The 56,486-nt window shown below is 62.9% G+C and carries 55 protein-coding genes and 2 pseudogenes (2 of these 57 running past the window's edge); 36 read left to right on the top strand and 21 right to left on the bottom strand.

The genetic code is table 11. The features are described 5' to 3' along the window. The 4 genes and pseudogenes from FNL56_RS20640 to FNL56_RS20625 all read right to left on the bottom strand — a co-directional run. Positions 1-1,175: pseudogene (locus FNL56_RS20640) on the bottom strand (transposase) (its annotated part extends 69 nt beyond the left edge of the window); the annotation flags it as partial. 192 nt (positions 1,176-1,367) lie between these two features. After that, positions 1,368-1,871, bottom strand: coding sequence for a hypothetical protein (locus tag FNL56_RS20635; protein WP_143574819.1), 504 nt, complete (start codon positions 1,869-1,871; stop codon positions 1,368-1,370). A 26-nt stretch (positions 1,872-1,897) separates the two neighbouring features. Beyond that, positions 1,898-3,277, bottom strand: coding sequence for a caspase family protein (locus FNL56_RS20630; protein WP_441351240.1), 1,380 nt, complete (start codon positions 3,275-3,277; stop codon positions 1,898-1,900). A 210-nt stretch (positions 3,278-3,487) separates the two neighbouring features. Further along, entirely contained in the window at positions 3,488-4,513 is a 1,026-nt protein-coding gene (locus FNL56_RS20625; RefSeq protein WP_143574818.1) for a LacI family DNA-binding transcriptional regulator, read from the bottom strand. Between the two features lie 102 nt (positions 4,514-4,615). Between FNL56_RS20625 and FNL56_RS20620 the strand changes: the two genes are divergently transcribed. From FNL56_RS20620 to FNL56_RS20590, 7 genes are read left to right on the top strand one after another with little or no spacing between them, the layout of a single operon-like run. After that, positions 4,616-5,506, top strand: coding sequence for a dioxygenase family protein (locus tag FNL56_RS20620; protein WP_143576293.1), 891 nt, complete (start codon positions 4,616-4,618; stop codon positions 5,504-5,506). A gap of 5 nt (positions 5,507-5,511) precedes the next feature. Further along, positions 5,512-6,258, top strand: a complete 747-nt coding sequence (locus tag FNL56_RS20615) for an SDR family NAD(P)-dependent oxidoreductase (RefSeq protein WP_143578232.1) — start codon at positions 5,512-5,514, stop codon at positions 6,256-6,258. A gap of 19 nt (positions 6,259-6,277) precedes the next feature. Next, positions 6,278-7,165: a 3-keto-5-aminohexanoate cleavage protein gene (locus tag FNL56_RS20610; protein ID WP_143574816.1), complete on the top strand. Its 888-nt coding sequence runs from the start codon at positions 6,278-6,280 to the stop codon at positions 7,163-7,165. 22 nt (positions 7,166-7,187) lie between these two features. Further along, positions 7,188-8,201, top strand: a complete 1,014-nt coding sequence (locus FNL56_RS20605; protein WP_143574815.1) for a quinone oxidoreductase family protein — start codon at positions 7,188-7,190, stop codon at positions 8,199-8,201. A 5-nt stretch (positions 8,202-8,206) separates the two neighbouring features. Further along, entirely contained in the window at positions 8,207-8,557 is a 351-nt protein-coding gene (locus FNL56_RS20600; protein WP_143574814.1) for a cupin domain-containing protein, read from the top strand. Between the two features lie 28 nt (positions 8,558-8,585). After that, a complete protein-coding gene (locus FNL56_RS20595) occupies positions 8,586-9,551 on the top strand; it encodes a tripartite tricarboxylate transporter substrate-binding protein (RefSeq protein WP_168202988.1) in 966 nt (321 codons plus the stop codon). 10 nt (positions 9,552-9,561) lie between these two features. After that, on the top strand, positions 9,562-9,756 hold the full coding sequence (locus FNL56_RS20590) for a hypothetical protein (protein ID WP_143574812.1): 195 nt from the start codon (positions 9,562-9,564) through the stop codon (positions 9,754-9,756). A 33-nt stretch (positions 9,757-9,789) separates the two neighbouring features. Here FNL56_RS20590 and FNL56_RS20585 read toward each other — a convergent pair whose 3' ends face one another. After that, positions 9,790-10,782 (bottom strand): alpha/beta hydrolase, encoded by a 993-nt coding sequence (locus FNL56_RS20585; RefSeq protein ID WP_168202987.1) that lies wholly within the window; start codon positions 10,780-10,782, stop codon positions 9,790-9,792. Positions 10,783-10,844: 62 nt separating this feature from the next. Then, on the bottom strand, positions 10,845-11,759 hold the full coding sequence (locus FNL56_RS20580) for a LysR family transcriptional regulator (RefSeq protein WP_143574810.1): 915 nt from the start codon (positions 11,757-11,759) through the stop codon (positions 10,845-10,847). A gap of 127 nt (positions 11,760-11,886) precedes the next feature. On the opposite strand from FNL56_RS20580, the gene FNL56_RS20575 reads away from it, so the two are divergent. The 19 genes from FNL56_RS20575 to FNL56_RS20480 all read left to right on the top strand — a co-directional run bounded on the left by FNL56_RS20575 (position 11,887) and on the right by FNL56_RS20480 (position 29,477). Then, on the top strand, positions 11,887-13,155 hold the full coding sequence (locus tag FNL56_RS20575; protein ID WP_143574809.1) for an ABC transporter substrate-binding protein: 1,269 nt from the start codon (positions 11,887-11,889) through the stop codon (positions 13,153-13,155). Between the two features lie 49 nt (positions 13,156-13,204). After that, positions 13,205-14,089 (top strand): branched-chain amino acid ABC transporter permease, encoded by an 885-nt coding sequence (locus tag FNL56_RS20570; protein ID WP_168202986.1) that lies wholly within the window; start codon positions 13,205-13,207, stop codon positions 14,087-14,089. Positions 14,090-14,093: 4 nt separating this feature from the next. Then, on the top strand, positions 14,094-15,107 hold the full coding sequence (locus tag FNL56_RS20565) for a branched-chain amino acid ABC transporter permease (protein ID WP_143582312.1): 1,014 nt from the start codon (positions 14,094-14,096) through the stop codon (positions 15,105-15,107). Then, positions 15,104-15,832: an ABC transporter ATP-binding protein gene (locus FNL56_RS20560; RefSeq protein WP_143574806.1), complete on the top strand. Its 729-nt coding sequence runs from the start codon at positions 15,104-15,106 to the stop codon at positions 15,830-15,832. Before FNL56_RS20565 ends, FNL56_RS20560 begins: the two co-directional genes overlap by 4 nt. Beyond that, on the top strand, positions 15,825-16,529 hold the full coding sequence (locus FNL56_RS20555) for an ABC transporter ATP-binding protein (RefSeq protein WP_143574805.1): 705 nt from the start codon (positions 15,825-15,827) through the stop codon (positions 16,527-16,529). The genes FNL56_RS20560 and FNL56_RS20555 overlap by 8 nt, the downstream gene beginning before the upstream one ends. A gap of 2 nt (positions 16,530-16,531) precedes the next feature. Beyond that, positions 16,532-17,509, top strand: coding sequence for an amidohydrolase family protein (locus FNL56_RS20550; RefSeq protein WP_143574804.1), 978 nt, complete (start codon positions 16,532-16,534; stop codon positions 17,507-17,509). Next, positions 17,510-18,046 carry an amino acid synthesis family protein gene (locus FNL56_RS20545; protein ID WP_143578230.1) on the top strand — a complete coding sequence of 179 codons (537 nt, stop codon included), beginning with the start codon at positions 17,510-17,512 and terminating at the stop codon, positions 18,044-18,046. It begins immediately after the preceding gene. Continuing rightward, positions 18,043-18,564: a (2Fe-2S)-binding protein gene (locus FNL56_RS20540; protein ID WP_143574802.1), complete on the top strand. Its 522-nt coding sequence runs from the start codon at positions 18,043-18,045 to the stop codon at positions 18,562-18,564. Before FNL56_RS20545 ends, FNL56_RS20540 begins: the two co-directional genes overlap by 4 nt. Next, positions 18,564-20,915, top strand: a complete 2,352-nt coding sequence (locus FNL56_RS20535) for a xanthine dehydrogenase family protein molybdopterin-binding subunit (RefSeq protein ID WP_143578229.1) — start codon at positions 18,564-18,566, stop codon at positions 20,913-20,915. The genes FNL56_RS20540 and FNL56_RS20535 overlap by 1 nt, the downstream gene beginning before the upstream one ends. 57 nt (positions 20,916-20,972) lie before the next feature. After that, positions 20,973-21,437 (top strand): RidA family protein, encoded by a 465-nt coding sequence (locus FNL56_RS20530; protein WP_143574800.1) that lies wholly within the window; start codon positions 20,973-20,975, stop codon positions 21,435-21,437. A gap of 147 nt (positions 21,438-21,584) precedes the next feature. Next, positions 21,585-22,034, top strand: a complete 450-nt coding sequence (locus FNL56_RS20525; RefSeq protein WP_143574799.1) for a (2Fe-2S)-binding protein — start codon at positions 21,585-21,587, stop codon at positions 22,032-22,034. 11 nt (positions 22,035-22,045) lie between these two features. Beyond that, on the top strand, positions 22,046-24,223 hold the full coding sequence (locus FNL56_RS20520) for a xanthine dehydrogenase family protein molybdopterin-binding subunit (RefSeq protein WP_143574798.1): 2,178 nt from the start codon (positions 22,046-22,048) through the stop codon (positions 24,221-24,223). Beyond that, positions 24,220-24,510, top strand: a complete 291-nt coding sequence (locus tag FNL56_RS20515) for a c-type cytochrome (protein ID WP_143574797.1) — start codon at positions 24,220-24,222, stop codon at positions 24,508-24,510. Before FNL56_RS20520 ends, FNL56_RS20515 begins: the two co-directional genes overlap by 4 nt. A 9-nt stretch (positions 24,511-24,519) precedes the next feature. Beyond that, positions 24,520-25,791: an NAD(P)/FAD-dependent oxidoreductase gene (locus FNL56_RS20510; RefSeq protein ID WP_143574796.1), complete on the top strand. Its 1,272-nt coding sequence runs from the start codon at positions 24,520-24,522 to the stop codon at positions 25,789-25,791. Positions 25,792-25,804: 13 nt separating this feature from the next. Next, positions 25,805-26,239, top strand: a complete 435-nt coding sequence (soxX, locus tag FNL56_RS20505) for a sulfur oxidation c-type cytochrome SoxX (protein WP_210245535.1) — start codon at positions 25,805-25,807, stop codon at positions 26,237-26,239. 14 nt (positions 26,240-26,253) lie between these two features. Further along, on the top strand, positions 26,254-26,727 hold the full coding sequence (locus FNL56_RS20500) for a SoxY-related AACIE arm protein (RefSeq protein WP_246661596.1): 474 nt from the start codon (positions 26,254-26,256) through the stop codon (positions 26,725-26,727). Continuing rightward, positions 26,727-27,047 carry a thiosulfate oxidation carrier complex protein SoxZ gene (gene soxZ / locus FNL56_RS20495; RefSeq protein ID WP_143574794.1) on the top strand — a complete coding sequence of 107 codons (321 nt, stop codon included), beginning with the start codon at positions 26,727-26,729 and terminating at the stop codon, positions 27,045-27,047. Before FNL56_RS20500 ends, soxZ begins: the two co-directional genes overlap by 1 nt. Before the next feature lie 44 nt (positions 27,048-27,091). Next, complete coding sequence (gene soxA, locus FNL56_RS20490; RefSeq protein WP_441351308.1) at positions 27,092-27,832, top strand: sulfur oxidation c-type cytochrome SoxA; 741 nt, start codon at positions 27,092-27,094, stop codon at positions 27,830-27,832. A 421-nt stretch (positions 27,833-28,253) separates the two neighbouring features. Next, the gene (locus tag FNL56_RS20480) at positions 28,254-29,477 is read left to right on the top strand and encodes a CaiB/BaiF CoA transferase family protein (RefSeq protein ID WP_143582310.1); all 1,224 of its coding nucleotides are present in this window, start codon (positions 28,254-28,256) and stop codon (positions 29,475-29,477) included. 127 nt (positions 29,478-29,604) lie between these two features. On the opposite strand, the gene FNL56_RS20475 is transcribed toward FNL56_RS20480, so the two are convergent. Genes FNL56_RS20475 through FNL56_RS20460 form a run of 4 tightly spaced genes read right to left on the bottom strand, consistent with a single transcriptional unit; the run spans position 29,605 to position 33,321 of the window. Further along, a complete protein-coding gene (locus FNL56_RS20475) occupies positions 29,605-30,012 on the bottom strand; it encodes a hypothetical protein (RefSeq protein WP_210245418.1) in 408 nt (135 codons plus the stop codon). After that, positions 30,009-31,205 (bottom strand): glycosyltransferase family 4 protein, encoded by a 1,197-nt coding sequence (locus FNL56_RS20470; protein WP_143574791.1) that lies wholly within the window; start codon positions 31,203-31,205, stop codon positions 30,009-30,011. Before FNL56_RS20470 ends, FNL56_RS20475 begins: the two co-directional genes overlap by 4 nt. Before the next feature lie 8 nt (positions 31,206-31,213). Next, on the bottom strand, positions 31,214-32,491 hold the full coding sequence (locus FNL56_RS20465) for a glycosyltransferase family 4 protein (RefSeq protein ID WP_143582309.1): 1,278 nt from the start codon (positions 32,489-32,491) through the stop codon (positions 31,214-31,216). After that, a complete protein-coding gene (locus FNL56_RS20460; RefSeq protein WP_246660739.1) occupies positions 32,488-33,321 on the bottom strand; it encodes a WecB/TagA/CpsF family glycosyltransferase in 834 nt (277 codons plus the stop codon). Before FNL56_RS20460 ends, FNL56_RS20465 begins: the two co-directional genes overlap by 4 nt. A gap of 142 nt (positions 33,322-33,463) precedes the next feature. On the opposite strand from FNL56_RS20460, the gene FNL56_RS20455 reads away from it, so the two are divergent. Next, positions 33,464-34,558, top strand: a complete 1,095-nt coding sequence (locus tag FNL56_RS20455; RefSeq protein WP_143574789.1) for an endo-1,4-beta-xylanase — start codon at positions 33,464-33,466, stop codon at positions 34,556-34,558. Between the two features lie 13 nt (positions 34,559-34,571). On the opposite strand, the gene FNL56_RS20450 is transcribed toward FNL56_RS20455, so the two are convergent. The 9 genes from FNL56_RS20450 to FNL56_RS20410 all read right to left on the bottom strand — a co-directional run bounded on the left by FNL56_RS20450 (position 34,572) and on the right by FNL56_RS20410 (position 46,062). Beyond that, a complete protein-coding gene (locus tag FNL56_RS20450) occupies positions 34,572-36,011 on the bottom strand; it encodes a lipopolysaccharide biosynthesis protein (RefSeq protein WP_143574788.1) in 1,440 nt (479 codons plus the stop codon). A 2-nt stretch (positions 36,012-36,013) separates the two neighbouring features. Continuing rightward, positions 36,014-37,063, bottom strand: coding sequence for an acyltransferase family protein (locus tag FNL56_RS20445; RefSeq protein WP_246660738.1), 1,050 nt, complete (start codon positions 37,061-37,063; stop codon positions 36,014-36,016). Beyond that, on the bottom strand, positions 37,060-38,175 hold the full coding sequence (locus FNL56_RS20440) for an acyltransferase family protein (RefSeq protein ID WP_143574787.1): 1,116 nt from the start codon (positions 38,173-38,175) through the stop codon (positions 37,060-37,062). The genes FNL56_RS20445 and FNL56_RS20440 overlap by 4 nt, the downstream gene beginning before the upstream one ends. A 4-nt stretch (positions 38,176-38,179) precedes the next feature. Next, positions 38,180-39,268, bottom strand: coding sequence for a glycosyltransferase (locus FNL56_RS20435; RefSeq protein WP_143574786.1), 1,089 nt, complete (start codon positions 39,266-39,268; stop codon positions 38,180-38,182). A gap of 20 nt (positions 39,269-39,288) precedes the next feature. After that, positions 39,289-40,656 (bottom strand): VpsF family polysaccharide biosynthesis protein, encoded by a 1,368-nt coding sequence (locus FNL56_RS20430; protein ID WP_210245417.1) that lies wholly within the window; start codon positions 40,654-40,656, stop codon positions 39,289-39,291. Continuing rightward, complete coding sequence (locus tag FNL56_RS20425; protein ID WP_143574785.1) at positions 40,653-42,965, bottom strand: GumC family protein; 2,313 nt, start codon at positions 42,963-42,965, stop codon at positions 40,653-40,655. Before FNL56_RS20425 ends, FNL56_RS20430 begins: the two co-directional genes overlap by 4 nt. Then, positions 42,946-44,361, bottom strand: a complete 1,416-nt coding sequence (locus FNL56_RS20420) for an outer membrane beta-barrel protein (protein WP_143574784.1) — start codon at positions 44,359-44,361, stop codon at positions 42,946-42,948. The genes FNL56_RS20425 and FNL56_RS20420 overlap by 20 nt, the downstream gene beginning before the upstream one ends. Positions 44,362-44,644: 283 nt before the next feature. Beyond that, the gene (locus FNL56_RS20415) at positions 44,645-45,226 is read right to left on the bottom strand and encodes a polysaccharide biosynthesis/export family protein (protein ID WP_246661595.1); all 582 of its coding nucleotides are present in this window, start codon (positions 45,224-45,226) and stop codon (positions 44,645-44,647) included. Between the two features lie 107 nt (positions 45,227-45,333). Continuing rightward, the gene (locus FNL56_RS20410; RefSeq protein ID WP_143578227.1) at positions 45,334-46,062 is read right to left on the bottom strand and encodes a metallophosphoesterase family protein; all 729 of its coding nucleotides are present in this window, start codon (positions 46,060-46,062) and stop codon (positions 45,334-45,336) included. Positions 46,063-46,652: 590 nt separating this feature from the next. On the opposite strand from FNL56_RS20410, the gene FNL56_RS20405 reads away from it, so the two are divergent. From FNL56_RS20405 to FNL56_RS20395, 3 genes are all read left to right on the top strand, one after another. Next, positions 46,653-47,234, top strand: coding sequence for a sugar transferase (locus tag FNL56_RS20405; protein ID WP_246661020.1), 582 nt, complete (start codon positions 46,653-46,655; stop codon positions 47,232-47,234). Positions 47,235-47,538: 304 nt separating this feature from the next. Beyond that, the gene (locus tag FNL56_RS20400; protein ID WP_143574781.1) at positions 47,539-48,330 is read left to right on the top strand and encodes an FkbM family methyltransferase; all 792 of its coding nucleotides are present in this window, start codon (positions 47,539-47,541) and stop codon (positions 48,328-48,330) included. Between the two features lie 75 nt (positions 48,331-48,405). Then, on the top strand, positions 48,406-49,725 hold the full coding sequence (locus FNL56_RS20395) for a UDP-glucose dehydrogenase family protein (protein ID WP_143574780.1): 1,320 nt from the start codon (positions 48,406-48,408) through the stop codon (positions 49,723-49,725). Positions 49,726-49,793: 68 nt separating this feature from the next. Here the strand turns inward: FNL56_RS20395 and FNL56_RS20390 are convergent, their stop codons facing one another. Continuing rightward, positions 49,794-50,705 (bottom strand): LysR substrate-binding domain-containing protein, encoded by a 912-nt coding sequence (locus tag FNL56_RS20390; RefSeq protein WP_143574779.1) that lies wholly within the window; start codon positions 50,703-50,705, stop codon positions 49,794-49,796. 43 nt (positions 50,706-50,748) lie between these two features. On the opposite strand from FNL56_RS20390, the gene FNL56_RS20385 reads away from it, so the two are divergent. The 4 genes from FNL56_RS20385 to FNL56_RS20370 all read left to right on the top strand — a co-directional run bounded on the left by FNL56_RS20385 (position 50,749) and on the right by FNL56_RS20370 (position 55,707). Continuing rightward, complete coding sequence (locus FNL56_RS20385) at positions 50,749-51,843, top strand: Bug family tripartite tricarboxylate transporter substrate binding protein (RefSeq protein ID WP_143574778.1); 1,095 nt, start codon at positions 50,749-50,751, stop codon at positions 51,841-51,843. A 78-nt stretch (positions 51,844-51,921) separates the two neighbouring features. Next, positions 51,922-53,127, top strand: a complete 1,206-nt coding sequence (locus FNL56_RS20380) for an ABC transporter substrate-binding protein (protein WP_143574777.1) — start codon at positions 51,922-51,924, stop codon at positions 53,125-53,127. A 71-nt stretch (positions 53,128-53,198) separates the two neighbouring features. Next, complete coding sequence (locus FNL56_RS20375; protein ID WP_143578614.1) at positions 53,199-54,368, top strand: muconate/chloromuconate family cycloisomerase; 1,170 nt, start codon at positions 53,199-53,201, stop codon at positions 54,366-54,368. Positions 54,369-54,498: 130 nt separating this feature from the next. Continuing rightward, positions 54,499-55,707, top strand: a complete 1,209-nt coding sequence (locus tag FNL56_RS20370; protein ID WP_143574776.1) for an alpha/beta hydrolase family protein — start codon at positions 54,499-54,501, stop codon at positions 55,705-55,707. A gap of 82 nt (positions 55,708-55,789) precedes the next feature. On the opposite strand, the gene FNL56_RS28635 is transcribed toward FNL56_RS20370, so the two are convergent. Further along, the gene (locus FNL56_RS28635) at positions 55,790-55,915 is read right to left on the bottom strand and encodes a hypothetical protein (protein ID WP_256365911.1); all 126 of its coding nucleotides are present in this window, start codon (positions 55,913-55,915) and stop codon (positions 55,790-55,792) included. A gap of 198 nt (positions 55,916-56,113) precedes the next feature. Here FNL56_RS28635 and FNL56_RS20365 point away from each other — a divergent pair, with 198 nt between their 5' ends. Beyond that, positions 56,114-56,410, top strand: coding sequence for an aldolase/citrate lyase family protein (locus FNL56_RS20365; protein WP_210245416.1), 297 nt, complete (start codon positions 56,114-56,116; stop codon positions 56,408-56,410). A 75-nt stretch (positions 56,411-56,485) separates the two neighbouring features. Next, a pseudogene (locus FNL56_RS20360) lies at position 56,486 on the top strand (2-hydroxy-3-oxopropionate reductase); it runs 890 nt beyond the window's last position.

Genomic DNA, 56,486 nt, shown 5'->3' with positions numbered 1-56,486 from the left:
AGCTAGTGCTCGGGCAGCATCGCGCGCATCTTCATGAAGGTCACGCGGCACTTTGCGCTCCGGCGTGTTCGGGCTGCACTTTTCCTTGAGGGCGCAGGCCTGACAGTCCGACTTGCTCGATCGGTACAGCCGCGTTCCTTCCTTAGTGATGCCGGAGCGGGGTGTCGTGTAGGCCCGCCGGAACTGGACCAGCAACTTTCCCTGCGGACATGTGTAGTGGTTGCGGTCGGTATCGAAGACGAAGTCGGATCATGAAAAGGTGCCGTCGGTCCGGTTGGACTTGTCGAACACCGGGATGTGCGGTTCGATCTGCCGCTCCTTCACTAGCCATGCCAGGTTCGCAGCCGAACCATATGCGCTGTCAGCGGCAAGATGACGAGGCTTAAGGCCAACGCGGCGGGCTGTTCGATCGATCATAGTGCGAGAGGCGCCGACTTCCGCCTGGCGGATGGCCCGACTGGCCTCAACGTCAACAATAACGGCGTTCTCGGTGTCGATCAGATAATTTGTGGCGTAGGCGAAGAAGGCGTGGCCCTTGTGCGCACCGGTCCATTGCGCCGCCGGATCGGCCGGCGACACGAACTTGGGCTTCACCTCGCTGGCCGCACCGAAGGCCGCATCGTCCAGCGTTGCCAGATACTCGCGAATGGCCCGCCCCGCATCGGCATCGAAGCCACCGGTCCGCCACCGATCGTCGGGAACAGAGCGCTGCTTGTTGGCATCTGCCGCGATGAGGCTTGCGTCCACAGCGAACCCTTCGCCACCGACCAGGCCTTCCTGCATGCACCGCTCCACGATCGTCTCGAACAGATGCCGCAGGATATCGCTCTGCCGGAACAGGCCATGCCGATTGCGCGAGAACGTGGAATGATCCGGCACCTTGCCGTTGAGCCCCAGGCGGCAGAACCAGCGATAGGCCAGATTGAGGTGAACCTCCTCGCACAGCCGCCGCTCGGACCGGATGCCCATGCAGTAGCCGACGATCAGCATCCGCATCATCAACTCGGGGTCGATCGAGGGACGGCCGATGGTGCTGTAAAACGGCTTTAGCTCAGTACGCACCCTTGCCAGGTCGAGAAATTGATCGATGCGCCTAAGCAGGTGATCGTCGGGATGTGGTCGTCGAGACAGAAATCGTAGAACAACTGCGCCGGTGCCGTCTGCATCCCCATCATCGTCCTGCTCCTTGCAAAGCAATACCAAGATGGAATCACGGCCGCCGACGCCTATCAAGCGAAGACTTAATCAACACAATCGGCGCCAAGCGGTCGTAGGCGCGCACGACGGATTGCGAGGGGGGCAGCGGCGGCGGCAGTGTGAGTGCCGTCATGTCCGGCCGAGATGGCCTGCGGGGTTGCCGTAGGCTATTACTGCTTGGTTGCGACCCAGCGTCCCGCGCATCCATCGGATCGCTGAAAACTTCCCGATCCGGTACGGCCGGAGAGGCGGCCCTGGCTGGTGACGCGAATGCCGCTGTAGTTTCCGCTTCCACGCACGCTTCCATTGGCGCTCACCGCCGCGCTGCCGTTACCGTTTTTTCCCATCATCCTTCCGCTCGTCACGACGAATTGTTCCGTGAGGGTGTCGGAACAGCCGGAGGTGCCTGCGCTCGATATCGACCAGACGCCGTCGAAATTTCCGCCGCCGCCACCAGCGCCGTTGCCACGGTTGCGCGGCGCGGTCTCCTTGCGCGGCGCGCGGCGCTCCGAGCGTTCGCGGGGCGCAGGCGCTCCCGATCGAGGTTCCGGGGAGGAGCCCGACAACGTCTTGTTGTCATTGCCAAGGCTGCCGCCGGTGGCGCCCTGGGCAAAGGCCGCGCAGCCAGACAGAATAAGCGCTGCGCAGATCATCAATCCGGATCGAAGGCACATATCAATGGCTTTCCAAAATGGCTTGCTTACAATTTTGCGTCGGGACCATTGACGGTGTTGGCGCAGATTGCGCCGACTACCGGGCAGGATCTACCAGCCTTGCTGCACTGATCGATGGCGGCATCGCGTGCCTGCGCCAGCGTCGAGCGCTGCACCAGCGACCAGTTGCCGCCCAACGCCGCGAAGGCGCCGCAACTTGTACCGAAGAACGACAGCTCGAGCGGGCAGGCGGCCGTGCCGCATTTGGCGCGAGCCTCGGCGACTGCCGACTTGCGCGACGGCTGATCCCACGACATGCCCCACTTCTTGTCCTTGACGTCGAACACGATCGAGCCCCACGGCTTCAAGTCCTTGGTCCCGCGCAGCCGTTGCAGCAGGCCTTCGGTCGCCTCGCCGGTGGGCGGCAGGTTGCCTTTGAGCTGGAAATCACGGATCGCCACCGCGATACCATTCTTGCTGTTGAGTGGCCCAGGATCGAAATTCAGCTCGTAAAGCCGATCGCTGATTTCGGTCAGCTTGATGGGATCGGTGACCGGCAGGCGATCGAAATCAATATTGGGCGCGTCGGGCAGCCGAGCTTCCTGCACTGGTTTTTCCGGAACGATCAGCGGCACGGCGGGCGCCGGTGCGACGAAATAGAAGGTGCCGTCGATCGGTGACGACGACACCCATGGCTGCTGCAAGCCGCCGGTGGCGCGCTTCACCGCAAGGCCGACCTGATTGAAGGTCTGAAAAATATCGAGCCCGGACCGGCGCACCATCGTCGCCAGCGCCTTGGTATAGGGGCTGTTGCCGTTGGTACCGTCCTGGGCAACGCTGCCGGGCTGGGTGGCGTAGGAGATAAGTGTGCCCTCCGGCGCGCGCATCTGGGCAAGGCCCCCTTCGGCCGCGCGCAGGCCGCGGGCACCGAACGGATTGTTGCGGCATGCATCGAGGATAACCATGTTGAGCCGGGTGCCCGAGCCCTGCATCTGCCGCAGCACCAGATTGACGTCGACCATCTGAAAGTCGACGTCCGCTTCGCGGGTCGGGTTGGCATTGACCGGAACCAGATAGTTGGCGCCGGAGATCTGCACGCCGTGTCCGGCATAATAAAACAGCGCGACGTCGGCGCCCTGGATCTGGCGGCCGAAATTCTGCACGGCGGAGTCCAGCGCCGCCTTGTCGAGATCGAGTTGCGCGCCGTCACCGACCAGCGCAAAGCCGAGCGCGGTCAGCGTCTCGCCCATCAGCTTTGCATCGTTTCTGGGATTATCAAGGCGGGTGATGCTCTGATAGGCCGCGTTGCCGACGATCAGCGCAATGCGCTTTTCGGCACGTGCCGCACCGGCTGCCATCAGCAATGCCGCCATCACCAGCGCGGCAATATGAGCCAGCGATCTCATGCGATGGACGAAATGGTCCATGGTCCTCACCTTGCAATGGGGACCATCCTAGCCGGGATCGCGTGAAGCGCAATTGGTGTGAGACGCAACTTTCATTCGTTGCGCCGATCTGGCCGACCACCTCGACGCGCGCAGCTGCACTATCCAGGCGAACACTCTCAAGCGTGGATTTCGGAGCCACCTTCCGAGTGGCAGAAAGCGGTCAAGCGTCGACGCCCGGAAGGCCGGCGCTCAGCGCTGCAGCGGCCGGGTCGAGCTTCGCGCGATCAAAAGCGGTCGGGTCACGAGCTGCGGCGCTTGCAGATGAATGCCGTTGATCAGATCGATAAGCAGTTCCGCCGTGCGCTCGCCCATCTCGCGATGGCTGATCCGGATCGTCGAGAGCGGCGGATCGACCAGATCGACCAGGGGCATGTCATTATGCCCGATAACAGACATGTCTTCCGGACAATGGCGGCCTTGCTCGCGTAGCGCTTCGTAGACGCCAAGCGCGAGCAGATCGTTGGCGGCGACGACGGCGGTCGCCTCGGGTCGCCTTGCCAACAGGATGCGCGCCGCCGTAAGTCCGGCCTCGCGGGTGAAGGCGTCGGCCTCCTCGATGTCGGCGTCGCTCATCTCCAGGCCGGCCGCATGCATCGCCTCGACGAAGCCGCGCCGGCGCAGCAATCCTGTCGACAGCGACTGCGGCCCGGCAATGTGCACGATGCGGCGATGACCGAGGCCGACGAGATGCTCGGTCGCAAGCTGCATGCCCGCGATATCGTCGGACACGACGGAAGGAACGCGGGCTTCCTGCTCAGCGCGATTGACCAGCACGACGGGCACCTGGCGGCGAAGACAACGCTCGACCGCGTCGTCTTTCAAGGCGACGTTTGCCAGCACCAGCCCGTCGACCCGGCGGGCCGCCAGCATCTGGATGATGTCGATATTGCCGTCGCTGCGCTCGGCCGATTGGTCGGCGACGATCAGCGCATAGCCACGCGAAGACAGCGCGCGCTCCAGCCCGCTGATGATCGGCGAAAAGACGGGGTTGGCGATGTCCGGGACGATGATGCCGATCAGCTTGGAGCGCCCGCTGCGCAGGCTGGCGGCGACCGTATCGGGACGATAGCCAAGCCGTTCCGCCGCCTCGAGGACGCGTCGAACGACGGGCTCGCCAAGTCGCGCCCTCCGCGCAGGATCCAGCGCTCGCGACACCGTTGACGGATGCACCCCAACCTCGCGCGCGACATCCTTGATGGTCGGTGCTGTTGCCATGACCACTTGTACCGGACGGGCTTGACGCGTGCAATCGATTGCATTACCTTCTGTGCAATCGATTGCACATCCAGTTTTGCACGTAAATACCAGGGAGGCTTCATGATCATCGCGCGTCAGCAGGACGTGACGGATGTCGTGCTCGCGGCGATGGACCGCGCGCCCAGTGAGCGGTTGCGTACCGTCATGGCATCCTTTGTCACCCACCTGCATGCCTTCGCCCGCGACGTGAAATTGACCGAAGCAGAATTCGAGTTCGCGATCGATTTTCTCAATCGCATTGGCCAGGCGACGAATGATAGCCACAACGAAGGCGTGCTGTTCAGTGATGCGGTCGGGCTTTCGACACTGGTCTGCTTACTGAACAACGGCCAGGATGGCGCTACCGAAACCGCCGCGGCGCTGCTCGGCCCGTTCTGGCGCGCGAATGCACCGCCGACGGCGAATGGCGGCTCGATCGTCCGCTCGCCCACGCCGGGTCCGGCGCTGTTTTTCGAGGGCCGCATCCGTGACGCGCAGGGCACACCGGTGCCGGGCGTGCGTGTCGATGTCTGGCAGGCCTCGCCCGCCGGCATGTACGAAAACCAGGACGCGGACCAGGCCGACATGAACCTGCGCGGCGTGTTCGACACCGATGCCGAAGGCCGCTTCGCGTTCCGCTCGGTCAAGCCCGCCGGCTATCCCGTCCCGACGCACGGTCCGACCGGCGATCTGCTGCGCGCGCAGCTTCGCCATCCGTACCGCCCGGCGCATCTTCATGTGCTGGCCTACAAGCCCGGCTTCAAGACGCTGATCACCCAGATATTCGTCGACGATGACGAGCATCTCGAGAGCGATGTGGTGTTCGGCGTGACGCGTGCGCTGATCGGCGATTTCCGCAAAGGCGAGGGCGCGTCGCCCGCGGTGGACGTCACCGGCGAATGGTACAACCTCGCCTACACCTTCACGATGGAGCCCGGCGAAGCCGTGCTTCCCCGCCCCCCGATCAAGTGAATTCAATGACAAAGATACTTTCTGGCAAGACGGCGGTCGTGATCGGCGGCTCCGGCGGCATTGGCGCGGCAGCGGCACAGGCGCTGGCTGCCGAAGGCGCGACCGTGGTGGTGACGTGGCGCTCCGGCGAAGCTGCCGCCACTGCGCTATTGGCGACGCTGCCGGGCACCGGTCATCTTGCGCGGCGCGCGGTCGTGGAAGACAGTTCGAGCCTGAACGCGCTCGCGGCGGACGTCGAGCGCACGCTCGGGCGCTGCGATATCCTCGTCAATACCGCCGGCTATACGCGCCCGATCCCGATCGGCGATCTCGACGCGCTGACGGACGAGTTCATCGACGACATGTTCAAGGTGAACTGGCGCGGCCAGTTCGCCGCGATCCGGGCATTCGCGCCGCTGCTCAAGGCGTCCGGCGACGGCCTGATCGTGAACGTCTCCTCGATCGCCGGGCTGAGCGGCGTTGGCTCCAATCTCGCTTATGCAGCGATCAAGGCCGGCATCGATACGATGACCAAATCGCTGGCGCGGGCCCTGGCGCCTGCGGTGCGCGTGATGTCGGTTTCGCCCGGCGTGGTCGCCACCGACTTTGTGCCGGGCCGCGATGCGGCAGCTCTGGAGAAAGTCGCGCCCACCATCCCGCTGAAGCGCGTCGCGACGGCCGAGGATGTCGGCCGCGCCATTTCGGCCTGCGCCACCCATTTGACCTATTCAACCGGCTCGCTGATCGTCGTCGACGGCGGCCGGGCCCTGTGAGGAATTAATGATGCGACCGATGCTCGACAAAATCGTCATCACCTGCGCAGTGACCGGCAACCTGACCCGGCCGGACCAGACCCCGCATCTGCCGATCACGCCGGAAGAGATCGCCGAAGCCTGTCTCGGGGCGGCGGAGGCCGGTGCTGCCGTCGCGCATATCCATGTGCGGGAGCCCGGCTCCGGCGCGCCGTCGATGAAACTCGAATATTACCAGGACGTCGTGGCCCGCATCCGCGCGCGCAACCGCAGCCTGATCCTCAACATCACGACCGGACCCGGCGGCCGCTTCGTGCCGTCAAAAGACGATCCGAAGGTTGCGGATGCCGGCACGACGCTGATGAACCCCGAAGAGCGCGTCGCGCATATCGCTGCGCTGAAACCGGACATCTGCACGCTTGACCTCAACACCATGAACTCCGGCGCCCAGGTCGTCATCAACACGCCGGGCAACGTGCGCCGCATGGCAAAGGTCATTCGCGAGGCTGGCGTCAAGCCCGAGATCGAACTGTTCGATTCCGGAGATATCGCCTTGCTGCACGACCTGCTTGCCGACGGGACGCTGGGCGGTCCGGCGCTCACGTCCTTCGTGATGGGCGTGAAGTACGGCTTCCAGCCGTCGCCGGAAACCGTGCTCTATGCCCGCGGCCTGCTGCCGGCCGGCGCGCATTTCACCGCGATCGGCATCGGCCGCTCGACCTTCCCGATGGTCGCACAGTCGGTGCTGGCCGGTGGCCACGCCCGCACCGGCATCGAGGACGGCGTCTATCTCGAGCGCGGAGTGCTTGCGCCGTCGAACGCCGCCATGGTCGAGAAGGCGCGCCGTATCATCGAGGAGCTCGGCGCCCAGATCGCCACGCCCGCAGAGGCGCGCGCGCTGTTCGACCTGCCGGCCCAGGCCGCATGACATCGCACCGTCGGGATATCGCATGACTTCCAATGATAGCAACTCAATCACCGCCACCTGCGTCCGGCTTGCCGCCAAGGCCGAGCGTATCGAAAACGTCGCCCCCACGGTCGAGCAGGTCACGCTGACCCGAAGTCGCGCGACCGATGCGATCGTCGAGGTCCGGGCCGCCGCCATCAACCCGTCCGATGCCAAGGCGGCGATCGGCTTCATGCCCCACGCGGTATTTCCGCGCACCCCGGGGCGCGATTTCGCCGGCATCGTCGTGGCGGGGCCCGAGGGTCTGCTCGGCAAGCAGGTGTTTGGCTCCTCCGGCGAACTCGGCATCAAGCGTGACGGCACCCACGCCACGCACCTCGTGGTCGAGGCGCAGGCTTTGGTCGAGAAGCCCGAAAACATAAGTCTTGCGGAAGCGGCCGGCATCGGTGTGCCGTTCGTCACCGCCCAGGAAGGTTTTCGCCGCACCGGCATGCCGAAGCCGGGCGAGACGGTGTTGATCCTCGGCCTCAACGGCAAGGTCGGGCAGGCTGCCGCGCAGATCGCGTCATGGCAGGGCGCAAGGGTGATCGGCGTCGTGCGCAAGGACGAGCCCTATGCGGGCCATGCCCATGGCGAGGTCACCGTCGTGGATTCCTCCCGGGTCGACGTCGCCGCGACGGTGCGCGAACTGACCGGGGGGCACGGCGCCGACATCGTCTACAATACGGTCGGCGAACCCTATTACGAGGCCGGCACCAAATCGCTGGCGCATCTCGGCCGGCAGATATTCATCGCCTCCACCCGGGCCACCGTGCCGTTCGATATCTTCGCCTTCTATCGCGGCAAGCACACGTTCTACGGCGTCGACTCGCTGTCGCTGTCGTCGCCCGATGCGGCCGAGATCCTGCGCGACCTGGTGCCAGGTTTCGCCAGCGGCGCGCTGAAGCCGTTCCCGATCAAGCCGGACGCGATCTTCCCGCTGCAGCGCGCGGCGGAGGCCTATGTGGCGGCGCTCGGCTCGTCGCGCGATCGCCTCATCTTCAAGCCGAACGGATAACGCCCATGCATGTCGTCCGCCTGAACGATGCGCCGCGCTACGAGGCGCCCGGCCACAACGACGTCCGGATGTTTCGGCTGCAGGGCCGCGAGGCCGGCCCCGCCGATGTGATGTGGCTCGGCATGAGCCAGATCCTGCCGGGCGGCGAGATCGTGCCGTCCGCCTCGCCGGAGGAAAAGTTCTACGTCGTGCTCGAAGGCGAAGTAACGTTCGAGACGCCGGACGGCCGCGCCGTACTTGGCACCTGGGATTCCTGCCGCATCGCCCCGAACGAGACCAGGGCGCTGCGCAACGAGACGAAACGCCCGGCAGTGGTGTTGCTTGCAATGCCGTTGCCGTCGACCGCCAGAGGCTAAAGGCCCGGCTCATCAAATGGAGGAAACAATGGATCGTCGACAGTTCATCATCGGATCAAGCCTCGCCGCGACGGCTGCGCTGGCCGGCAGCCCCGCCAGCGCGCAGACCTACCCGACGCAGCTCGTTCGGATCATCGTGCCGTTTTCCGGCGGTAGCATGACCGATATCCTGGCGCGCACCGTGGCCGAGAAGCTCTCGACCAAATGGAAGCAGCAGGTGATCGTCGAGAACCGTCCGGGCATTGCCGGCGTCAGCAGCGTCGCCAAGGGATCGACCGACGGTTCGCAGATCATGCTGACCTCCAACGGGCATAGCGTGGTCGGCGTGGTCAACAAGAACCTCGGCTTCGATCCGGTGAAAGATTTTGCTGCCATCAGCCGGGTGGCGACGACGCCCGCCATTCTCATCGTGCCGCCCGACGCGCCGTTCAAGACGCTTGCCGAGCTGTCCGCGGCCGCCAAGGCCAAGCCGGATGCGCTGAGCTACAGTTCTGCCGGCGTCGGAAGTTCGACCGGCATTGCGGCCGAACTGTTCCGGCAGCTCACCGGCGCAAAGATGGTGCTGGTGCCGCACCGTGGCCTGCCGGAGTCGCAGATCAGCGTGATGCGCGGCGACACCAACCTGGCATTCACCTTCTTCAACGTCGGCGGCGACCTGATCCAGTCGGGCAAGTTGCGCGCTCTGGCTGTGACCGGCAACGCGCGCCTGCCGCAATTGCCCGACGTGCCGACCTTCGCGGAAGCCGGCTTGCCGGGTTTCGTTTACGACAGCTGGTTCGGCATGTTGGCTGCGGCGGCAACGCCCAAGGCGATCGTGAACCAGATCGCCCGCGACCTTGCCGAGGTGATGGCCGATCCGGCTATCGGCAAACAGTACGCGGCCCAGGGCGTCACGCTGACGACCTCCACGCCCGAGGCCTTCGAGACCGAACTGCGCAGCGACGCCGAGCGTTACGGCAAGGTCGTCGTGGCGGCCGAGTCGACGCCGCGCTGACATCGGGTGAATGGAACGACGGCCGTCCGCTCTGGCAAGCGTAGACGGCCGCCGTCGGCGACGCGACGGACTCGGCATCACCTGGGAGCTGTTCGATGTCGAGACGATGTATGTCGGCCTGTTCGTCATCGCGATCATCGGCTTCGGAATGAACGCCGGCTTCGACGCGATCGAACGCGCCGTCGTGCCGTGGCGCAAACGGTAAAGCCGCGTTCGGCGCTTCAGAAACATTCCAGTGTCAGATGCTGCGCAACTGCATCTGCTCAAGCACCGCGCGTCCCAGCAGCCCATAGGGATTGCCGAACGTTTCCATCATCTCGAAATGGTTGAAGTTCGGGTTGACGACGTATTGCACGGGCTTGCCCGCGGCCTTCAGCGCAGCTGCAAAGTCCCGGGTCTGGCGCTGGAATTCGGGCGACTCGTAGCTGCCGTGCGCGAGGAACAGCGGCGTCCGGATTCTCGCCAGATGCCGCTGCGTGCTGAACGCCAGTTCGACCTCGTCGGTAAACTTGACGTATTTCGACCGCGCCGAGAGGCGCACCGCCTTGAGGTCGTACAGGCCGCTGGAAAGCACCGCGCCCTTGATGACGTCGTCCGGCAAGTCGTAATCCTTACGCCAGTCCGTCAGCAGGGCGACGCCGGCGAGATGCGCGCCGGACGAGAACCCCGACAGATAGACGCGGGTGGGATCGCCGCCGAAACTCGCGGCATTGCTTACCGTCCAGGCGATCGCGCGACGCACCTGCTCGACCATAGGTGCCAGTTCGCCGTTCGACTCATCGACCGAGATAAAATCGGGCACGACGTAGTGCGCGCCCGCATGCATCAGCATTTCGCCGGGAAAGGCGTAGTCGGAGGCCGGCCGCTGCCGCCAGGCGCCGCCATGAATATGGATGTGAATCGGCGCCTTGGCCTGCTTCGGCGAGAAGATGTCGAGCTTCTGGATTTCCGTCGGTCCGTAGGCTGCGCGCTTGGGATTGCCGACCCTGGTGCGCATGGCGTCGCTGACCGAGGCGTAGCGCTTGATGACCTGCTGGATGTTCGGCGCATATTTCGGCTGGTCGTAGGCGTCGTCGAGCGCCTTCTGGTCCATGTCGAGCCAGACTTTTGTGGCTGCGTCGGTCGCTGTCTGCGCCGCTGCCGATGTCACACTGGCAACCACGCTGGTTGCGGCAATCCCGGCCAGCAACGTACGGCGGTCGATCGGCATTGGCACATTCGGATGGATCACGGGACGTCTCCTTGCAAAGCTGCGACACGGAAAGCAAGAACGCGGCCACTTCGCACAGGGATCTAGCTCGTCGCCTCCCAGACGCCGTCGCGGATCTGCTTGCGGCCGAATTCGCAGACCATATCGTAAAACCGTTCGGCGGCGACGCCAAGCGATCGCATCTTCGGCCGTGCTGCCATCCATGTGATCGACAGATCGCTGATCGGACTGGCGGAGATGCCGCCTTGCTTCAACAAAGCGCGCACGCCGCAGGCGGGAAGCACGGTGTAGCCGAGGCCGGCAACCACGAGGTCAGTCATCAACGGCAGCGTGTTGGCCTCGAAACGGATATTGGGCTGCAGCCCATGCAGTCCGAGGCCGGTCTCGATGGTCAGCCGTAGGCTGTTCGGCCGCATTGTCAATATCAACGGCAGCCCTGCCAAAGATTTAATCGGCGTCTCCTTGCGCATCGACAGTCGGGCGCTGGCCGGTCCGACCAGCAGCATGCGTTCGCGGCCCAGATGCTGCGACGAAATGCCCTGCGTCGGTTCATTGGTATTAGTGATCGCCACGTCGAGCATGCCGTTGGCGACGAGGTCGCGGAGCTGGCCGCTGGTCTCTTCGACGATGCGGACCAGGATGCGCGGGTAGGCCGCATTGAATTTCTCGACCAGCGGCACGGCGATCAGCCCGCGCGGCGAGGGCGGAATGCCGAACGCCACTTCGCCGGAAGGCTCCAGTGTCACGGCCGCCACGTCGCTTTTCAGCAGGCGCAGCTGGCGATCGATGCTCTGCAGGCCTTCATGTAGCTGCTTTCCGGCCTCGGTCAGCATCATGCCGCGGCCGCCGCGTACGAACAGCGGCGTCTGGAATTCTTCCTCGATCGCCTGGATCTGTCGGCTGAGGGTCGGCTGCGACACGCGCAGCGCCTGCGCCGCACCGCTCAGATTGCCGTGCTCGATCACCGAAAAGAAGAAGTCGATCTTTCGCCTGTCCATCGCGCCTCCATGCCGCAGTATACGTTTTCTGAATAGAACGTATGGAAAAAATTCGATTGCTGCATGTAAATGTCGCCGCTAGGCTTTGCGTCGCTGGGACCCGATCGATTGCACCGGAGCTGAACCAATGCGACGTCTTCTTCGTTTGAGCACGATGTTTGCAAGCCTCTTGCTTGCTACCACGATGTCGGCGGGCGCCCAGGAGCCGATCAAGATCGGCGTGCTGCTGCCCTTCACCGGGCCGCTGGCGAAGAACGGCATTGAGAACTGGGAAGCGATGCAGATCGCCCGCGAGATGATCAACGAGCGCGGCGGCGTCAACGGTCGCAAGATCGAGTATCTGCAGGGCGACGCCACCACGCCGAACGCCGCGATCAGCGAGACCGAGCGGCTGATCACCAAGGAGGGCATCAAGATCACGACCGGCTCGTTCGCGTCGCCGATCGCGATTGCCGTCAGTCAGGCGGCGGAGCGCAACGGGGCATTTCACTGGGAGACGACGGGCGCAGCCGAGATCATCACCCGCCGTGGCTTCAAATACACTTTCCAGGTAGGCGCCCCCGCGCGCAAATACGGCCAGGCTGCGGTCGACTTCGTGTTCGACGATCTCGCCAAGCGCTTGAAAAAGCCGGTAACCGACTTGAAAATTGCGCTGCTGTGGGAGAACCGGGCGTTCGGCAAATCGGTCGGCGACGGCATCCGCGCCTATTCGCAGACCAAGGGCATCAAGCTCGCTTACGACGAAGGCTATGACCAGACTGCGACCGACATGACCCCGATCGTGCAGAAACTGAAGGACGTCACGCCCGACATCCTGATCGCGATCTCGTTCCCCAACGACGCCATCCTGTTCCAGCGCAAGGCCAAGGAGCTCGACTTCAACGTCAACGCCTTTGTCGGCGTTAGTGCCGGCTATTCGTCGCCGGACCTGCGCGACTCGATCGGCGATTCCGTGGTCGGCATTTTCGTCGCCGACTTTCCGCCGAAGGTGAATGCCAACGTGCTGAAGCCCGAGGTTAAGAAAGTCGCCGAGGAGTTCTACAAGCGCTACGAGGCCAAGCTGAAGCGCGCGCCCGCCGGCCATGCCGCGGCTGGGTTCTCGGCGATCTGGGCCTTGTTTACCGAGGTGCTGCCGAAGGCCAAGACCTTCCAGCCCGACGAGCTGCGCGAGATCGCGCTCAAGCTCGACCTGCCGGAAGGATCATTGGTCAACGGCAGCGGCATCAAGTTCACCAATTTCGATTGGGCCGACGATCCGAAGGACGCGGGACAGAACCTGCGCGCATCGATTGGCGTCTGGCAGTGGACCAAGGCCGGCAACGAAGAGGTCTATCCGCCGAGCCTCGCCACCAGCGAAGCCGCCATGGTGCCATTGCCGAAGTGGAGCAACCGCTGAACCGGTTCGCGCGGGGACCCGACCCTCGCGCGGCCGCTCGGTCAATGCCATGAGCACCTTCATCCAGCTTGTCTTGTCCGGTGTGCTGATCGGCAGCGTCTATGCGCTGATGAGCATCGGCCTGACCCTGATCTTCGGCGTGCTGCGCATCGTCAACTTCGCGCATGGCGAATTCCTGATGATCGCGATGTACGGCGCCTGGGCGATCTCGCAGCTGTTCGGGCTCAACCCGTATGTCGCGGCGATCGCCATCGTGCCGGCAATGTTCCTGTTCGGGGCCATCGTTTACCGGCTGGTGGTCAGCCCCGCACTCGACAAGCCGCATCTGGTGGTGGTGTTTGCCACCATGGCGCTGTCGATCTTCCTGCAGAACGCCGCGCTGATGGCGATGACCGCTGATCTGCGCGACATTCCCCCGATCTTTGGCCGCTCGCTGACCATCGGCCCGATCTACCTCAAGGTCGAGCTGCTGCTCGGCTTCCTGATCACCATCCTGTGCACCGTCGCCCTGCAGTGGATGATCAAGAAGACCTATCTCGGCAAGGCGATCCGCGCCACGGTGCAGGACGGCGAGGCCGCGATGCTGATGGGCATCCCGGTGCCGCGCATCTTCCTGATCACCTTTGCCGGCGGCTCGGCGCTGGTCGGCCTCGCGGCCTGCGTCATGCTGCCGCTGTTCTCGGTGTTCCCCTCGGTCGGGCTGAACTTCGTGCTGATCGCCTTCGTCATCGTGGTGCTCGGCGGCATGGGCAGCATCGAGGGCGCGCTGTTCGGCGGCATCTGCGTCGGCGTCATGCAATCGCTGAGCAGCTATTACATCGCGCCGGCGTTCGGACAGCTGTTCTTCTTCGTGCTGTTCCTGCTGGTGATGATTTTCCGGCCGAACGGCCTCCTTGGTCAGCAGGGTGCTGCGACCGTCGGCATGAACGAGTAGGGCCATGTCGAGCATCGTCACCACCACCGTTTCAGAACGCCGCATCCCGGTTTTGCCGGAGCGCGGTCGCATCTCCTGGTTCGAGCTGGCGCTGCTGGCGATCTCGCTGGCGCTTGTCGTGTCGGGCATCGCTCCAAGCCTGCGCGACGTGATCCTGCTCAGCTTCCTGTTCGCAGGGCTGGCGCTGGCGTGGAATATCGCCGGCGGCTATGCCGGCCTGATCTCATTCGGCCATTCGGCGTTCTTCGGCGTCGGCGCCTATACGTCGACCATCCTGCTGACGCGCTATGGCATCTCGCCATGGATCGGGATCTGGGCCGGGGCCGTGATCGCCGCGCTGTTCGGTGCGGTGCTGGCGCTGATCTGCGCCCGGCTGCGTGGCCCGTTCTTCATCCTGTCGACGCTGGCCTTCGCTGAGGTCGTTCGCATCATTGCCCTGAACTGGGCCTCGCTCACCGGCGGACCCGAGGGCCTGTCGATCCCGCCGATGTCCAGCCTGAGCGGAATGGTGTTCGCCTCGAAGGAGACCTACGCCGCGCTGATGCTCGGCTATCTGGTCTTCGTCTATGCGATCACCAAGGGCCTCGAGGCATCGCGCTACGGATACTATCTGTTTGCGATCCGCGACAACGAGGATGCGGCGAGCGCCGCCGGCGTCAACCCGCTGCTCGGCCGAGGGCTGGCGATGGCGTTGAGCGCGGCGCTGACCGGCATCGGCGGATCGCTGTTCGCGCAATATTTCCTCTATCTCGATCCGACCTATGTGATCTCGCCCGAGCTCTCCTTTCAGTTCGCGCTGCTACCGGCCGTCGGCGGCCTCGGCACCGCGATCGGCCCGGTGCTCGGCTCCTTTCTGATCACGCCGCTCTCCGAATTGCTGCGCTCCTATCTCGGCAATGCCGCCGCCGGCCTGCATCTCGTCATCTACAGTTTTGGCCTGATCATCGTGATGCTGTATTTCCCAGCAGGTCTGGCCGGCGCGCTCAACAAATTCAAGCGCCGGAGGCCGACGCCATGAGCGCGCTGCTGGAAGTGCGTCATGTCAGCCGCTCGTTCCGCACGACGCTGGCGGTCAACGACGTTTCGTTCGCGGTCGAGCCCGGCGAACTGCTCGGCCTGATCGGGCCGAACGGCGCCGGCAAGAGTACGCTGTTCAATCTGATCGCCGGCGTACTGCCGCCTTCCTCCGGACAGATACTGTTCGAGGGCAGGCCGGTGACCGGCTGGAAAGCGCACGACATGGCGCGGCTCGGCGTTGCCCGCACTTTCCAGATACCGAAGCCGTACCGGCAATTGTCGGTGATCGAGAATGTCATGCTCAGCGCCTTCCTGCGCGAAAAATCGATCGCGGGCTCCCGCAAGCTCGCGGAGGCGACCTTGGCGGATGTCGGCTTGGCCGATTATGCCGGATCGCCGGCAAGCGCGCTGACGGTCGGCCTGCTCAAGCGTCTCGAGGTCGCCCGCGCGCTGGCGATGCGGCCGAAGCTGGTGCTGTTCGACGAGATCATGGCCGGTCTGACGCCCACGGAAGTCGGCGCGATGACCAAATTCGTGGCCGAGTTGCCGGCGCGGGGCATCACCGTGATCTGGGTCGAGCACGTCCTTTACGCCATCATGAAGACGGCGACGCGCATGGTGGTGATCAACCGCGGCAAGCAGATTGCGGAGGGCACGCCGGCGGTGATGGCGCGCGATCCCGCGGTCGTGAAGGCCTATCTCGGTGAGGAGATGATCCTTGCTTGAAGTTCGCAATCTCAACGCCTCCTACGGCGCCGTTCAGGTGCTGCACGATGTCAATCTCACGGTTGGCGCGGGCGAGATCGTCGGTTTGGTCGGCGCCAACGCGGCCGGCAAGAGCACGCTGATGTTCACGCTGGCGGGGCTGCGCACCACCTATCAGGGCGAAGTCCTGCTCGAAGGCATCGCCATGGAGGGCCTGCCGGCGTTCGAACGACCAGCCAGGGGACTGGTGCTGGTGCCGGAGCGGCGTCGGCTGTTCCCGTTCATGACGGTGCTGGAAAATCTCGAGATCGGCGCCTATGCGGCGGAAGCGCGCGCGGTGGCGCGGCAGACGCTCGACGAGGTGTTTACCTTGCTGCCGGTGCTCGCGGAGCGACGCAAGCAGGTTGCGGGCTCGATGAGCGGCGGCGAGCAGCAGATGCTGGCGATCGGCCGCGCTTTGATGGCGAAGCCGCGCGTGCTGCTGCTCGACGAGCCGACGGAAGGGCTCGCACCGATTTACGTGAAATTGCTGTTCGACCTCATCATCGACCTGCGCGCCAAGGGCCTGACGGTGATGATCGTCGAGCAGAACGTGCACCACGTGCTGCACACCGCCGACCGCGCCTACGTCTTGGAGAATGGCCGCATCGTCATGGAAGGCAAGGGCAGCGCGCTGCTCAATGACGAACGGTTGAAGACGGCTTACCTGGGACTCTGACGATGATCACCGACATTCACTGCCATTTCGTCCCGGACGAATTCTTTCGCTTCGCGCAGGCTCGCGACGAATTCGCGATCCGGATCAAGCGGCGGGAGGGCGATCTCGTTGATCTCGATATCCGCGGCATGCATTTCGGGCTTAACACGACGTTTTTCGAGATGGACAAGCAGCGCGAGCGGATGCAGCGCGACGGCGTGGAGCGGACCATCCTGTCGCTGGCGACGCCGTTCATCGACTATTACCTCGACGCCAAAGTCGCGACCGAGGCGGCGCGGGTGTTCAACGATTCGCTGGCATCGGCCATCGCCCCGGACCGGACCCGGTTCGGTGGCTGGGCGTTGCTGCCGATGCAGGACCCGCAGGCTGCAGCAACGGAATTGCGCCGTTGCGTGCGCGATCACGGCTTTGTCGGCGGCCACATCGCGTCCAACGTGCGCGGCGTCTATCTGCACGATGAACGCTTCGAGCCGATCTTCCAGGCTGCAGTAGATCTCAACGTGCCGCTGTTCGTGCATCCCGCCGATCCGCTAGGCAAGGACCGCACCCGCGAATACGAACTGACCATTGTCGCCGGCTATCTGTTCGACAACACCATCAACATCCTGAAGATGATCTGCTCCGGCTTTCTCGACCGCTGGCCGACGCTGAAGCTGGTCTGCGCCCATGCCGGCGCATTCAGTCCGGTGCTGCGGGCGCGGATGCAGCGCGAGGTCGACACCAATCCGGCGTTGTCGAGCACGCTGACCATGCCGGTGGGCGACTATCTGCGCCGGTTGTATTTCGACACCATCTGCTTTGAGCCAGCAATCCTGCGCTATGTCGCCGACGTGGTGCCGGTCGAGCATCTGATGCTCGGCAGCGACGCGCCGTTTCCGCTGGGCGAACCGGATCCCGTCAACTTCGTCAAAAATGCCTTGCCGGCCGATCAGGTCGAGCTGATCCTGCGCCGCAACTTCGACCGCATGCTGGAGGCTTGAATGGAAATCCGAAGGCTCACCACGATCAAGGACGTGATCTATTTCGAAGGCGGACAGGCTGCGTACGCGCCGGTGACGCGCGTCGCCGCCTGCGCCGTGATTGCCAATCCGCTCGCTGGCCGCGCCCAGGACGACCTCGAAGAACTGATCGGCTTCGGCGCCGATCTCGGCGAGCTCCTGGTGCGCGAGGCGCTGACAGTTCTGCCGCGGCCGGCGATCTCCTACGGAAAGGCCGCGATCGTCGGCACCTCCGGCGATCTTGAGCATGCCGCCGCGATACTGCATCCGCGGATGGGCAAGCCGATGCGGGCGGCGATCGGTGGCGGGCAGGCGATCATACCATCCAACGTCAAGATCGGCGCGGTCGGCGCGACCATCGATGTGCCGCTCGGCGACAAGGACGACGTCTGGGTTTTCGACCAGTTCGATACGTTGAGCGTCATGGTGGCCAATGCGCCGCGGCCGGACGAGATCCTCGTCATCGTGGCGCTGGCTGACGGCGGGCGGCCCCGCGCGCGGGTGAAGAAGCCGTCATGACCTCGCAGCCGGCGCAGAACGATGGCGATGATTGCCCCGCTCTGGAGCGTGTTCGGCTCACCGTCAACGGCCGGCTGTTCGAAGCTGACGTCGAGCCGCGACGCCATCTCGGCGATCTGCTCCGCCATGACCTGAAGCTGACCGGCACCCATATCGGCTGCGAACACGGCATATGCGGTGCCTGCACGGTGATCGTCAACGGCGCGCCGGTTCGCTCCTGCCTGATGTTCGCGGGGCAGGCCCATGGCGCCACTATCGTGACCATCGAAGGATTGGCTGCGCCCGACGGCACGCTGCATCCGATCCAGCAGGCGTTCTGGGACCGCCACGGCCTGCAGTGCGGCTTCTGCACGCCCGGCATGATGATGACGATCAAGGCCGTGCTCGCGGACATCCCGGATGCCGACGAGGCCGCGATCCGCGACGCGATCTCCGGCAATCTGTGCCGCTGTACGGGCTACGAGACTATCGTCGATGCCGCGCTGGATGCCGCTCGCGCGCTGCGGGGAAACGTCTGATGGGCGTGCGCTACTTCGGATCCGGCGTGCGTCGGGTCGAGGATCCCAGGCTGATCACCGGGCAGGGTCGCTATCTCGACGATCTCGCCATCACCGGCGTGCTGCATGCCGCCTTCGTGCGCGCTGCCCATGCGCATGCGCGCATCGTCAGCGTCGATCCCGCGGCGGCGCGACAACTGCCCGGTGTCATCGCCGTCTACACCGCGGCGGATCTCGGAGAGCTTGCCAGCAAACGGCTGCCGCATACGGTTCCTGTCGGCAATGTCCGGCAGCCCCTGAACTACCAGCCACTCGCCGATCGCGAAGTCTGCCACGTCGGCGTGCCGATCGCCGTGGTGATCGCCGAGAGCCGCGCGATCGCCGAGGATGCCGCGGCGCTGGTCGAGGTCGATTACGAGGTGCTCGACGCCGTCGTCGACTGGCGCCGGGCGCTCGATGCCGGCGCGCCGCGCGTTCATGCGGAATCGCCGGACAATGCGGTGGCCTCGCTGCATGGCCGTTTCGGCGACGTCGAAAAGGTTTTTGCGAGTGCGCCGCATGTGTTCTCGGAAACTTTCGAGGTGCACCGCGGCGGCTGCCACTCGATGGAATGCCGCGGCGTCGTGGCGATGCCGGACCCGATGGGCGACGGTCTGACGGTATGGACGTCGACCCAGATGCCGCACATGGTGCGGCGTCTGATCGCGGATCATCTCGGCCGCGAGGAGCGCACGGTGCGCGTGATCGCGCCGGACGTCGGCGGCGGCTTCGGCCCCAAGGGTGTGTTCTACCCTGAGGAAATCGTGCTGCCGCTGGCGGCGTTGAAGCTGCAGCGCCCGGTCAAATGGGTCGAGGATCGCAGCGAGCATTTCGTGGCCACCGCGCAGCAGCGCGACCAGGCTTGGGCACTCGAGGTCGCGGCCGATGCCGACGGGCGCCTGCTGGCCGTTCGCGGCCGCTGCCTGCACGACAATGGCGGCTACGTTCCCTACGGCCTCGGCGCGGCGGTGACGTCGCTGGCAGCGTTTCCAGGCCCCTATGCGCTGCAGGCGGTGGATATCAGGATCGATATCGTGTTCACCAATCTGGTGCCCAACACGCCGGTGCGTGGCGCAGGCCGTCCCACCACCTGCTTCGTGCTGGAACGGCTGGCCGATCGCGTGGCGCGCGAATTGTCGCTCGATCCCGCCGAGGTGCGGCGGCGCAGCTTCGTGCGCAAGGACCAGTTCCCCTACCTCACCGGCATGAACGCGCGCGACGGTTCGCCGATCACCTATGACAGCGGCGATTATCATGCATGCCTGGAGGCCGTGCTGGACCGTGCCGGCGGCGATTTCGCCGAACGGCAGGCGGCGGCGCTGGCCAAGGGTCGCTATCTCGGCCGCGGCATTGCGAGCTACACCGAGGATACCGGGCTGGCGCCGTTCGAAGGCGCGACCATTCGCGTCGAGCCGAGCGGCAAGGTCGTCATCTTCACCGGCGCGGCGAGCCAGGGACAGGGGCACGCCACGATCTTTGCGCAGATCTGCGCCGACATTCTCGGCGTGCGCCTCGAGGATATCGTCGTCGAAGCCGCGGACACCGCGAAGTTTCCGCTGGGCATCGGCGCCATTGCCAGCCGCACCGCGGTGACCGCGGGATCTTCGGTGCATCAGGCCGCCGTTGCCGTGCGCGCCAAGGCGCTGAAGGTGGCGAGCGAGATGCTCGAAGCTTCCGAAGCCGATCTGGTGCTGGAGGACGGCGCGGTACGGGTGGTCGGCGCCGCCGGACTGCATGTGCCGCTCAGCCAGATTGCCTCGCGCCTGAACGGCATGAGCGGCATCCCGATCGTGCCCGGGGTCGAGCCGGGCCTTTCGGCCACGGCCTATTATGAAGCGCGCAAGAACACCTTTGCCAACGGGACGCATCTCTCCGAAGTGGAAGTCGCTATCGACACCGGCCGGGTCGAGATCACCCGCTATGTGGTGGGGCATGATTGCGGTCTGCTGATTAATCCGATGCTGGTCGACGGCCAGGTGCGCGGCGGCGTCGTCCACGGCATCGGCAACGCGCTGTTCGAGCGCATGATCTATGACGAGGCCGGTCAGCCGGTCACGACGACCTATGCCGACTATCTGCTGCCGACGGCGCCGGAAGTGCCGCGGATCGAAATCATCCACATCCAGTCGCCGTCGCCGCTGAACCCGATCGGGGTCAAGGGCGCGGGCGAGGGCGGCACCATCCCTGCGGCGGCCTGCATCATCGCCGCGATCGAGAATGCGCTTGCGCCATTCGGCATTCGCGTCAACGAGCACCCGGTCTCGCCGGCGCGGCTGCGCCAGTTGATCAGGGCGGCAATGCCCGCCGGCCACATGGCGGGCGCCACCATTTGACATCATCGCGCGCGAGCGCAAACTTCCTTCAGCTTCCAAACCGTGCCGGAGTTCTCGATGACCAGCAAGCCAGCGTTTCAGTCCTCGCCGACCAATCCGAACATCAAGGAAATCCAGACCATCCCGGAACGGCGACCGGACATGCCCTATGCGCCAGCGATCCGGGTCGAAAGCCCCTGCGGGCTGTTGTTCATATCCGGCGCGACGCCGTCCCCGCTGTACCACAAGCATCCGCACGACATCAGCGAACACGACCACCCCAACCGGATCGAGGACCAGACAAGGCGGGCGATGGAGACCATCAAGACGATCCTCGACCACGAAGGCCTGACCTGGACCGACATCGTCAAGGTGACGAAGTACCTGACCGACGTCCGCGACCAGGACGGCATGGTCGCGGTGTTGAAAGAATATTTCGGCACCTGGACGCCCGCCAGCACCACGATCTGCATCAATCAGTTGTCGACGCCCGGCGCCCGGATCGAACTCGACATGATTGCCGCGTTTCCCGCTGCAAAGTGAAAAAGATCGGTGACGCGCAGTGACGCTCGAAATACGCGCATTGGACGACCTGTCGTCAGTTCCAACACATAATTGATTTGGACTTGGTCTGGTTACAGATAAAACTTAGGCGAACGGCGATAGGCGCCACTGTCCAAGGGAACTGCGATGGCAAACCTCCTGATCAACGGGAAGACCTACGAAGTCGATGCCGAGCCGGATATGCCGCTGTTGTGGGCGATCCGGGAGAACGTCGGGCTCACCGGAACCAAATATGGATGCGGCATTGCACTATGCGGCGCCTGCACGGTTCATGTCGACGGACAGCAGGTGCGCTCCTGCAGTCTGCCGCTCAGCGAAGCAGTCGGCAAAAAGATCACGACGATCGAAGGTCTGGCGGCCAACGGCGTGATGCATAAGGTGCAGCAGGCCTGGATCGACCACGATGTCCCGCAGTGCGGCTATTGCCAGAGCGGCATGATCATGGCCGTGGCGGCGCTGCTCGAGACGATCCCGCAGCCGACCGACGAGGATATCGACCTCGCGGTGACCAATATCTGCCGCTGCGGCACGTTCCAGCAGGTGCGGGAAGCCATTCATTCCGCGGCCGGCGCGTGAGGGAGGCGATCATGAAGCAGTCTCCCGCCTTGAACCGCCGTTCGTTCGTGCTCGGCGCCGCTGCCGCAGGCGGCGGCCTGGCCATCGGTTTCGATCTGCCCTTCGGACCGAAACTCGTTCACGCCGCTGACGGCTCGCCCGAGGTCAATGCCTGGGTGGTGATCCGTCCCGACGATACCGTGGTCGTGCGCATCGCCCGTTCCGAGATGGGGCAGGGCACGCTGACGGGCCTGGCGCAGCTGGTCGCCGAGGAACTCGAATGCGACTGGTCGAAGGTGACGACGGAATATCCCACCCCCGGCCAGAGCGTCGCCCGCAAGCGCGTCTGGGGCGATTTCTCCACCGGCGGCAGCCGAGGCGTTCGTTCGTCGCATGACTATGTCCGCAAGGGCGGCGCCGCAGCAAGGCTGATGCTGGTACAGGCCGCCGCCAACACGTGGGCCGCGCCCGCCGGGGAATGCACGACCGCCAAAGGCGTCATCACCCACACGCCGTCCGGGCGCAGCTTGACCTACGGTCAGGTCGCGGAAGCCGCCGGCAAGTTGCAGCCGCCGGCCGACGTGAAATTGAAGGATCCGAAGGACTGGACCATCGCCGGCAAGCCGCTGAAGCGGCTCGATACGGTCGAGAAAACCAACGGCAAGATGATCTACGGCGCCGACATTACCATGCCGGGGATGCTCAATGCCGCGATCGTGGATTGCCCCGTGTTCGGCGGCAAGCTGAAGAGTTATGACGAATCCAAGATCGTCGGCATGAAGGGCGTCAAGAAGGTCGTGCGCGTCGGCGGCAGTGCCGTCGCCGTCGTGGCCGACACCTGGTGGCACGCCAAGACCGCGCTGGCCGCCCTGCCGGTCGTGTGGGACGAAGGCGACAATGCCAAGGTGTCCAGCGCCTCGATCGCGAAATGGCTGGCCGAGGGTCTCGATCTCGCGCAGCCGGCCTTTGCCGGCCACAAGGTCGGCGACGCCCGGGCGGCCATCGCGGGGGCGGCGAAAGTGGTGGAGGCGACCTACGCGTATCCCTACCAGAATCACGCCACGATGGAGCCGATGAACGCGACCGCGCTCTATACCGCGGACAGATGCGAAGTATGGACCGGCACCCAGAACGGCGAGGCGGTGTTTGCCGCCGTCGTCGAGGCGTCCGGCCTGCCGAGCGACAAGTGTGAGGTCTACAAGATCATGCCGGGCGGCGGCTTCGGTCGCCGCGGCATGACCGACTATGTCCGGCAGGCCGTTGACATTGCCAAGCAGATGCCCGGCACGCCGGTCAAGCTGATGTGGTCGCGCGAAGAGGACATGCTGCACGGCCGCTACCATCCAACCACGCAAAGCAAGCTGGTCGGTGCGTTCGACGCCGACAACAATCTGGTCGGCCTGCATATGCGGATTTCCGGCCAGTCGATCCTCGCCAGCGTCCGCCCGGACGGCATGCAGAACGGCATGGACCCCGTCGCCTTTCAGGGGCTCAACGCTAGCGGCGAGGCGGCGATCGGCTACACGATTCCGAACCTGCTGGTCGATCACTCGATGCGCAACCCGCACGTCCCGCCGGGCTTCTGGCGCGGCGTCAACGTCAACCAGAATGCGATCTATCTCGAATGCTTCATGGATGAACTCGCGCTGTCGGTGAAGCAGGATCCGCTCGAGTTCCGACGCAAGCTGATGTCGAAACATCCCAAGCATCTCGCGGTGTTGAATGCGGTGGCCGAGAAGATCGGCTGGACCACCCCGGCGCCGCAGGGCGTGTTCCGCGGCCTCTGCCAGCACATGGGCTTCGGCAGCTACGTGGCCGCGGCGGCCGAGATCTCTGTCATCGACGGCAACAAGATCAAGATCCACCGCATCGTCGCCGCCACCGATCCCGGCCACGCGGTCAATCCATGGCAGATCGACCGCCAGATCGCGGGGTCGTTCGTCTACGGGCTGTCGGCGCTGTTCTACGGCGAGTGCACCGTCAAGGGCGGCCGCATCGAGCAGGAGAATTTCGACACCTACCAATCCATGACCATGAAGGAAATGCCGAAGGTGGAGTCCATTCTGCTGCCGTCGGGCGGGTTCTGGGGCGGCGTCGGCGAACCGACGATCTGCGTCGCGGCGCCGGCGGTGCTCAACGCCTTCTTTGCCGCCACCGGCAAACGCATCCGAACGGTGCCGCTGAAGAACCACGACATCATCTTCGCATGAAGCTGATGTCGGTCGGGTGGCTGGCGACGTGTCTGGCGGTGGCTGGTCCCGCGCAAGCGGCCTCGCCACCGCCCGGCGCGGCGTCGTGTTCGGGATGCCATGCGCGGCATGAGGACGCCTCATCTGCGATCCCCGGCATTTTCGGCCGCGACCCCGCCGAGATGCTTGCGGCCTTGAAATCGTTCAAGGAAGGCTCAAAGCCGGCGACGGTGATGAACCGCATTGCCAAGGGGTTTTCGGACGACGAGCTGCAGGCCATCGCGGCGTGGCTGGCAACCCAGAAGTAGCGCGACTTTATGAATCGCACACACACATCCCGGCGGCAGTTTCTTGGCAGTGCGGCTGCCGCGTCGCTGGCGCTGTCGATGCCGGCCATCGCGCAGGCGTCGCCGCGGGTCGTGGTGATCGGCGGTGGCTTCGGCGGCGCCAGTTGCGCGCGGGCGCTGCGCCAGATCAATCCTGCACTGCAGGTCACGCTGGTGGAGGCGAACCGCACCTTCACCGCCTGTCCGTTCAGCAATGAAGTCATCGCCGGCGACCGTCCGATGCAGGCCCAGCAGTTCGGCTACGACAGGGTGGCGGCTGATGACATCAAGGTTATCATCCAGGCGGCGACAAAAATCGACGCGCAGGCGCGCAGCGTCGGTCTCGCTGACGGCACCACGCTCGCCTATGACCGCCTGGTGGTGTCGCCGGGCATTGAACTGCGCTTCGACGCGCTGCCGAGCTTTGACGAAGCCGCCAGCGCGCGCATGCCGCATGCGTGGAAAGCCGGCGAGCAGACGCTGCTGCTGAAGCGCCAACTGGAGTCGATGGACGATGGCGGCGTCGTCGCGATCTCGGTCCCCGCCAATCCGTATCGCTGCCCGCCGGGGCCTTACGAGCGCGCCAGCCTGATCGCAAACTATCTCAAGACAACGAAGCCGCGCTCTAAGCTGATCATCCTCGACGCCAAGGACGCGTTTTCCAAGCAGCGCCTGTTCCAGAATGCGTGGCAGGAGCTGTATCCCGGCATCATCGAATGGGTCGGGCTGTCGCAGGGTGGCAAGGTGACGTCCGTCGAGCCGGCGGCCAACACGCTGGTCACCGAGTTCGCCCGGCACACCGTGCAGGTCGCCAACGTCATTCCGCCGCAGCGTGCCGGACGTATCGCCGAGATCGCGGGCGTCGCTGACCGGTCCGGCTGGTGCCCGATCGATCCCGTCAGCTTCGAGTCCAAGCTGGTGCCGAACATCCATGTCATCGGCGATGCCTGCATCGGCGGCGGCATGCCGAAATCGGCCTTCACTGCCAACGCTCAGGCTAAGGCATGCGCGGCCGCCGTCGTGGCGCTGCTCGCCGGCGAGGCGCCGACGGTGCCGAAGCTGATCAATACCTGTTACAGTCTGGTTGCGCCGGACTATGGCATCTCGATTGCCGGCGTATACCAGCCGAAGAACGGCCTGCTCACCGACGTCGAAGGCGCCGGCGGCGTCAGTCCGCTGGAGGTGCCGCGCGACTTCCGCGCCCGCGAGGCGACCTATGCCCGGCGCTGGTATCAGACGATCACGGCGGAAGCCTTTGGATAAGCGCCGGATCGAGATGGTGTTGCTGGCTGCGGCGATGGTTGCCATGCCGGCTGCTGCGCGTGCCGACGAATTGCGGCCTTATGCCGTGGTCGATGATGCGATCGTGGCGTCGTTGACCGGCACGACCGGCGATCCGGCGCGCGGGCGCGCCATTGTCGTCAACCGGCAGTTCACCTGCCTCTTGTGTCACAGCGGCCCGTTCGCCGAGCAGCGGTTCCAGGGCGACCTGGCGCCGAGCCTGGCCGGGACGGGGGCTCGCTGGACCGAAGGACAGTTGCGGCTGCGCGTGGTCGACGCGGCCCGCCTCAATGCGGCGACGATCATGCCGTCTTACTATAGGATCGACGGGCTGCACCGGGTCGGCGAGGCCTGGCGCGGCAAGCCGATCCTGTCCGCGGAGCAGGTCGAGGACGTGGTCGCCTATCTCGCGACGTTGCGCGAACCATGAGAAGAGAGTGTGCAATGCCCGAGCTTCACGCCACCCGTCGCCAGCTTCTTGTGATCGCGGGTAATGCCGCGGTCGTCAGCGCGCTGTCGAGCGTCTCCTGGCCTGCGAGGGCCACGCCGGACGCGATGAAGGCTGCCATTCGTGACGTCGTGAAAGGCGCGCCGGTGCGTCCCGGCAAGGTCAAGTTCGACGTGCCGCCTCTGGTGGAAAACGGCAACACGGTGCCGATCACGGTTTCGGTGACCAGCCCGATGACGGACGCCGACCATGTCGTCAGCATCCACGTCTTCAATGAGAAAAATCCGCAACCCAATGTCGGCAATTTCTATCTCGGCCCGCGCGCCGGCCGCGGCCAGATCGCGACCCGCATCCGGCTCGCCGATACGCAGACGCTGACGGCCATCGCCCGGCTGTCCGACGGCTCGCTCTGGTCGACCACGGCCGACGTCGTCGTCACGCTCGCCGCCTGCACCGAGGAGGCAAGCTGATGGCTTCCGCACTGATCAACGTCCCCGCCAGTGCGAAGCGCGGAGACGTCATCGAGATCAAGACCTTGATGTCGCACATCATGGAAACCGGTTTTCGCCACACCGAGACCGGCGCGGTCATCCCGCGCAACATCATCACCGACTTCAGTTGTCGCTATAACGGCGTCGAAGTGTTCCGCGCCGAGCTGTTTCCCGCATTCTCCGCGAATCCGTTCATCGCGTTCTTCACCGTTGCGACCGAGAGCGGTTCCTTCGAGTTTCGCTGGACCGGCGACAACGGTTTTTCGGAAACGGCATCGGCCAGCATCACCGTATCATGAAGAAACGGCGCGCGATCGGCATCGTGGCTTTCGTCGTATCAGCGATGTCCCTCGCACGGGTCGATGCCGCCGAGATTCCGAGAGACGAGCGTCGTTCCGGTGCAACATTCATGGCGCCGGAAACCCGGGCGATGCAGAACGATGACACCGCCAACCCCGGCATGCTCGCCGTGCTCGACGGCGAAACGCTTTGGAAGCAAAAGGCCGGCGCCGCAAGTCGCGCCTGTGCCGATTGCCATGGTGACGTCGCGGCCAGCATGCGCGGCGTGGCGGCACGCTATCCCGCCTATGATGATAAATCTGACAGGCCTGTCGACATTGAACAACGCATCAATCTGTGTCGTACCCGCCACCAGCAGGCAACGCCGTTCGCCGACGAAAGCCGCGAACTCAATGCGCTCGCCATCCTCGTCGGCCGGCAATCGCGCGGCATGCCGATCGAGGCCGGCGTTGATCCGCGGCTCGCGCCATTCGTGGCGAATGGCAAGGCGTTGTTCGGGCGCCGCCAGGGCCAGTTGAACCTCGCCTGTGCGAACTGTCACGACGACAACTGGGACCGCCGCCTTGCGGGCTCCGCGATTACCCAGGCGCATCCGACGGGGTATCCGATCTACCGGCTGGAATGGCAGGGCACAGGATCGCTCAAACGCCGCCTGCGCAGTTGCATGATCGGTACACGCGCGCGGCCCTATCAGGCCGATGATCCCGAGATGGTCGAGCTGGAGCTCTATCTGATGTCGCGCGCGAAAGGCATGCCGATCGAGACGCCGGCTGTAAGGCCGTAACGTTGGCAGGCCGATCCGCGAAGCAGGAACCTTGGGACGTGCAAGGCCTTGTCATGCCTGATTTTATTCGATTGAGCAGGTGGGTGACGAGGAGAGTATGGAACAGCGTGAAGATTGGCATCTGACCGAAATATTGGATCATGCCCCAGGCCGGTCGGACCCATTCGCAGCGGCGGTGCGCGCTACCGGTATGCCCATGTCATCACGGACCCGTCCCTCCCGGATAATCCGGCTGATTCGTAAGGGGCTGCTTGGGCTTGAAATTCCGGTATCCGGGAATCAAGAGCGCCATTCCGTGCCCGCCTGAATTGGATAGCCCTCATGCTCAGAAAGAAGTGCACTCCGGGTGATTTTCCTGTAAGCGCTCGCTTCACACGTCCACCGCGGCCGACGTGACGAATAGACCTAACAGGAGGAATGCATGTCGGCTCTGCCGCTCACGGGCATCAAGGTTATCGATATGACGCGGGTGCTTGCCGGCCCGATATCCGGTCAGATGCTCGGTGATCTCGGCGCTGAGGTCATCAAAATCGAACGCCCCGGAACTGGCGACGATTCCCGCGCGTTCGGCCCTCCTTATCTGACCGATCCGGAAGGTAGCAGACTCGATAATTCATTCTATCTCTGCGCCAACCGCAATAAGAAGTCGGTCACGGTCAATGTGGCTACGGCGGAAGGCCAGGAGATCATTCGTGAACTCGTCAAGACCGCCGACGTGTTGTTGGAAAACTATAAAGTAGGCGACCTCAAGCGCTATGGTCTCGACTACGACGCGATCAAAGCTATCAACCCACGCATTGTCTACTGCTCCGTGACGGGCTTCGGACAAACAGGTCCGTATGCCACACGTGCCGGCTACGACGCGATCCTGCAAGCGATGGGCGGTCTCATGAGCGTCACCGGCCATCTCGATGGTGAGCCTGGCGAAGGTCCAATGAAGGTCGGTCCCTCGATCGTTGACTATATGACCGGCCTGAACGCCACCATCGGAGTTATGTCGGCGCTCTATCATCGCGACGCTGGCGGCGGCGAGGGACAGCATATCGATGCTTGTCTCTTCGATACCGTGATCGCCTCGCTATCGCATTGGCTGCAGATCTATCTCATCAACGGCAAGGTCCCGCCGCGTCGCGGCACCTGGGGCAATGGCGGCATGCCGGCCGGTGTCTTCCGTTGCACCGACGGCGAGTTGATGCTCGTCAATGGCAACGACGGTCAGTTCCAGCGCACATGCGACGTGCTCGGCGAGCCGGGCCTGGCGAAAGATCCGCGCTTCCTGAAAAACAATGATCGCGTCGTCCACGGCAAAGAGATCATGGCCATCTTCGCCGGTCTTTTCCTGAAGCAGCCGGTCGCCTACTGGCTGGAGCGTCTGGAGGCCGTCGGCGTGCCGTCCGGCCCGATCAACGACTTCGATCAGATTTTTTCGGATCCTCACGTTCAGGCCCGCGGCATGCGCGTGAGCGTGGACCATCCCTTCGAGCCGGCGCTTTCGCTCGTCCGAAATCCGCTGACTTTCTCGGGCACGCCGATCACCGAGTATCGCGCGCCGCCGCTGCTCGGCTGCAACACGGACGAGATCCTGTCCACCATCGGTTACGACGGCGAACGGGTCGCCGCGCTTAGGAAGAAGGGTATCGTCTAGACCGGTGAGGATCGGATTGCAGCCCGAACTTGGTGCGCATGATTCTCAATCATGATAGCCTTCGGCGGCCACGATTGATTTTACCAAAAACCGAAGCGCAGACCGCCGCCATGCGTTATTTGCCCAGTCACAAAATGCCTTTGATCTTTTGGCAGGATGTCGATGATTGTGATGAGATCCGGACGATTGCCGATAGGGCTGCTGTCTGCCGGATCTCCCTGCGGGTCAGAAATCGCAGCGTGGAGCGGGGATAGTTGTCGCAAAATCGCGACAACGTTGCCGCGGTCGCCGAGATGCTGTCCTGCTTGGGCGTGACGGCGATGCCGCCGTCCTTCAGCATGTAGGCATCCTTGACGTTGGCCATGCCGGACGTCGTCATGCATGTCTTGAACAGGCTTTCATAGGCTTGCCGCGGCATGGGCAGATCTCCCGCGAGCCCGCCCAGCAGATAGTCGCGGCTCTTGCCGCAATTCTCTGCTTGTGCGGCGCCGCTTGCGAGCGCGAGTAACAGCACGGCCGACGCTATGCCCTTCATAGGGCGATGCTCGGTACGGCGACCATTTGTTCGCCCGTCGCGACATCCGGCGCCGTCTTGCGCGCAAGCCCGTACGTTTCGGCCGCACAGCGCTCCCACGACAAAGCGCGCGCATGGGCGACGGCGCCCGCGGTGAGGAGCGCGCGCAGGCTGTGGTCGCCCGCCATTCGTGCGATGGCTTCGGCGATGGCGATCACGTTTGGCACGACCAGCAAGCCGCTCACGTCGGCGATGACGGCGTCGGGCACACCGCCGATCGCCGTCGCGACGCTCGGAAGGCCGGCGCCGCCGGCTTCCAGATAGACCAGGCCAAACCCCTCGACGCGGCCGGATGGATCCGGCGCGGAGGTCAGGCAGAAGAAATCGGCGGCGTTGTAGATGTCGCGGATCGCCGCATCGGGAAGGGCGCCGAGCAGGCGCACGTCGCAATCTGTCACCCCGACGACACTTCGCAGGGCGTCGACATAGTCGGCTTCGCCATCGGGGCCGATGACCAGCCAGGTGATGCGTCTGCGCAAATCGTCCGTAAGTGTATTGAGCGCTGCGAGCGTCAGATGGTGTCCCTTGCGGCGCGTGATCCGGGCCACGGTCACAATCACGACCCGATCCTCCATGATGCCGAGGACCCTGCGGGTGTCGTCGCGCGATCGTCCTTGGCCAAACCAGAACGGGGATACGCCCAGTTGCACCGCCTTGGCGCGCGGCGACTTTGCCGGAAACTTTTCGCTGAACAGATCCAGGGTGTATCTGCTGTTGGCGATAATCTCGGTGCGCCTGCCGAACGCGCCGGAGGCCTCAATGGCGAGACGCTTGAGCGGCGTCTGGACTTCGTTGATCTCGGTGCCGTGAACCGTCATCAGCAGCCGGGCTTTGGTCAGCCCCCGTGACAGGGCGACGGGGATGAAGAACGGCCAGTCAGCGCCGTGCACGACATCGTACTGTTTGTGGCGAACCATCTGGCGAGCGAGCGCGATCTTGGCGGGCAGGTCGCGCGACGAATGCAGGCCTCCCGGGAAACGCTGGACCGGGAACGTCAGGGGATCGTCATCGTTGGCCGCGCCCCGGGCATACGCCGGAGCCGCAACCGTGACATCTGCTCCGAGAGCGGTCGCGGCCAGCGCCATTTCTCGGGCATAGGTTCCAATTCCGCCCTGTGCGGGGGAGAACTCGCTGGTGAGCAACAAAATGTTCAAATCGGACCTCAACAGGAGTGTGACGCCGCAGCCATGAATCGCGAGTTCTGGATATCCTTGTGATAGCCATAGACGCGCGCCAGCTGGGTGTTCGGCGTGAAGTCGGAGATCGATTCCGCAATCATGTCGGGGGACAGGCCGCCGGCCGCGATGGCGGCGCGAATGTCGAGAAACCGCTGCGCCAGCTTGTCGGCCATATCGTCGGGCGTGCCGTGACGTGGCACGAGGTAGCCGCTGCTGCCGTCGTGGATCACCGGTTCGAGTTGCGGTAAATGCACCGCGACGACCGGACGTCCGACGGCCAGCATTTCCAGCACGCAGCGTGGCATCCCCTCGAATTCGGATGTCAAAATTCCGGCATGGGCCGATGCAAGCGTCGCAGCCATGCCCGCGGCATCCTTGAAGCCGTGTCGCACGGTGATGGGCTCGATGGCCGCGAATTCGGCGAAGCGATGCGGATCGCTGGTGCCGATATAGTGAAATTCGATCTTTCCGTTCAGGTGCTCGCGCAACCGATCGATGGTCTTGAACATCAGCGGCGGATCCTTGAACTCGTCGAGACGTCCGGCGAACACGATCCGAAACGGTGCGGTCTCGGCCGTGAACGGTTGCGGCTTGAAGATGTCGGTGTTTACCCAGGTCCAGAGCGTATCGATCTTCTTCCGACTGTGCGGATAGGTCTTCTGCAGCCGTTCGGTAATGAATGGATTGACGCAGAGAAAACGTTCGCTCATGGCGACTGCAAAACGCTCTCCCACATTGTGAACGAACGCATATTTCCGCAACAGCGAATCCATCTGCATTTTCGGCGCACCTTCGCCATGCAGCATCTGCACGAACGGCAGCCGCAGCAACGTCGGTAGCCATGAGAATTCAACGCGGCGCAGGTCAATCGAGCATTTTCTACGGCGAATGATCTTTGCGATTGGAGCGAAGTAGCGCAGCAGCGCCACGAAAAACTGGCCGGTGAGGGACGCGCGAATTGTTTGCGCGGCCTCGCGGGCCTGGATGTCCGAGTAATGCAGAATAGGAAGGAAGTCGAAGGTGCGGCCGCGGAAGGTGAGCCTGTGAATCTCCCCGAGCTTGAGATCGCCGGTGGAATCGACACCGATGAAAAGCAGGTCGGTGTCGGTGGGATGGAAGGTGATGAAGTCGCGAATGTAGGTTTCCAGCCCGCCCACCTTCGAGCCCCGCGGGTCGAACGGATGCAGCAAGCAGATCTGATATCGTTCCGGCATATGGCTAACGTTTCGCGCCCGCTGCGCCAGGGTCACTGTCGAAATCATGCTGCCTTCCTCATGCGGGCGCCGAAAATCTGCGGCAATGTGCGGGCTACCAACTGCGGCACGGTGCCGAGACAGCGCGCATAGCGCGGGGCGAGCCGTCTGGGATTCTGCAGCATGCGCCATGCCCATTCGAGCCCGTATTTCTGGGAGAGCGCGGGCGCACGGGTCTGCGTGCCCGCGATGAAATCCAGCGCTGCACCGATGCACAGCATGCCGGTGCCGGTGAGTTCATCCAGGCAGCGCGCCGCGAACAGCTCCTGGCGCGGCGCACCGAGCGCGACAAAACATATTTTTGCGCCGGAGCGGCGAATCCGGTCGATGGCGATGTCCGCCTCTCCGGAATAGGCTTCGAAATTCCGTCCGGGCGCGATGCAGCCCACGACATCCAGACCTTCATACCGATCGCGCAAGCGCTGCGACGCTGCCTCAAGCGTCGAATCGTTCGAGCCAAGAAGAAACACGGGAAGGCGCTTCTTGCCTGCTTCGCGGCAAACCGGCTCCACTAGATCGGCGCCCGTGGTGCGGTCGATAGGCGTGCCCAGCAGACGACTCAAGGCCACGATGGGAAAGCCGTCGGCCGTAACAAACCGCGCGCGGCGATACGCCGACAGAAAAGCGGGATGATGCCGCAGCTTCTCCACATGGTCGAGATTGAGCGTGCAGACGCTGAAATTGTCGCCGTGTTCAGCTGCATCGACGATGGATGAGACGCCTTCCGGAAGCGAGTGAACGTTGACGGCGATGCCGTCGACCGTGAGGTCGGGGGACGCGAGATGTGTGTCCAATTTGTCGATCTCCGATATCATGTGATCGCGTGCGCCGACCTTCAATCGATGACTGTCCCGTTGCAGCAGCGGCGAACAGATCGTCGAGACACATCCACGATCACGTCATCAAATCGATCTATTGCGACGCAACGATGGTGGGAGCATCACGGCGATGCCGCATTGTGTGATTGATCGGAATGTATCGATGAATAAGTTGTCACGGCGACAGGCGATTGCTGCTCTCGCAGGTACGCTTTCTATCCTGGGAAAACATGCGAGTGCTGCACCCCAGCAGGGTTTGGGACACATAGCGGCTTCAAATGGTTTGCTATTTGGCGCTGCAGCCGGGCCAGTGATCGACAAGGACGCGGCTTACCGCGAGCTTTATACGAACCACGCACGAATTGTTACAACGGACGTGGCGATGAAAATCGGGACGATTGCCGGACAATCCGGGCCAAAGCGTTTCGATAGTGCCGATCGACTGCTGCAATTTTGCGCGGCAAACAAGATTCCGATGCGCGGCCACTGTCTGATCTGGAACGAGTGGGTCCCGCAATGGATCAGGAGCATGACCACGGCGGAGCGTCAGGTCTTTTTTGATCGCTATATCGATGAAGTCGTCGGGCGTTACGCGGGACAGTTGCATTCCTGGGACATTGTCAACGAGCCGTTTTGGCCAGGCCATAAGGCGCCCGGCGGATATCGTCTCGGTCCCTGGTACGATGCCTTCGGTCCCGGCTATGTGCAGCGCGCCTTCGCACGCGCGGCTATGGCCGACAACAAAACCAAATTTGTCCTCAACGAGGCGCAGACCGAGCGCGACGACGATGTCGGCCTCGCCGTGCGCGCGGGTTTGCTGCGCCTGGTCGATGAGCTGCAGCATGCCGGTGTGCCACTCCATGCGGTGGGCCTGCAGGGCCATCTGCAGCCGCGTTATCCGCACGATCCGGCGCGCTTTGCCGAGTTCGTTCATGCGCTGGCCGATCGCAAGGTGGAGATCTACATCACCGAATTCGACGTCCGCGACGACACGTTTCCGGATGATATCGCCACTCGCGACGCGATGATTGCCGACACGGCGGAGAAATTTCTCGATAACGTGCTGCGGATTCCGGCGGTCACGACGGTTATCGCATGGGAGTTGGCAGACAACTATTCGTTCTATACGGACGCAGCCAGAAAGAAGGATCCGCTAGCCCAGCGCCTGCCGCGGCCGCTACCGTTTGATTCGGAGATGCAGAAGAAGCCGCTATGGTACGCCATGGCGCGGGCCTTCCGGAATGCGAGAAGGGCATGATCTGCGCCCGAGGCTATGTCGCCGACTTCACCGATCGCGATCGCGCCAGCCTGATTAGCGTCGGCGCGTAGAGCAGACTAAGAATGCCGATGTAAATGGCGGCTCCGGCTGCGATATGCATCGCAACGGCCAGGGAAGAGCGAGCTTCCTGAAATTCGGCAAGCACGGCCGCCATCGTGCCAGCAGCGGCTGCAATTCGCCACAGATGCGCCATCGGCAGAGTCAGGCCAAACTTGACGAAGCCGATGGAGAAGCTGACGGCTGCCGCCATGGTAGCCGCGGCGACGGTCGCGGCGGCTGCGCCCGCTAGTCCCCAGTATTTGATGAAGACGACGCTGGAGACGACGGTCACCAGCGCGTCGATGGCCGCCACGATGATCATCAGTCGCGTTCGACTGTGAAGCAGAAAAACCTGGTCGCCGAAATGCGCGCGCAGATTGCGAATCGAGCCGGCCAGCACCGCAAGCGGAAGTACTGCCAGCGTCACATGCTGGAACGGCGCTGCGATCAGCAGGTGCACGATTTCGGTTCGCAGCATGAAGATGCCCAGAACGCTTGGCGCCAGGATCGCGATCAGCAGGGCGCTGTTGTCGGCCAGCTGACGCATCGCGGCCTTGCTGCCGCCTTGCTCCATGCTCTTGACGGCAAGTGGAAACGCCGCCGCGGTGACCAGCATGGCCGCGACCGCTGCCGCGCGCTGGCCAAGCCCGTAGCCCACCGCGAACAGACCGGCGGCGGCGACGCCTTGCAGGTCGTTGACGATAAAGCGCGATGCATTGAGGCCGACCCAGCCAAGCGCGCCGCCGATAATGAGCGGGATACCGTAGCGCAGCGCGTGATCGACGATCTCGCGATCTACCGGCCACAACTGCCGCCCATGGCCGATCACTGGCAGTACGACAAGCGCGGCAACCAGTTGCGCGATTGCGTATCCCGCCAGCGGCCATTCGGCCGATGCGCCAAAGATCCTGATCAGAATGATGCCGAGCAAGAAGCCAACCGCAGGGCCGAAGATCTGCTGAGTGGTATAGACACCGATCTGTTGCCTGACGCGGGCACGCTCGCCGATATACAGGTTCAGCGAACGGGTGATGACATAAGCAACGGTGGCGACGAGCAACCAGGCGTTGGCGTCCGGCGCAATCACCAGCAGCAGCACGCCAACCATGGCTGCGCTCTGCAGGATGACCGAGGCCAGCAAGATGGTATTCTCAGTGCGATAGAACCGCTCGGCGCTGTGCTTGTCCTGGTAGCGACCGAAGAAACGCAGCGCGTATTGCGACCACCAGGCGAGAAAGCCGATCTGCAACAATTCGTGCGTAGCGGTGACCAGGGTGATGACCCCGAGCGTGTGGTCATCGATCACATGGGTCCAGACGACCATCGCCACCAGTTGGAACAGCGGCCCGATGATCTGTGCCGGCATATAGAGCAGGGTCTGTCGCAGCAGCATGGTCAGGCCCCCATCCATCGGCAAAGGCGGGGCGCTGCCAGGCGCCGGATCGCCAGCAAGGCCGCGACACTGATCGCCACGGTTACAGCCACGGTGATCGCGGAGTCCGCGAGCGGCCCGAGCTGGCGCAGTGTGGTGTGATCGCGCAAACCCATGATCACGAAGATATGCCAGAGATACAGGAAGTAGCTGCCTGATCCCAGTGCGGCGAGCCAGGGACAGCGCAATTTGATGGCAAACAACACGGTGCAGAGCAGCGCAGAATAAAAGAAGAATGCGACGGAATCGTAGTCAGCGGCATCGCCGATCTGAAACTGCCGGACCGCGGCGTATACAACGTAAAGCGCCAGCGTCATGGTGATCAGCTGCACGCGGATCCTGGCGATTGCCTCCCTCACGCCGGGCATCGCGACCAGCCCGCCGAGCGCAGCAAAGCCAAACCAGAAGGGAATGTCACGCATGCGGACTTCCTCCACCAGAGCGGCAGACAGGTCGAAGCGGAACAGCAGCGGATCGAGATAGCTCCCGGCGATCAGGCCAATCGCGATCGCCAACAGCAGGCGAATCGCAACTTGCGGCTGGGACCGTTGCGTGCCGTTTCGTGAAGGACGAAGTACCAGCCAGAGCAGGACCGTGCAGCCGGCGTACACAAAGACATAATAATACACGAAGACGTAGGCGAGCGCGAACCGCGCGGCAGTGGCCGTCGGGCGGTGATCCATCGTAGGGTTATGCAATGCCATATAGAGATAGGCAGCCACGAAGGCGATGGCATAGGGAATCAGGATTGCCTTGAACCGCCGCGCCAGCGGCACGCGGCCGGAAAGAATCGTCAGGTAACCGGAGACGAACAGGAAGATCGGGACGCAAGGCCGCAACGCGGCGTCGAGCCAGGTTTCCCAGGCCGGCGTCAGCGGCTGATGCAGGGAATGGATGCCGATCACCATCAGGATGGCAATGCCGCGCATCGTGTCGATGGCGCTATCCCGGCTGGCGGCGTTGACGTCGGGAAGCCGGGCGGGCATCGGTGAAACGTGCGTGGTCATGTTCATCTCGGGCTGTCCGGACGGGCGGCGATGGCGGCGCGCCCCTGCTTCCTGAAGTTGCGGTCGAAGACATCGTTTAGATATTTCCGCATCGGTGTTTCAAAACGGCGCAGCGAAAGCTGGCTGGCGGCGGCCAGCGTCACGATCGCCAGCGGAATCAACGTCAATCGGCCGCCCGGCAGATGCGGCGCGAGATAGCGCCCGCCAAAAGTCAGGATGATGGTCGCGACGGGGATGTGCAACATGTAGCAGGAGTAGGTCAGCGCCGACCAGCGATCGGCATGTAATCGCGTCAGCAGCGTGCCGCGAGCGGTGCAGTCGCACTGGATCGCGAGGACGGCGATGGCGTAGATCACCAGCAGGTCCGCCATCTCCGGCAGCCAGGAACCGACCAGGATGAACAGTGTGAGCAGCAGCGTCATGCCGCCGGGAAGCGCCGGCCAGCGCGCGATGCTGCCGCGAAAAAGGTAGCAGGCGATACCGAGATTGAACGCCGGTAGTGCGCGGAATGCGCCGCCTTTGTTGATCCAGTCGGCCCAGGATCCGGCTCCGGTGAGGAAGGCATACAGGCTGTTGCCGAGCGCGGGCAGAACAATGAGGGCGAGGATCACCGTCTTGTTGCGCGTGACGGATAGCGCCACGAGGGGAAACAGGAGATAGCAGAACATCTCCGCTGATAGCGACCAGCTTGGAAAATTGAACGTCAGGCGTGCGCCGTCAAAGGCATGCAACAGCAACAATTGCGCCGGCAGGTCGGAAAGCGGGTACCGCGCCACATTGTAGGTCCAGGCGAGGCCAAAATGCAGCATGAGCGCGATCATGACGTAGAACGTGAGAGTCGCCAGATGCAGCGGGTAGATCCGCGCCAGCCGGCGCCAGATGAAACGGCCGATCGAAAGCGGATCGCCGACCCGGCCGAGATACTGGCTGGCGATGACGAAGCCTGACACCACGAAGAACAGGTCGACGAACAGGTTGAAATGCCAGGTGTGATCGACCATAAACTTTCCGGCCGGTTCGTCCTTCGCATAGTCCGAATAGTGCAGGACCACGACAGCGCATGCGGCGATGATACGCAGCGCGTCGAGGTTGCGTGAGGAGTGGGGGGTGGTCTGCAAACAATTATCCTGGTCTGGCGCTGGAAGGGCGGGAAACCGGCGGTGCTGCTGAAGGCTGGCGCCGTGCCAGTTCCGAGATCAGTTCGATGACATTGTCGCGGTCCGATGCCGCCAGCATGTTCCAGCGCTGCAGGTTTTGTGCGGCTAGCGTCACATACTCCGCGCGCCATGCAGCCGACGTCAGGGTCGCAACGATCTGTGCAGCCGCGGCGGCTGGATCGGACGGCGCTATGAAAATGCCGGACTCGTCCAGCACCTCGCGGAACACCGGCGCGTCCGGGGCGATGATCGGCAGGCCGCCATATTGCGCTTCGAGCAGCGGCAGGCCGAGGCCTTCGTCGTGCGATGTGCAGATGAAGGCGTCGGCGGCGTCGAGGATGTCCCTGACGCGTTCCGTCGGCTGGTAGCCGTGCAGGGTCACGCCGTTGCTGCTTTTCAGTCTGTGCCAATCGTCGCCCCAGCCTTGCCGTCCGACAATGTCGAGAGTGGCGCCGGGAAATCCCAGAGCACGCAACGCTTCAACGAGTTTGGCAGCCGCGACAAAATTCTTGCGCGGTTCCACAGTTCCGAGTGTGACCAGCCGCAGGGGTCGCGGCCGTGCGTCACGTCCGGCGCGATGCCTGGACTGCAGATCGAAGACGTTGCGGATCGGCGGTCGGTACAGGCTGATCGTGGCATCGCTCCGGCAGTGTGCCGACAGTTTGCGTCGGGTGTCGTCGGAATTGGTGAGGAAACGTGGATAATGCTGCAGCGCCAGCTTGAACGGTGCCGCCATGTAGAGCCGGGCGCGGGCGTTGAGGTCGGCGCGGCGCGTCAGCAGAAAGTCGTCATGCATGTAAGGCAGCACGCGCGATGCGAACGGACGCAGCAGCGGGCTCGGCGGAAATCCCGGGCATAGCAGGATCGAGGACGACATGGCGAGGCGCCATGGCAGTCGGAAAGTTTGCGTCGCCACCATCTGTGCCGTGCCATGCGACGTCACCGGCACCACATTAAGCGGCGCCAGCGCTTCGCGCGAGAACAGCTCTTGCGTGATGCGTTCGAGCCCGGTGACGTGACGTCCCAGATGGGTGTGGTCGACATAGATTGCCATGCAGTGTCCTGGTCTCGGCGTTACGCCGGAATAAGCCCGTGTCTTGCGTCAGGAAGGCGGCGCGTCTGGTTCGGACGCCGTTGCGGCTCGCGTGGCAGCAACAGCGTGATCAGAACGACAAACTGGGTGAGCTGGATGTTCTTCGATGAGAAGCTCACCGAACTTGCTGCGACCATCAGGATCAGCAGGACGATCGCCCAGGCGGCGAGGCTCGACCGTCTGAGAATTTCGATGAAGAAGCAGACGAGCCCGATTGTCAGCAACGCGGTGTGAACGAGGCCGAACTGGACGATGCTCGAAACCCAGAAATTTTCGATGCCGTAGTTCAGGCCAAGCTGCGACTGCAGCGCATTTACCCGGACCGGATCTGGACCGAGCGTCAACTCCTGCCAGTCAAAATGCGACAGCAGATTGAACGTCGCATATCGCGCCAGCGTACTGCCCTTGTCCGAGGAAAACCGCAGCAGCATCTTGTCGAAGATGCCGAGGTCCAGCGCGGCGAAGATGCCGCCGATGGCGACGAACAGCAGGCACATCGCCGTGATAGCCACGAGCAGCGATACCCGCTTGCCGCGAAACAGTTTGAAGGCTTCGACCAGCGCCAGACAGCCAAGGATCGCCAGAACCGTGATCAGGGCCGTGCGGCCGCCGAAAGCCATCAGCGAGCCCAGGCAGATGGTGATCAGGGGCAAGCGGATCGCGATCACGGGACATAGTGCCGGACGCAGCACCAGCGCCAGCACGTAAGCGGCGACGACGCCGGATGCCGTCAGCGGGTGGCCCAGAAATGCCGACGCGCGCCATTCACCGAGCACCAGCACGCTGCCGAGCGTGAGGGGAATCAGGCGATGACCGGAAAAATATTCATAATAGCCGAGCATGACGTTCAGCAGGATCGCGGCGTGGACCGCCCACACCAGCCATGCCCTGTGCCGGCCCGAAAGCCGCCAGATCACCAGACACAGGACAACGGGCAGCAGAAATGTGTCGATGATCACCGTGAACGGGCGTTGCAGCACGAACATCTGCACCAGCAGGCAAAGCCAGCAGAACAGATAGACCAGCACCAGTTTCGACTGCGACAGTGTCCGGTTAATCTCCGCAAATGGATCTGCGTTGCGGACCAGCAGCAGGAACGACGCCCCGAACACCGCATAAGTGGCGGGATGCAGTTTCTCGTAGAATCCGCCGCCATTGGTCATGTAATGGATTTTCCAGTTCGTCAGCATCGCTGAGGACACCGTGAACATCGAGATCACCGCCACCAGCATCAGCGCGGCGATCGCTGCATCGACCAGCTGGGTCGCTGTGATCGGCGCGCGGTTTGCCGTACCCGCTGCGCGACGATATGGCGTGCCCGATCCGTGGAGATGCCGCGATGCCATCATCGTGCGACGCTTGCCGCAGCGGCCGCGGTTCCGTAGGGCTTCAGATAGGCCGAACTACGATAGTAGTCGTAGAACTGAAGCTTGTTGAGATCGACCTGCGTCAACACCGTGCCGAGCATGCGGTCATAGACTGGCGCCAGCAGGTTCATGGTGTGGGTCACCACCTCCTGCGGTGTCTGGTTCCAGGCCAGTGCAAGCACGATACGATCGGCCAGTTCGGCCAACGCGCGGCCGTCCACCAAGGGGACCAGCGGCGGCGAGTCGATGATGATCAGTTCGTAGCGTTGCCGCAGATGGTCCATCAGATCGGCGATGCGGTCGGAAAACATCAGCTCCGTAATGAAATTCTCGTCCTTTTCCGCCGGCGCCGGAAGAATGGAAAGGCCGGTGCTGGGATCGACCAGCAGGGCCTGGTCGAGCGACGTCTCTCCCATCGCGACTTGTAACAGGCCGACGTCGGCATGAGGGCACAACGCGCGCGTCAGGCCGGGATTGCGCAGATCGCCGTCGATGAGCAGGGTACGGATCCCGAGCGTGGCCAGTGACAGCGCCAGATTGGCGGCGAGGGTGGTCTTGCCTTCGCCATCGAGTGCGGATGTCACCACGATGATCTTGATCGGTTCGATCCGCAGCGTTCGCTGGATCGAGAGGCGTACTGCGCGGATCGCTTCGGCGAAGAAAGTGCCTGGCTCTTCAATAGCATAACGCATCAGTGGCGGCTGCAAGGACGGCGGCAGCAGCCGCATTGTGCGGGGATCGTAACTGCCGAGATCGCTACGTCCGCGTTTGGCGCGGCCTGCGAGTTCGCGCACCCCGATCAAGGGCAGGGCGGCCAGCGCCGGCAAACCGGAAATCTGTTCGGCCTGTTCCAGCGTCTTCACGCGCCCATCGAGATAATCGAGGAGAAACGCCAGAACCGTGCCGGCGCCGAGGCCGAGCATCATGGCAAGGCCGAGAATAAGCTTGGATTTCGGCGACGAAGGCCCGATTGGGATGCTGGCCTTGGTGACCACGCGTGAATCCGGCATTTCCAGGCTTTCCTGCGCCGATGCCTCTTTGTAACGCGCCAGATAGGATTCATAGAGCGTCCGGTTTGCCTCGGCCTCGCGCTGTAACTCGTGCAGTCGCACCTGGGCCTGGCCGGACTGGCTCGACACGCCCTGCAGCTTGTCGAAGCTTTCCTTCAGCGAGTTCTCGCGTGACAGCGCGATATCGTAGTCATGCCGCGTGCTTTGCAGGATGCGCTGGATCTCGTCGTTGATCAGCCGCTGGGTGTCGGCCAGCTGCGCGCGCGAATTGGCGACGAGTGGATGACGCGGGCCGTATTTGCTGGACAGGTCGGCGCTGTTCTTGGCGATGTCGGCATATTGCGTACGAAGCTTGGAAATCATCTCCGAGGAGATCACCGCATTGATGCCGCCGGGATCGGCGCGGGATCTGGTCAACTCCTGCACCTGGTCGAACTTGGCGCGTGCCTCTGCCGTCTGCACGCGTGCAGAGATTAGCTTGTTGTTGAGATCGGTGATCTGCTGGTCGTTCACCGTGACGCCCTGCGACACTGCGAGGTTATTGGCCGTGCGATAGTCTTCGACCGATTGTTCCGACGTGCCGACACGCGATTTCAATGTTTCGATCTGGCTGTTGAGCCAGTTGGCCGCGATCCGCGTCGCGTCATATTTGGCGCGAACCTGCTCTTCGAAATAGCCTTCGGCAATGGCATTGGCGATCGCGGCAGATTTTTGCGGCACCTCGGAGCTGACGTTGATGTCGACCAGGAAGGTGGTGCCTTGCCGCGTCACCTTCATGCGGCGCTGAAGAATTTCGACCGATCGCGACCGCGCGGTGTCTGCGGCATTGGAGCCCGCCACAGGCACGCTGCTGCTGAACAGGCGCTTGACGGGATCGAGCAGGCCGGGCTGCGGCGTGAACTCCGGGTCCTCGGTGAGCTTGAGCTTATCGACGACCCGCTGCAGGATAGCGACGGACTGGATCAGCAACGTCTGGCTCTCGATCGTGGCGTCATCTGTGCCGAAATTCGACAGCACGGCCTGGTTCGTCTCGACAACATTGGCGCGGCGCGGATCGACCAGGACTGTGGATGTCGCCGTGTAGAGCGTGTCTACGCTCATGATGTAGGCCACGGCGAGCGACATCAGGATCAGCGGCAGCAACGCGACCGTTTTCCAGCGCCGACGCAGGATGCGGCCCATCTCGCGCAGATCGACCGCCGGTGCCGATGATGGTTCAGTGAATGTCGCGGGCGCCTCGTCGGGCGCCAGATACGACAGCTCAGAATTGCGCTGTAACATTAATCCCCACCTGATGTTTGTCGTAGCTGAAGGCCGAGACGTCGCTGCTGCGGTCGGTGTAGCGGTGGTAAGCTGACATCGTGACAAACCGGTTGAGCAGATATTTGACGCGGGCATCGGAGGTGACGACCGTGTCCTTGCGATCCTGACCGAAGAAGCGATCTTTCTCGTAGGTGCCAGCCAGCGACAGAATGACGTTGCGACGCAATTCGTAGTCGGCACCCACCTGAAGGGCATTGGCCTGCACGCCGGCCGAACTTGTGGCGGAGGTTTCCGTGACGATCTGTTCGGCCTTGAAGTGGAGATCGAGCAGCTTGGTCGGCCGATACGTTAACTGCGCGCGATAGGACGGGCCCTCGATCACACCGATGGTGGCATCGCTGAACTCCTGCCGCGCATAGCCACCGCCGATTTCGCCGCTGAGCAGGTGCGTCAGGCCGATGGTGATGCCGGACAACGCGCGATAGCCCTGGGAATCCAGCGATCGTTCCGGTGTGCCGCGGATGCTGCGCTGGTTGCCTTCGATGCCTGCGAACCAGCCGAGAATGGGCGAAAACGCGTAGTCCATCCTGCCGTGCACCGCGTAGATCTGCCCGTCGCGACCGTCCTGGCTGATAATCGTGCCGTCTTGCGCGCGGCTTTGGCCGTAATCGTAGGAGCTGACGCTGATGCCGGCCGATGCTGCCAGCCTGTTCCACTCCTTGCGGACACTGACGTCGCCTGAGAACAGGTTATAGGGCGTCGGCGAAACGGCGTTGGTGGGCGAACTCAATGTCCCGACGCCTTCGTTCAGATGCGCGATCTGGAAACTCGTCAGGACGGCTAGATCGTGCGAGACATCGTACCAGGCATTCCCCTTTAGGCTGGCGTCGGTCTGGTCGAGGCTGGAATTGTCACGATAGATCGTCGATGCCGTGTCCAACTTGATATCGATGCCGTGTCGTTCCCAAAGGGTATGCGCCCGCAACGACGGCGCGATGACGGCGGCGATGTCTGCGCGCTTGTCGGTGTTCGACGAAAAGACGTTGCTGTCATAGAAAGTACCGGACATCAGCTGCGGATTGAACATCCAGGAGCCGTAGCGAATGCCGACGGGCTCATAGCCGGGTTGCTGCCGTTGCTTTACAGGCATGTCTTCGGGCTGTACCGCATCGCGTGTATCCGTCGGCGTGAGATCCGGCAGGACCGATGGCTCGAATACTTTCTGCGCATTCCAGGGAGCCGCGACGACCTGGAACGTTGACGGAATGACCTGGGCGGCAGATGGTGAAGCGAGGCCGATGGCGATCGCGGTTGAGCTTGTTGCGAGTCGAATCCCGCGGCAGCGCGAGACTGCCGGACGCGTCGCTTCTTCACGAGCGAATAAAGCGTTCGGGCATTTCAACGCACGATTCATCCAGTTTCCCTTGTGCGAAGCGGATCGCGCTTGCAGCCTGATCGCCTTCAAACATCACAACGCTGCCCGCAGGAACGCGAGCCTGCGCCGATGTCGAGAATCAACGGAGTGGTGGAGGTGACGCGCTTGTCGAACACAGAGCCGTCCATGATGTACGTTCGTATCGAACTGCGCTTCTGCGCTGCAGCAACATACCCATCGCAAAGAGACCAGACTATGGCGAGATGAATGGGGGCAAGGGGTTGCACATCTTGAAGGTCATCGGTCGTGCGTGCAGCGATGCCTAGAAGTAGCGCTCCGGAATCCGGATGTTGTCGCCCGGAAACACCCGGACCGGGGCATCGAGCGGATACACCTCTTCCGTGTTGCCGCCGGATCGGCGCAAGAACACCTTGTTTTCATTAGCGCGATAGCTGAGGCCGCCGGCGCTTGCAACCGCATCGAGAATGGTCATGCCGATGCGGTACGGATATTCGCCGGCCTTCTTCACTTCGCCAAGGATATAATAGGGGCGATACAGCGCCATCTCGATATTGACGCGCGGATCTCGCACGATCCCCTTCGACAATGCCGCCGTGATCGAGCGTTCCAGCTGTCCGGTCGTCAGGCCTCCTGCCCGAATTCGCCCCGCCAATGGAATCGATGCGTAGCCGCTGCTGTCGATCTCATACTCCCCGCTGATATCGGCTTCGCCGTACACTTTCAGGCGAATTCTGTCAGTCGGTGCAAGGGTGTAGCTTGCCGATGTCGCTTCGGCTGCTTGCTTGCTCTGTGCCATAGCCGGGGTTGAGAGACGCAAGCCTCCTGGCATGGACGTCAGTATCAAGCACAACCCGGCGACGCCGAGTGATCGTTGCAACATCATGGGGTCCTGCCTGCTTATCGACCTCAGTGTGGCCGGTGATGACTGCCGCAAGCTAGGCGACCAACAAGGCGAAAGCATGTGGCGCACAAACGGCGGCCGCACTTGCGCTAGAGCACCACGATCTCTTCGCCCTCGATCGCAATGCAGGTCAGCACGCCGGATCGCCAAGCGCCGGTATCGATGTTGATGCGGTTGCTGCGGATGTCGGGATGCGGCACCGGCGTATGACCGTGCACGATATACTTTTCGTGGCGTTGCGTCGCGTTAAGGAAATCGTCACGGATCCAGATCAAGTCCTCGGCTGCCTGCAATTCCAATACCACGTTAGGCCGGACGCCCGCATGGGCGAAGAAAAAGTCTCCGCAGCAATAGCTGTTGCGCAGACATTGCAGGAAAAGCTGGTGGGTCCGCGGAAGAACATCGCGCAATTGTCGATGCAAGTCGCGCGGTGCCGGATGTTCGGACGTAGAAATGCCATAGGAGGCCAACGTCTGCCGTGCGCCGAGCGGCAGCCAGTCTGGTAGCGCAGCGGGATCATGCAGGAATGATTCCAGCATGGCTTCATGGTTACCGCGCAGGCATATTGCACGGTTTCGCACCAGTCGAATGGTGAGCTGATCGATGACACCGCAGGAATCGGGGCCACGGTCGATGTAATCGCCAAGATAAACTTCGGCAGAATGACGGACCGGCCTGCGTTGCAAGTCGTCATCGATGCGGGCGACTATCTCCGCGAGAAGATCCGCGCAACCGTGAATATCGCCGACAGCGTAGATGCGTGTTTCCGGCGGAAGCGCGGGGCGAGGGGGGCGGATGGTGGGGTCTTGCTGATGCATCGCGAAACACTCGACACGGATCGGTCCTGCCGTCAATCGTTCACACGATCCGGAATCTTAAGTAGTCTTTCTGAAAAGCCGAGAGTTGCGCGGCAGCGACTCGTGCAACCGATCTCAAAAAAACGAGGCGCAAAAAAATCGGCTGGGTCGTAACCCATTCTTTGCATTTAACCAATCTCGCATTGCGATCATGATCCGATCTGCAGTGTAAACAATAAGGCCTCTGTCTTCACCGCAGCGCCGCATTTCGCTCATCAAGTTAGGAAATGTTCGATCACATGAGATGCCTGGTGTGCTTCGCCAGTGCATCAACAGAATGTCCCTTTGCAAAAAATGCGCGGCGTCCCGAGGGACAACGCTGCGTAACGACGCTGTGAGTGCTTCGGCTCCCAGCGTTTCCGACCTTGAACAGAAGGCGCGCAATGGTGTCGACATTAACAGTTTCCGGATTCAATCAGAATAGTCCTGCATCGCGATGGAAGAAACGGCATACGATCTCGGTGCGGCCGCTTGAATATGCCGGCCATATCGGCCAGCGCACCAGGCGACGGTCGACGCGAGCCGAGCCGTCGACCTCGATCGGAAAACGCGTGCTCGATACGGTTGCGGCCAGCGCGGCGTTGCTGTTTTTCGCACCGTTGTGGATCGCGGTGGCGATCGCCATAAAGGTGACGTCGCCGGGGCCCGTGCTGTTTCATCAGTATCGCTACGGCTACCGCAACCGGTCTTTCAAGATCTACAAGTTCCGCTCGATGCGCAGCGATGCCGGAGATGCCGCAGGTATCAAGCAGACGGTGCAGGACGACTCGCGAATTACGGCTGTGGGACGCATTTTGAGGAAGACCAGCCTCGACGAAATTCCGCAGCTTCTGAATGTCATCAAGGGCGACATGTCGCTGGTCGGACCGCGGCCCCACGTTCCCGGAATGCTTGCCGCCAATGTGCCTTACGAGGATCTCGTCCCGTATTATTTCCAGAGGCACACCGCCCGACCGGGAATTACGGGCCTCGCCCAGGTCAGCGGTTGTCGAGGCAGCACCGTCGAGCCGGCACTGGCCATTTCCCGGATCGAATACGACCTGGACTACATCGAGAAATGGTCACTCCGCATGGATATCATGATCATCGTAAAGACCGTTCGCCGCGAATTTCTGTCGGGGAGCGGGTTTTGAACAACCACATCGGCAATTCATCCGACGCAGGAGTGCAAGCATTGACGAAGGTGCATGCACGTATCGTTGCAGTGCTGTGATCAGGCGGCAAGAGATTCCGGCTGTGGCCGCTCTCCCGCGAAACCTGCCTTGAAGCAACTTGTCTCTTCTCGGTGACCGAATGCTGCTGCAACAGACCGCACCGCGGGTGGCGGCCCTGTTGTTCTCAGATCCGAGTGATTGACGATCGACGACAGGCAAAGCCTGCTGTCCGTCAAGAAAACTAAAGCCGTATACGGCAATACTCTTAAGCAAGGTGGTTGAGATGAATACCGTGCAACGCGCGAAAGCATTTCTGAAACAGGAGTTTCCGTCGATCTGGCTGCAGTGGCATTTTGCGCGCCGCCCCAAATCGGCGGAACGGGAATTGCAGTATCTCGAAAAAATCGTGCCGCGCGGAGCGTTGACCGTCGATGTCGGAGCCAACCTCGGATTGTATACGCAGCGGCTGGCGCGGTTGTCGAAGCAGGTTTATGCGTTTGAACCGTCCCACGATATGGCGCATTTCCTTCGTCGGACGTCGGCGTCGAATGTGACGGTCCACGAGATCGCGCTTTCTGATGAGAATGGAGAGGGCGAGTTGTTTATTCCCCAGGACGAATCGGGATCGGTGCACGGCCTGGCATCGCTCGAGCCCCAGATCGATGCATCCGGTAGATCGCTCGCTTCGCTCAACGTCCGGACGGCCCGCCTCGACACGATCGTCGACATCGATGTGGCATTCGTGAAAATTGACGTTGAAGGCCATGAGTTGAACGTTCTCAACGGCGCCACCAGCCTGATCGATCGCTGTCAGCCGGTCTTTCTCGTGGAAGCTGAGGACCGGCATCGACCGGAGGCAACCCGGCTGGTGTTCGATTTCTTTCGGGAAAGAGCGTACCGGGGCTACTTTCTGAAGGGCCGGCAGATCGTCCCCGTGGATCAGTTCAAGACAGACCAGTTGCAGAATGTCACGGCGCTGATGCCCAATGGCGGCCGCCTCGACGGTCGGTCCTATGTCAATAACTTCTTCTTCTTTCCCCATCATCTCGACGGCCAGTTCATCCTGTCCAGTTAAGTCGCAGGTTCAACAAATCCGCGGAACGCAAGGTCGCGTCAGCGCGGCGACACACTTCTTAAGACAGGACTACGAATGCAGATTGCAATTGTCGGTGCCGGCTATGTCGGCCTCGTATCGGGTGCGTGTTTCGCCGATTTCGGACATCATGTGGTCTGCGTCGACAATGATCCGGTGAAGATTGCCGCACTCAACCTTGGAAAGATTCCGATTCATGAACCGGGGCTTGCGGATCTGGTGACGGCAAATATTGCACAGGGTAGGCTTCGTTTCGTCAATGACATGAAGTCGGCGGTCGAGGCCGCCGAAGTCGTGTTTATCGCGGTCGGGACGCCGTCGCGCCGCGGCGATGGTCATGCGGACCTTTCCTACGTCTTTGCGGCGACCGACGAGATCGCCGGCTTTCTTTCGGAAGCAACGATTGTGGTGACCAAGTCGACCGTGCCTGTAGGAACCGGCGACGAAGTCGAGCAGATCATTCGAGAAAAAAACCCGGAAAAAAACATTGCGGTAGTGTCGAATCCGGAATTTCTCCGTGAAGGAGCGGCAATCCGGGACTTCAAGCATCCGGATCGCATCGTGATTGGCACCACTGACGCGCGCGCGCGCAGCGTCATGGCTGAGGTCTATCGCCCGCTTCATCTCAACAAATCGCCAATTCTGTTTACGGATCGGCGAACGGCGGAACTGACAAAATACGCGGCCAATTCCTTTCTTGCGACCAAGGTGGCCTTTATCAACGAGATCGCCGACCTTGCCGAGAAGGTCGGCGCCAACGTGCAGGAAGTGGCACGGGGGATTGGGCTCGACAATCGCATCGGTATGAAATTTCTCCATGCGGGGCCGGGCTTCGGCGGGTCGTGTTTTCCAAAAGACGCCTTGGCGCTGATCAAGACGGGACAGGACAACGAGGCGCCATTGCGCATTATCGAGACAGTCGTCGCTGTAAACGAGCAGCGCAAAAGAGCGATGGCGCGCAAGGTGGCTGGTGCCTTCGGCGGCAATATCCGCGGCAAATCCATTGCTGTCCTGGGTGTGACGTTCAAGCCGGATACCGACGACATGCGCGATGCGCCGTCCATTCCGCTGATCACGGCACTTCAGGACATGGGCGCAATCGTGCGCATCTACGATCCGGTTGGCATGGACGAAGCCAAAAAGGTCTTCGAGAATGTGACCTTTTGCGACAATGCCTATGAATGCGCCAAAGGCAGCCACGCGCTGGTGATCGTCACTGAATGGGAGCAATTCCGGGCACTGGATTTCAAGCAACTCGCGTCGCTCATGGTATGCTCGGTGATCGTTGATCTCCGGAATATCTATTCGCCCGAGGAGGTCACGCGAAATGGATTCTTGTATTGCGGCGTCGGCCGGTCGAACTCGCCTGCGTACTGAAAACTGTCCTTTACGGTCGGCCGCGTCAGTGGAATCCGTATGCCTGCGTCGATGCCCATCTGGAGCGGTCAGGTTTCGGCGGCAATGGAAGGTTCGGGGCCTCGCATCGTCCGCGTTGTTTCGCTAGCGATCCGCATGAAGGCGCGTGCGGCGGCGGTCTGGTAGCGATGTGCGTCCCAGAGAATGGCTCCGTAGCGACGGATCCAGGGCGGGCTGATCGGCAGGATGTCGAGATCGCGCCTGCCGGTCAGGCTGCGATCGGCCAGGATGGTCGGTGGTCCGCCGGATCTGGCCAACTCGATCAGCGCCTCGACCGCGTCCATCTCGACGCGGATGTCGAGCACCATGCCTTCGGGGAGCGACTCGTCGAGAAGACGACGCGTCGCGAACGTGGTCTTCAACAGCGCAAGCGGTTGACCGCTTAACGAGGCGAACGGGACGGAGGTCTGCGTCGGTCGTTCGCGTGTTTTTGCGCGGACCAGAACGAGACGCTCTTCGAAAAGGCGCTCGACTCCCAGTTCCGAATATTGTGGCGGATCAAACGCGATCGCCAGATCGAGATGGCCCGACAGGATCCGCCGCTCGACATCAAACGCACTTCCCACTTCCACGTTGAGCCGGACGCCCGGATATTGACGGCTCAAGCTCGCAATCATCTTTGGCAGAAAGGCGGTGCTGTAGGTGTGGATGACTCCCACGCGGAGAGTTCCGGTCATGCCGCCTTCGAGCTCGGCGATCGCGGTCCGTGCGGCTTGCGTCTGCACCATCAGCCGTTGCGCATGCTCGCGCAGGGTGCGCCCGGTCTCGGTCAGTTGCATGCCCTGCGGGGTCCGATCGAACAGCACGGTGCCCAGATCTTGTTCGAGCGCGCGAATTTGCTGCGAGAGCGTTGGCTGGGCTACGCCGAGCGCGTCCGCCGCTTTTGCCATCCGGCCATGCGCGGCTACCGCAAGAAAGTAATTGAGGCGCCTGGGATCCATTGCGCGATTACAATTACCGATCGGATCAATAGTTTCAAGTGTATTGGCCTATTGCTCCGGCCATGGCACCGTCCCGGCCAATCAAACAGCGGCAGCGGCAGACGTCGTTTTCGACTTTCGGCAGGGAGGGCATGAGCCCATGATTTCTCGACGCTTTTTCGTCTCCGGGGCAGTCCCCGCGATACTGGCAGGCTCGCTGGCCTTCGCCGGCGCGGCGCCCGGCGCAGCGCTCGAATATCCCACCAAACCGATCCTGTTGATCGTTCCCTTCGCCGCCGGCGGCGCGGCGGACATCATCGGCCGGACGATCGGCGAGAAACTGGGCCAGCTCTATGGGCAGCAGGTCGTGGTCGAAAATCGTGGCGGCGCGGGTTCCAATATCGGCGTGGGCGCTGCGGCCAAGAGCGCGCCCGACGGTTACACGCTCGTGCTCGGCTCGATCGCCGTTGCGGCAAATCCGTGGCTGTTCAAGTCCATGCCGTACGATCCGCTGAAGGACCTGACGCCGCTGACCCTGGCACTGGAAACGCCCAACATCGTGCTCGTCGCGCCGTCGTCGCCGATCAAGAACGTCCGTGACCTCATTGGGTTTGCCAAAGAGAAGGCCGGCTCGGGCGGCGCCACCTATGGCTCGGCCGGCATCGGCTCATCGCTTCATCTGGCGGCGGAGCTGTTCCGGCAGAAGGCGGGCATCGAGCTCACCCATGTGCCGTATCGCGGCTCGTCGCCGGCGCTGACGGATCTCATGTCGGGTCGCATCGATGTGATGTTCGACAATGCATCGACTGCGCTGCCGCAGGTTCAGGGCGGCAGCCTCCGTGCCATCGCAGTGACGACCAAACAGCGCGTCGCGGCCTTGCCGGATGTGCCGACGATCGATGAATCCGGCGTGCCCGGCTTCGAACTCGGCAATTGGTGGGCCATCTTCGGGCCCGGCGGAATGCCGCCTGAACTGGCCGACCGCATCAGCGCGGACCTGCGGAAGGTCCTGGCCGATCCTGACGTCCGGCGTCGCTTCGCCGAGGTCAGCGGTCGCGTGATCGCATCAACGCGCCAGGAACTGGCCGATCATCTGGGCCGGGAAAACGCCAGCTGGAAGCAGATCGTGGATGCCGCCGGCGTCCGCGGAAGCCAGTGAGCCAGCCACGATCTCAATCGCAATTTCGGGACTTCGATCATCGTTAGCGGCCTCGCAAAGAAGGCCAGGGAGAATAAAGTGAAGAAGGTAGTTTCAGGTCTGGTGCTCGCCGCTCTGACCTTGGCGTGCCCAGTCGCATCGGCCCAGAATGACGGAGCGCTGAAGATCGGGGCGGTCCTCGACATGTCCGGACTGTTCGCCGACATCACCGGGCCCGGCAGCGAGGCGGCCGCCAAGATGGCCATCGAGGATTTCGGCGGTGAGGTTCTCGGCCGCAAGGTTCAGATGGTCGTGGTGGATCATCTCAACAAGGCAGACCTCGCCGCGAATTTCACGCGTGAAATGCTCGATAATCAGGGTGTCGAGGCCATCGTCGACGTGGCCGGCTCGGCGACGGCGCTTGCCGCGGCAGAGATGGCCAAGGCTCGCAACAAGATCATCATGTTCAACGGTCCAGGCGCCGTGCGTCTCACGAACGAGGCTTGCGGTCCGTATGTCGTCCATTACACCTACGACACCTATGCGCTTGCCAGCGTAACCGGTCTTGCTACCGTCAAACGTGGCCTCGACACCTGGTTCTTCCTGACGGCCGATTACGCTTTCGGCCAGGAACTCGAGCGCGACACGTCCAGTGTCGTCACCAAGGCCGGTGGCAAGGTCGTGGGCCAAGTCAGGCATCCGATCAACACGTCGGACTTCTCGTCCTTCCTGCTGCAGGCGCAGAGCTCGAAGGCCAAGGTGGTCGGTCTGGCCAACGCGGGTGGCGACACGATCAATGCGATCAAGCAGGCGGCGGAATTCGGTTTGACCCAGTCCGGGCAGAAGATGTCGCCACTGCTGGCTTTCATCTCCGACATCGACAGCGTGGGACTGGAAACGGCGCAAGGGCTGTTGCTCGCCGAAGCCTTCTATTGGGATCTGAACGATGAGACGCGCGCGTTTACGACGCGATTCATGAAGCGCACCAAGCGCGCGCCGACGTCGGCACAGGCCGGCGTCTACTCGTCGGTGCTGACCTATCTGAACGCCGTCAAGAAGGCCGGTACGACGGATGCGGCGGCCGTCATGAAGGTTATGAAGGAAACGCCGATCAACGACATGTTCGCGAAGAACGGCCGGATTCGCGAAGACGGCCGCATGATGCACGACATGTATCTTTTTGAAGTGAAAAAACCGTCGGAGTCCAAGGCGCGCTGGGACGACTACAAGCTGCTGGCGACCATCAGCGGTGAAGACGCGTTCCAGCCGCTGTCGGCATCGCGTTGTCCGTTGGTCAAGAAGTAAGCAGAGCAGGCGGCGGATTCCTTGATGGTTCCGCCGTCCGTTCCAGCACGACAGCAGAGGCGATCATGACTATGCCAGTAACGGCAAGGGTGGATGCGGTCGAAACCATCCTCGTCGATGTGCCGACCATCCGCCCGCATCGGCTGTCGATGCATACGATGAACAGCCAGACGCTGGTGCTGGTCATTATCCGTTGCTCGGACGGTACTGTTGGAATTGGCGAAGGCACCACGATCGGCGGTCTCAGCTACGGCGAGGAAAGCCCCGAAGGTATCAAGCTGACCGTGGATACCTATATCGCTCCGGCTATTCTCGGGGCGGACGCCTCGCGCGTGGCAGCGCTGATGAGCCAGGTCAAGCAGCGGGTCAAAGGCAATCGCTTTGCGACCTGCGCCGTAGAAACGGCGCTGCTCGACGCGCTCGGCAAACGGCTCGATCTTCCGGTATCCGAACTATTGGGCGGGCGGCAGCATGCCTCGCTGCCGGTCGCCTGGACGCTGGCCAGCGGAGACACCGCGCGCGATATCGAGGAAGCCGAGCGCATGCTGGATGCGCGCCGGCACAATATCTTCAAGCTCAAGATCGGGCTGCGGTCGGTCAACGACGATGTCGCACATGTCGCCGCCATCAAGCGAGCCCTCGGCGACCGCGCCAGTGTGCGCGTCGATGTCAACCAGGCATGGAGCGAAGTCGAGGCGCGGCGCGGAATTCCCGCGCTGGAAGCCGCCGGTGTGGATCTGATCGAGCAGCCGCTCTCGCGCGACGATCGGGGTGCACAGGCACGCCTCAGCGGCCGCTTTTCGGTCGCGATCATGGCCGATGAAGCTCTGCATGGCGTCAGGGATGCATTTGACGTCGCCCAGCGCGGCGTTGCGGACGTGTTCGCTTTGAAGATCAACCAGGCCGGTGGCCTGTATGATGCGGTCAAGATGGCCGCGATCGGCGAGGCGGCCGGCATTGGTCTCTATGGCGGGACGATGCTCGAAGGCGGGGTGGGCACGGCTGCGTCGGCGCAGGCCTTTTCGGTGCTTCCCAAACTGGCGTGGGGAACGGAGCTGTTCGGACCGCTTCTCTTGACGGAAGAAATTCTCGCCACGCCGCTGCGCTATGCCGATTTCGCGCTCGAAGTTCCGACGGGGCCAGGCATTGGTGTGGAGCTCGACATGGACCGCGTGGCCTTCTTCCGCCGCGATGGCTCCGCGGATCGCCCAGGCTTGGCGAGCAAAATCGCGCGAGCCTGATTGCCGCTGCCTGCCGCGCGTGATCCGTGCGGCAGAGTTGGAACTTTCTTTACCGGCCACTGCTAAATCCCTCTGAGGGCCGTCGCCCGGGATGCGCGCTCGCGCGGATATTGCTCGGCAGGGATTAGCGATGAAAGTTCTCGTTCGGATCGCCTTCGTGTTGGCGGGCGCAGCGCTCATTTGGTCGCCCGCAAGCGCCCAGCAGCAGGGGCCGTTGCAGGTCACCTCGGGCGTGAGCTACGAATATCTCGATCGCTGGGACGTCAACCGCCTCAATCAGATCCTCACCGTCGATACGCCAAAATTCTCCGGCATTCCGGTGACCTACACGCCTGCGACCAACGCGGTGAAATTGTATCGCGTGACCTATTCATCGGTGGTGCCGGAGCGCGACAACAAGCCGATCACCGCTACCGGGTTGCTCGCGATCCCTGATATTGCGGGCACGTCGTTTCCGCTGGTGTCGTATCAACACGGCACGGTGTACGGCAAGCAGGAGGTGCCGTCCTATCCGGAGCAGTCGCCCGAAACGCAATTGATGATTGCGCAATTCGCGGGGCAGGGCCGCATCGTGATCGGCGCCGATTATTTCGGCATGGGGGCGTCAACCGAGCCGGAAGGCTACATGGTCAAGCGAAGCCACCAGCAGGCGACGGCCGACATGCTGCAGGCCGGCCGTGCCGTGCTCGACCAGATGAAGCTTGGCGCGCCAAAGCTGTATCTCGCCGGCTGGTCGCAGGGCGGCTTCGTCACCATGGCGCTTCTGGAGAAGCTGGAGAGCACCGGCGTGGCTGTCGTGGCCACGGCGACCGCGAGCGCGCCCGTCGATGTCTCCGTGGCGCTGAACGGCTTCCTCAACTTCCCGCGCAAGAACGATGCGAGTTGGGTGACCACGCTGTTCATCCTGTCGGCATTCTCGTTCGAGAATTATTACGGAATTCCCGGGCTGGCGCGCGCGCTGATCAATGACGACGCCTATGAAATTTCCCGCAAGGCCTATCAGCGTCAGCCCTACAATGCCGCCGATGTCCCGACCGACCTGCACAAATTGATCCGCCCCGAATATTTCGATTCGCAGTACTTTGCCGCCTCCGCCTATGGCCGGCTGGTGGCGGCGGCCAATTCGTATCGCTGGGTGATCAAGACCCCGGTGCGCAACTATTTCGGGGAGAGCGACGAGGTCATCAGCGTCGGTCTTGGTCAATTGGCAATGACCTATCAGCGCGCGATCGGCAGCGGCAATCTGCAGGTCGAGGCGGTTTCCACCGGCCCCACCACCCACCGTGGGACATTCGCGACCGCCGTGCCGCAATGGAAGGCGTGGTTCGACAGCAAGTGAAGCGGGCGGCTCCCGCAGGCGCCGCACGTCAATCGGTTGCGTGCGGGAAAGCGGGGCACGCGCCGCCGCCCTGAACTGTTTTCTAGGTGCCGTGGGCGGTGGCGATATGGCCGTCAGCTTCCAGCAGCGCCTCAAGCAGTTTGCGCCCCGAAGTGTCGGCCTGCATGATCGGGTCCGCCTTGAAGGTTGCCTTCAGAAAGCTCGACACTGCCCGGATCTGCGGGACGAATTGCAGGTCGGTGTGAACATTGATCTATAATTCGCGCGTGGTCGAAATCGCGATGGCATCCGAAGGGCGTACGCGGCGTTTCGGTGTCGCAGCGGTCGAACCACTACGCGACGGTGAAGAATTACTTCGAGGTCATCAACGACAACATCGCCCTGCTCGTACAGATCGAGAACCAGATTGGATGCGGCCGACGAGATCGCCGCGATCGACGGGGTGGATTGCCTGTTCGTCGGGCCGTCCGATCTGGCCGCCACGCTCGGCCATTTCGGCAATCCCGGACATCCCGACGTGCAGGCTGCGATGCAGCGCATATTTGAGGCGGCTGCCCGTCATGGCAAGTCGAGCGGCATTCTCGCGCCTGTCGAAGCCGATGCCCGCCACTATCTGGAACTGGGCGTCACATTTGTCGGCGTCGGCAGCGACTTAGGCGCGTTCCGCGGTGCCACCCAGGCGCTGCACGACAAATATCTCTGATCCGGGCGCTGGGTCACTTTCTTGCACCAGACCGACCAACAGCGGTCGCGACTATCATCCTGAAGGAGTTATATCA

This window comes from Tardiphaga sp. vice304 (assembly GCF_007018905.1).
In the GTDB taxonomy this organism is placed as follows: domain Bacteria; phylum Pseudomonadota; class Alphaproteobacteria; order Rhizobiales; family Xanthobacteraceae; genus Tardiphaga.
This window is presented reverse-complemented; position numbering and strand designations above follow the sequence as displayed.

Coding starts and splice junctions, on each gene's coding strand:
- FNL56_RS20410 (WP_143578227.1), bottom strand. CDS start 46,062: ATGCATCAGCAAGACCCCACCATCCGCCCCCCTCGCCCCGCGCTTCCG.
- FNL56_RS20545 (WP_143578230.1), top strand. CDS start 17,510: ATGGAAATCCGAAGGCTCACCACGATCAAGGACGTGATCTATTTCGAA.
- FNL56_RS20500 (WP_246661596.1), top strand. CDS start 26,254: ATGCCCGAGCTTCACGCCACCCGTCGCCAGCTTCTTGTGATCGCGGGT.
- FNL56_RS20435 (WP_143574786.1), bottom strand. CDS start 39,268: ATGGCAATCTATGTCGACCACACCCATCTGGGACGTCACGTCACCGGG.
- FNL56_RS20510 (WP_143574796.1), top strand. CDS start 24,520: ATGAATCGCACACACACATCCCGGCGGCAGTTTCTTGGCAGTGCGGCT.
- FNL56_RS20610 (WP_143574816.1), top strand. CDS start 6,278: ATGCTCGACAAAATCGTCATCACCTGCGCAGTGACCGGCAACCTGACC.
- FNL56_RS20455 (WP_143574789.1), top strand. CDS start 33,464: ATGAATAAGTTGTCACGGCGACAGGCGATTGCTGCTCTCGCAGGTACG.
- FNL56_RS20580 (WP_143574810.1), bottom strand. CDS start 11,759: ATGGACAGGCGAAAGATCGACTTCTTCTTTTCGGTGATCGAGCACGGC.
- FNL56_RS20535 (WP_143578229.1), top strand. CDS start 18,564: ATGGGCGTGCGCTACTTCGGATCCGGCGTGCGTCGGGTCGAGGATCCC.
- FNL56_RS20560 (WP_143574806.1), top strand. CDS start 15,104: ATGAGCGCGCTGCTGGAAGTGCGTCATGTCAGCCGCTCGTTCCGCACG.
- FNL56_RS20420 (WP_143574784.1), bottom strand. CDS start 44,361: ATGAATCGTGCGTTGAAATGCCCGAACGCTTTATTCGCTCGTGAAGAA.
- FNL56_RS20565 (WP_143582312.1), top strand. CDS start 14,094: ATGTCGAGCATCGTCACCACCACCGTTTCAGAACGCCGCATCCCGGTT.
- FNL56_RS20480 (WP_143582310.1), top strand. CDS start 28,254: ATGTCGGCTCTGCCGCTCACGGGCATCAAGGTTATCGATATGACGCGG.
- FNL56_RS20635 (WP_143574819.1), bottom strand. CDS start 1,871: ATGTGCCTTCGATCCGGATTGATGATCTGCGCAGCGCTTATTCTGTCT.
- FNL56_RS20450 (WP_143574788.1), bottom strand. CDS start 36,011: ATGCTGCTGCGACAGACCCTGCTCTATATGCCGGCACAGATCATCGGG.
- FNL56_RS20395 (WP_143574780.1), top strand. CDS start 48,406: ATGCAGATTGCAATTGTCGGTGCCGGCTATGTCGGCCTCGTATCGGGT.
- FNL56_RS20415 (WP_246661595.1), bottom strand. CDS start 45,226: ATGATGTTGCAACGATCACTCGGCGTCGCCGGGTTGTGCTTGATACTG.
- FNL56_RS20575 (WP_143574809.1), top strand. CDS start 11,887: ATGCGACGTCTTCTTCGTTTGAGCACGATGTTTGCAAGCCTCTTGCTT.
- soxX (WP_210245535.1), top strand. CDS start 25,805: ATGGTGTTGCTGGCTGCGGCGATGGTTGCCATGCCGGCTGCTGCGCGT.
- FNL56_RS20630 (WP_441351240.1), bottom strand. CDS start 3,277: ATGGACCATTTCGTCCATCGCATGAGATCGCTGGCTCATATTGCCGCG.
- FNL56_RS20590 (WP_143574812.1), top strand. CDS start 9,562: ATGGAACGACGGCCGTCCGCTCTGGCAAGCGTAGACGGCCGCCGTCGG.
- FNL56_RS20605 (WP_143574815.1), top strand. CDS start 7,188: ATGACTTCCAATGATAGCAACTCAATCACCGCCACCTGCGTCCGGCTT.
- FNL56_RS20600 (WP_143574814.1), top strand. CDS start 8,207: ATGCATGTCGTCCGCCTGAACGATGCGCCGCGCTACGAGGCGCCCGGC.
- soxA (WP_441351308.1), top strand. CDS start 27,092: ATGTCCCTCGCACGGGTCGATGCCGCCGAGATTCCGAGAGACGAGCGT.
- FNL56_RS20595 (WP_168202988.1), top strand. CDS start 8,586: ATGGATCGTCGACAGTTCATCATCGGATCAAGCCTCGCCGCGACGGCT.
- FNL56_RS20620 (WP_143576293.1), top strand. CDS start 4,616: ATGATCATCGCGCGTCAGCAGGACGTGACGGATGTCGTGCTCGCGGCG.
- FNL56_RS20550 (WP_143574804.1), top strand. CDS start 16,532: ATGATCACCGACATTCACTGCCATTTCGTCCCGGACGAATTCTTTCGC.
- soxZ (WP_143574794.1), top strand. CDS start 26,727: ATGGCTTCCGCACTGATCAACGTCCCCGCCAGTGCGAAGCGCGGAGAC.
- FNL56_RS20520 (WP_143574798.1), top strand. CDS start 22,046: ATGAAGCAGTCTCCCGCCTTGAACCGCCGTTCGTTCGTGCTCGGCGCC.
- FNL56_RS20425 (WP_143574785.1), bottom strand. CDS start 42,965: ATGTTACAGCGCAATTCTGAGCTGTCGTATCTGGCGCCCGACGAGGCG.
- FNL56_RS20625 (WP_143574818.1), bottom strand. CDS start 4,513: ATGGCAACAGCACCGACCATCAAGGATGTCGCGCGCGAGGTTGGGGTG.
- FNL56_RS20375 (WP_143578614.1), top strand. CDS start 53,199: ATGCCAGTAACGGCAAGGGTGGATGCGGTCGAAACCATCCTCGTCGAT.
- FNL56_RS20570 (WP_168202986.1), top strand. CDS start 13,205: ATGAGCACCTTCATCCAGCTTGTCTTGTCCGGTGTGCTGATCGGCAGC.
- FNL56_RS20615 (WP_143578232.1), top strand. CDS start 5,512: ATGACAAAGATACTTTCTGGCAAGACGGCGGTCGTGATCGGCGGCTCC.
- FNL56_RS20370 (WP_143574776.1), top strand. CDS start 54,499: ATGAAAGTTCTCGTTCGGATCGCCTTCGTGTTGGCGGGCGCAGCGCTC.
- FNL56_RS20465 (WP_143582309.1), bottom strand. CDS start 32,491: ATGATTTCGACAGTGACCCTGGCGCAGCGGGCGCGAAACGTTAGCCAT.
- FNL56_RS20475 (WP_210245418.1), bottom strand. CDS start 30,012: ATGAAGGGCATAGCGTCGGCCGTGCTGTTACTCGCGCTCGCAAGCGGC.
- FNL56_RS20540 (WP_143574802.1), top strand. CDS start 18,043: ATGACCTCGCAGCCGGCGCAGAACGATGGCGATGATTGCCCCGCTCTG.
- FNL56_RS20430 (WP_210245417.1), bottom strand. CDS start 40,656: ATGATGGCATCGCGGCATCTCCACGGATCGGGCACGCCATATCGTCGC.
- FNL56_RS20400 (WP_143574781.1), top strand. CDS start 47,539: ATGAATACCGTGCAACGCGCGAAAGCATTTCTGAAACAGGAGTTTCCG.
- FNL56_RS20390 (WP_143574779.1), bottom strand. CDS start 50,705: ATGGATCCCAGGCGCCTCAATTACTTTCTTGCGGTAGCCGCGCATGGC.
- FNL56_RS20525 (WP_143574799.1), top strand. CDS start 21,585: ATGGCAAACCTCCTGATCAACGGGAAGACCTACGAAGTCGATGCCGAG.
- FNL56_RS20445 (WP_246660738.1), bottom strand. CDS start 37,063: ATGAACATGACCACGCACGTTTCACCGATGCCCGCCCGGCTTCCCGAC.
- FNL56_RS20515 (WP_143574797.1), top strand. CDS start 24,220: ATGAAGCTGATGTCGGTCGGGTGGCTGGCGACGTGTCTGGCGGTGGCT.
- FNL56_RS20530 (WP_143574800.1), top strand. CDS start 20,973: ATGACCAGCAAGCCAGCGTTTCAGTCCTCGCCGACCAATCCGAACATC.